At 67.3% G+C, this 57,091-nt stretch carries 52 protein-coding genes (1 of these 52 cut by a window edge); 24 read left to right on the top strand and 28 right to left on the bottom strand.

Annotation, left to right across the window (positions count from 1 at the left end; translation table 11 throughout):
• The 7 genes from mfd to FS388_RS01275 all read right to left on the bottom strand — a co-directional run.
• Positions 1–1,150, bottom strand: the beginning of a protein-coding gene (gene mfd, locus FS388_RS01305) for a transcription-repair coupling factor (protein ID WP_146338966.1). The gene continues 2,477 nt to the left of window position 1, outside the view; the window shows 1,150 of its 3,627 coding nt (coding positions 1–1,150); its start codon is at positions 1,148–1,150; the stop codon falls past the left edge of the window.
• Between the two features lie 69 nt (positions 1,151–1,219).
• A complete protein-coding gene (locus tag FS388_RS01300; RefSeq protein WP_146338964.1) occupies positions 1,220–2,278 on the bottom strand; it encodes an acyltransferase family protein in 1,059 nt (352 codons plus the stop codon).
• A 42-nt stretch (positions 2,279–2,320) separates the two neighbouring features.
• Positions 2,321–2,650 (bottom strand): hypothetical protein, encoded by a 330-nt coding sequence (locus FS388_RS01295; protein ID WP_146338963.1) that lies wholly within the window; start codon positions 2,648–2,650, stop codon positions 2,321–2,323.
• Positions 2,651–2,660: 10 nt separating this feature from the next.
• The gene (deoC, locus tag FS388_RS01290; RefSeq protein ID WP_146338961.1) at positions 2,661–3,362 is read right to left on the bottom strand and encodes a deoxyribose-phosphate aldolase; all 702 of its coding nucleotides are present in this window, start codon (positions 3,360–3,362) and stop codon (positions 2,661–2,663) included.
• A 3-nt stretch (positions 3,363–3,365) separates the two neighbouring features.
• Positions 3,366–5,213, bottom strand: a complete 1,848-nt coding sequence (locus FS388_RS01285; protein ID WP_146338959.1) for a phospho-sugar mutase — start codon at positions 5,211–5,213, stop codon at positions 3,366–3,368.
• 48 nt (positions 5,214–5,261) lie between these two features.
• Complete coding sequence (locus tag FS388_RS01280) at positions 5,262–6,059, bottom strand: purine-nucleoside phosphorylase (RefSeq protein WP_146341807.1); 798 nt, start codon at positions 6,057–6,059, stop codon at positions 5,262–5,264.
• Positions 6,060–6,162: 103 nt separating this feature from the next.
• The gene (locus tag FS388_RS01275; protein ID WP_146338957.1) at positions 6,163–7,635 is read right to left on the bottom strand and encodes an NAD(P)H-quinone dehydrogenase; all 1,473 of its coding nucleotides are present in this window, start codon (positions 7,633–7,635) and stop codon (positions 6,163–6,165) included.
• Between the two features lie 589 nt (positions 7,636–8,224).
• Between FS388_RS01275 and FS388_RS01270 the strand changes: the two genes are divergently transcribed.
• Positions 8,225–8,665, top strand: a complete 441-nt coding sequence (locus FS388_RS01270; RefSeq protein ID WP_146338955.1) for a hypothetical protein — start codon at positions 8,225–8,227, stop codon at positions 8,663–8,665.
• Positions 8,658–10,028 carry an aminoglycoside phosphotransferase family protein gene (locus tag FS388_RS01265; protein ID WP_146338953.1) on the top strand — a complete coding sequence of 457 codons (1,371 nt, stop codon included), beginning with the start codon at positions 8,658–8,660 and terminating at the stop codon, positions 10,026–10,028. Before FS388_RS01270 ends, FS388_RS01265 begins: the two co-directional genes overlap by 8 nt.
• Positions 10,029–10,068: 40 nt before the next feature.
• On the opposite strand, the gene FS388_RS01260 is transcribed toward FS388_RS01265, so the two are convergent.
• On the bottom strand, positions 10,069–11,892 hold the full coding sequence (locus tag FS388_RS01260) for a hypothetical protein (RefSeq protein ID WP_146338951.1): 1,824 nt from the start codon (positions 11,890–11,892) through the stop codon (positions 10,069–10,071).
• A 49-nt stretch (positions 11,893–11,941) separates the two neighbouring features.
• Here FS388_RS01260 and FS388_RS01255 point away from each other — a divergent pair, with 49 nt between their 5' ends.
• Genes FS388_RS01255 through FS388_RS01245 form a run of 3 tightly spaced genes read left to right on the top strand, consistent with a single transcriptional unit; the run spans position 11,942 to position 15,545 of the window.
• Positions 11,942–12,985, top strand: a complete 1,044-nt coding sequence (locus FS388_RS01255; protein ID WP_146338949.1) for a glycine betaine ABC transporter substrate-binding protein — start codon at positions 11,942–11,944, stop codon at positions 12,983–12,985.
• A 56-nt stretch (positions 12,986–13,041) separates the two neighbouring features.
• Positions 13,042–14,289, top strand: coding sequence for a pyridoxal phosphate-dependent aminotransferase (locus FS388_RS01250; RefSeq protein WP_146338947.1), 1,248 nt, complete (start codon positions 13,042–13,044; stop codon positions 14,287–14,289).
• 14 nt (positions 14,290–14,303) lie between these two features.
• Positions 14,304–15,545, top strand: coding sequence for a pyridoxal phosphate-dependent aminotransferase (locus FS388_RS01245; protein WP_146338945.1), 1,242 nt, complete (start codon positions 14,304–14,306; stop codon positions 15,543–15,545).
• A 39-nt stretch (positions 15,546–15,584) separates the two neighbouring features.
• Here FS388_RS01245 and FS388_RS01240 read toward each other — a convergent pair whose 3' ends face one another.
• Together FS388_RS01240 and xseA are read right to left on the bottom strand one after the other, a co-directional pair.
• Positions 15,585–15,851, bottom strand: coding sequence for an exodeoxyribonuclease VII small subunit (locus tag FS388_RS01240; protein WP_146338943.1), 267 nt, complete (start codon positions 15,849–15,851; stop codon positions 15,585–15,587).
• A complete protein-coding gene (xseA, locus tag FS388_RS01235) occupies positions 15,848–17,086 on the bottom strand; it encodes an exodeoxyribonuclease VII large subunit (RefSeq protein ID WP_210410212.1) in 1,239 nt (412 codons plus the stop codon). The genes FS388_RS01240 and xseA overlap by 4 nt, the downstream gene beginning before the upstream one ends.
• A gap of 171 nt (positions 17,087–17,257) precedes the next feature.
• Between xseA and FS388_RS01230 the strand changes: the two genes are divergently transcribed.
• The 5 genes from FS388_RS01230 to FS388_RS01210 all read left to right on the top strand — a co-directional run bounded on the left by FS388_RS01230 (position 17,258) and on the right by FS388_RS01210 (position 23,191).
• Positions 17,258–18,202 carry a hypothetical protein gene (locus FS388_RS01230; protein ID WP_146338938.1) on the top strand — a complete coding sequence of 315 codons (945 nt, stop codon included), beginning with the start codon at positions 17,258–17,260 and terminating at the stop codon, positions 18,200–18,202.
• An 11-nt stretch (positions 18,203–18,213) separates the two neighbouring features.
• Entirely contained in the window at positions 18,214–19,329 is a 1,116-nt protein-coding gene (locus FS388_RS01225; RefSeq protein WP_146338937.1) for a 4-hydroxy-3-methylbut-2-enyl diphosphate reductase, read from the top strand.
• Between the two features lie 48 nt (positions 19,330–19,377).
• Positions 19,378–20,145, top strand: coding sequence for a sulfite exporter TauE/SafE family protein (locus tag FS388_RS01220; protein WP_146338935.1), 768 nt, complete (start codon positions 19,378–19,380; stop codon positions 20,143–20,145).
• Between the two features lie 37 nt (positions 20,146–20,182).
• Positions 20,183–21,376 (top strand): MFS transporter, encoded by a 1,194-nt coding sequence (locus FS388_RS01215; protein ID WP_146338933.1) that lies wholly within the window; start codon positions 20,183–20,185, stop codon positions 21,374–21,376.
• A 138-nt stretch (positions 21,377–21,514) separates the two neighbouring features.
• Positions 21,515–23,191, top strand: coding sequence for a DASS family sodium-coupled anion symporter (locus FS388_RS01210; RefSeq protein ID WP_146341806.1), 1,677 nt, complete (start codon positions 21,515–21,517; stop codon positions 23,189–23,191).
• A gap of 17 nt (positions 23,192–23,208) precedes the next feature.
• Here the strand turns inward: FS388_RS01210 and FS388_RS01205 are convergent, their stop codons facing one another.
• A complete protein-coding gene (locus tag FS388_RS01205; RefSeq protein WP_168198553.1) occupies positions 23,209–24,372 on the bottom strand; it encodes a DNA recombination protein RmuC in 1,164 nt (387 codons plus the stop codon).
• 93 nt (positions 24,373–24,465) lie between these two features.
• On the opposite strand from FS388_RS01205, the gene FS388_RS01200 reads away from it, so the two are divergent.
• A complete protein-coding gene (locus FS388_RS01200; RefSeq protein WP_168198552.1) occupies positions 24,466–25,224 on the top strand; it encodes a histidine phosphatase family protein in 759 nt (252 codons plus the stop codon).
• Positions 25,225–25,306: 82 nt separating this feature from the next.
• Here the strand turns inward: FS388_RS01200 and FS388_RS01195 are convergent, their stop codons facing one another.
• The 3 genes from FS388_RS01195 to betT form a co-directional block, all read right to left on the bottom strand.
• The gene (locus tag FS388_RS01195) at positions 25,307–26,881 is read right to left on the bottom strand and encodes a GMC family oxidoreductase (RefSeq protein WP_146341805.1); all 1,575 of its coding nucleotides are present in this window, start codon (positions 26,879–26,881) and stop codon (positions 25,307–25,309) included.
• 17 nt (positions 26,882–26,898) lie between these two features.
• Positions 26,899–28,377 (bottom strand): aldehyde dehydrogenase family protein, encoded by a 1,479-nt coding sequence (locus tag FS388_RS01190; protein ID WP_146338927.1) that lies wholly within the window; start codon positions 28,375–28,377, stop codon positions 26,899–26,901.
• 126 nt (positions 28,378–28,503) lie between these two features.
• Positions 28,504–30,645, bottom strand: coding sequence for a choline BCCT transporter BetT (gene betT / locus FS388_RS01185; RefSeq protein WP_146338925.1), 2,142 nt, complete (start codon positions 30,643–30,645; stop codon positions 28,504–28,506).
• Between the two features lie 248 nt (positions 30,646–30,893).
• Between betT and ychF the strand changes: the two genes are divergently transcribed.
• Positions 30,894–31,973, top strand: a complete 1,080-nt coding sequence (gene ychF, locus FS388_RS01180; protein WP_146338923.1) for a redox-regulated ATPase YchF — start codon at positions 30,894–30,896, stop codon at positions 31,971–31,973.
• A gap of 76 nt (positions 31,974–32,049) precedes the next feature.
• On the opposite strand, the gene FS388_RS01175 is transcribed toward ychF, so the two are convergent.
• Positions 32,050–33,294 (bottom strand): trans-acting enoyl reductase family protein, encoded by a 1,245-nt coding sequence (locus tag FS388_RS01175; protein ID WP_146338921.1) that lies wholly within the window; start codon positions 33,292–33,294, stop codon positions 32,050–32,052.
• 190 nt (positions 33,295–33,484) lie between these two features.
• On the opposite strand from FS388_RS01175, the gene FS388_RS01170 reads away from it, so the two are divergent.
• Positions 33,485–34,138, top strand: a complete 654-nt coding sequence (locus tag FS388_RS01170) for an SDR family oxidoreductase (protein WP_146338919.1) — start codon at positions 33,485–33,487, stop codon at positions 34,136–34,138.
• A gap of 73 nt (positions 34,139–34,211) precedes the next feature.
• Here the strand turns inward: FS388_RS01170 and FS388_RS01165 are convergent, their stop codons facing one another.
• The 7 genes from FS388_RS01165 to FS388_RS01135 form a co-directional block, all read right to left on the bottom strand.
• Complete coding sequence (locus FS388_RS01165) at positions 34,212–36,293, bottom strand: iron ABC transporter permease (protein WP_210410211.1); 2,082 nt, start codon at positions 36,291–36,293, stop codon at positions 34,212–34,214.
• Between the two features lie 65 nt (positions 36,294–36,358).
• Positions 36,359–37,366: an iron-siderophore ABC transporter substrate-binding protein gene (locus FS388_RS13105; RefSeq protein ID WP_146338915.1), complete on the bottom strand. Its 1,008-nt coding sequence runs from the start codon at positions 37,364–37,366 to the stop codon at positions 36,359–36,361.
• 68 nt (positions 37,367–37,434) lie between these two features.
• Positions 37,435–38,241, bottom strand: coding sequence for an ABC transporter ATP-binding protein (locus FS388_RS01155; RefSeq protein WP_246836248.1), 807 nt, complete (start codon positions 38,239–38,241; stop codon positions 37,435–37,437).
• A gap of 176 nt (positions 38,242–38,417) precedes the next feature.
• Complete coding sequence (locus FS388_RS01150; RefSeq protein WP_146338912.1) at positions 38,418–39,185, bottom strand: SCO1664 family protein; 768 nt, start codon at positions 39,183–39,185, stop codon at positions 38,418–38,420.
• Complete coding sequence (locus tag FS388_RS01145; protein WP_146338910.1) at positions 39,185–39,739, bottom strand: DUF3090 domain-containing protein; 555 nt, start codon at positions 39,737–39,739, stop codon at positions 39,185–39,187. The genes FS388_RS01150 and FS388_RS01145 overlap by 1 nt, the downstream gene beginning before the upstream one ends.
• A 23-nt stretch (positions 39,740–39,762) precedes the next feature.
• A complete protein-coding gene (locus FS388_RS01140) occupies positions 39,763–40,455 on the bottom strand; it encodes a histidine phosphatase family protein (protein ID WP_146338908.1) in 693 nt (230 codons plus the stop codon).
• Between the two features lie 33 nt (positions 40,456–40,488).
• Positions 40,489–41,241 carry a YqjF family protein gene (locus FS388_RS01135; protein ID WP_246836247.1) on the bottom strand — a complete coding sequence of 251 codons (753 nt, stop codon included), beginning with the start codon at positions 41,239–41,241 and terminating at the stop codon, positions 40,489–40,491.
• A 136-nt stretch (positions 41,242–41,377) separates the two neighbouring features.
• Here FS388_RS01135 and FS388_RS01130 point away from each other — a divergent pair, with 136 nt between their 5' ends.
• Positions 41,378–42,145 (top strand): endonuclease/exonuclease/phosphatase family protein, encoded by a 768-nt coding sequence (locus FS388_RS01130; RefSeq protein ID WP_168198551.1) that lies wholly within the window; start codon positions 41,378–41,380, stop codon positions 42,143–42,145.
• Entirely contained in the window at positions 42,145–42,747 is a 603-nt protein-coding gene (locus FS388_RS01125; RefSeq protein ID WP_146338902.1) for a bifunctional 2-polyprenyl-6-hydroxyphenol methylase/3-demethylubiquinol 3-O-methyltransferase UbiG, read from the top strand. Before FS388_RS01130 ends, FS388_RS01125 begins: the two co-directional genes overlap by 1 nt.
• Here the strand turns inward: FS388_RS01125 and FS388_RS01120 are convergent.
• The 5 genes from FS388_RS01120 to FS388_RS01100 are packed head-to-tail and all read right to left on the bottom strand — an operon-like array spanning position 42,698 to position 46,781.
• Entirely contained in the window at positions 42,698–43,657 is a 960-nt protein-coding gene (locus FS388_RS01120) for a lysylphosphatidylglycerol synthase transmembrane domain-containing protein (RefSeq protein ID WP_146338900.1), read from the bottom strand. The two genes, FS388_RS01125 and FS388_RS01120, sit on opposite strands and share 50 nt — an antisense overlap.
• Before the next feature lie 4 nt (positions 43,658–43,661).
• Entirely contained in the window at positions 43,662–44,528 is an 867-nt protein-coding gene (locus FS388_RS01115; protein WP_146338898.1) for a class I SAM-dependent methyltransferase, read from the bottom strand.
• Entirely contained in the window at positions 44,483–45,553 is a 1,071-nt protein-coding gene (locus tag FS388_RS01110; protein ID WP_146338895.1) for a glycosyltransferase family 4 protein, read from the bottom strand. The genes FS388_RS01115 and FS388_RS01110 overlap by 46 nt, the downstream gene beginning before the upstream one ends.
• Entirely contained in the window at positions 45,553–46,317 is a 765-nt protein-coding gene (locus tag FS388_RS01105; protein WP_146338893.1) for a CDP-alcohol phosphatidyltransferase family protein, read from the bottom strand. Before FS388_RS01105 ends, FS388_RS01110 begins: the two co-directional genes overlap by 1 nt.
• Positions 46,314–46,781, bottom strand: a complete 468-nt coding sequence (locus tag FS388_RS01100) for a DUF3817 domain-containing protein (RefSeq protein ID WP_146338891.1) — start codon at positions 46,779–46,781, stop codon at positions 46,314–46,316. Before FS388_RS01100 ends, FS388_RS01105 begins: the two co-directional genes overlap by 4 nt.
• A 120-nt stretch (positions 46,782–46,901) precedes the next feature.
• Here FS388_RS01100 and FS388_RS01095 point away from each other — a divergent pair, with 120 nt between their 5' ends.
• The 7 genes from FS388_RS01095 (at position 46,902) to FS388_RS01065 (ending at position 53,858) form a co-directional block, all read left to right on the top strand.
• Complete coding sequence (locus FS388_RS01095; RefSeq protein WP_146338889.1) at positions 46,902–48,170, top strand: NAD(P)/FAD-dependent oxidoreductase; 1,269 nt, start codon at positions 46,902–46,904, stop codon at positions 48,168–48,170.
• Entirely contained in the window at positions 48,167–49,768 is a 1,602-nt protein-coding gene (locus FS388_RS01090) for a cryptochrome/photolyase family protein (RefSeq protein ID WP_146338887.1), read from the top strand. Before FS388_RS01095 ends, FS388_RS01090 begins: the two co-directional genes overlap by 4 nt.
• A gap of 147 nt (positions 49,769–49,915) precedes the next feature.
• On the top strand, positions 49,916–50,689 hold the full coding sequence (locus tag FS388_RS01085) for a fasciclin domain-containing protein (protein WP_246836246.1): 774 nt from the start codon (positions 49,916–49,918) through the stop codon (positions 50,687–50,689).
• Between the two features lie 191 nt (positions 50,690–50,880).
• On the top strand, positions 50,881–51,492 hold the full coding sequence (locus FS388_RS01080; RefSeq protein WP_146338885.1) for a sigma-70 family RNA polymerase sigma factor: 612 nt from the start codon (positions 50,881–50,883) through the stop codon (positions 51,490–51,492).
• Positions 51,482–51,958 carry a hypothetical protein gene (locus tag FS388_RS01075; RefSeq protein ID WP_146338883.1) on the top strand — a complete coding sequence of 159 codons (477 nt, stop codon included), beginning with the start codon at positions 51,482–51,484 and terminating at the stop codon, positions 51,956–51,958. Before FS388_RS01080 ends, FS388_RS01075 begins: the two co-directional genes overlap by 11 nt.
• Before the next feature lie 16 nt (positions 51,959–51,974).
• The gene (locus FS388_RS01070; protein WP_371708474.1) at positions 51,975–52,250 is read left to right on the top strand and encodes an anti-sigma factor domain-containing protein; all 276 of its coding nucleotides are present in this window, start codon (positions 51,975–51,977) and stop codon (positions 52,248–52,250) included.
• A 39-nt stretch (positions 52,251–52,289) separates the two neighbouring features.
• A complete protein-coding gene (locus tag FS388_RS01065) occupies positions 52,290–53,858 on the top strand; it encodes a molybdopterin-dependent oxidoreductase (RefSeq protein WP_146338879.1) in 1,569 nt (522 codons plus the stop codon).
• A 25-nt stretch (positions 53,859–53,883) separates the two neighbouring features.
• Here FS388_RS01065 and FS388_RS01060 read toward each other — a convergent pair whose 3' ends face one another.
• Positions 53,884–54,522: a hypothetical protein gene (locus FS388_RS01060; protein WP_146338877.1), complete on the bottom strand. Its 639-nt coding sequence runs from the start codon at positions 54,520–54,522 to the stop codon at positions 53,884–53,886.
• Positions 54,523–54,772: 250 nt separating this feature from the next.
• On the opposite strand from FS388_RS01060, the gene FS388_RS01055 reads away from it, so the two are divergent.
• Complete coding sequence (locus FS388_RS01055; RefSeq protein ID WP_210410265.1) at positions 54,773–56,167, top strand: DEAD/DEAH box helicase; 1,395 nt, start codon at positions 54,773–54,775, stop codon at positions 56,165–56,167.
• Positions 56,168–56,195: 28 nt separating this feature from the next.
• Entirely contained in the window at positions 56,196–57,086 is an 891-nt protein-coding gene (locus FS388_RS01050) for an NADPH-dependent oxidoreductase (protein WP_146338875.1), read from the top strand.
• Positions 57,087–57,091: the final 5 nt, after the last annotated feature.

The following is a 57,091-nucleotide window of genomic DNA, read 5'->3' as shown; positions in this document are numbered from 1 at the left end:
CGTCCAGGCCCAATGAGGTGATGCTCCACCAGCCCCGCCCATGGTCGAGGGCCTGCGCCCGGGTCTCGCTGAGGCTGGCGAAGGCGCCGGCCGCCAATGCGCTCTCCTCCTCGTCGGTCACAGCCAGCGGGGACGCAGCCCCATCGGCCGAAGCCTGCCAGGCGGCAGCCAGGAACTCCTCGTTGGTGGCAGCGAGGTCATGGGCTCGGGTGCGCACCTTCTCAGGCTCGATGACGAGTGTCAGTGAGCCCTCCGGCAGCTCGGCCACCAGCGGAACCATCCTGTGGGCCAGAACGGGAGTCAGAGACTCCATCCCCTCCACGGCGATGCCTTCGGAGATTCTCTGGAGCATGTCGACAGCGTGAGGCATCTGGGGCAGCAGCGACTTGGCGCGGACCGCGACCTCATCGGTGATCAGCAGCTCGCGGCAGGGAACGGCCTCCACCCGCTGCGGCGGATCCCCCTCCAGGGAGCGCTGGTCGGCGATGGAGAACGATCGCATCTGCTCCACCTCATCGCCGAAGAACTCCACGCGCACCGGGTGCGCCTCATTGGGCGGAAAGATGTCGAGTATTCCCCCGCGCACCGCGAACTCGCCCCGTCGGGTGACCATGTCCACCCGCGAATACGCAGCGGCGGCGAGGCGGGCCACCGCGTCCTCGAAGGAGCACATCATCCCGGTCTCAAGCGTTACGGGTGCCAAGTCTCCCAACCCCGCAACGATGGGCTGGATCATCGCTCGTACGGGCGCGATGACCACATCGAGCTTCCCGCCCTCCTCAGGGTGCGCCAATCTGCGAAGCACACCGAGTCGGCGTCCCACGGTGTCCGAGCGGGGCGAGAGACGCTCGTGGGGGAGGGTCTCCCAGGAAGGAAAGTGTGCGACCTCCGCCTCGGGGGCGAACGCGGCCAGAGAGGCGACCAGCTCCTCCGCCTCTCGGTCGGTGGCCGTCACGGCCAGTACGACACCGTCGCTGTGGGCCTGTCGCAGGCTCGCCGCAGCCTCAGCGATCAGAGCCGGGCGCAGGCCCGAGCTCGCTGCGATCTGCAGCTCCTCGGGCCGTTCGCCTGCGGGATGCCGAGCAGCAGATGCCACCCGTGAGTAGGACGAGTCCGAGGACAGAGCCGTGCGCAGACCGGTGAGAGCCATAGGGGTGAGAGAGCCTCGCTTGAGTGGATGTATTCAGCCGCAGGCCAGGATACCGCTTGGCGCGCAGTGTCAGCTCGGTCCGCCTGTCGGCGGAACCGCCGCAGGGGTCGCAGCGGCATCCTGTCGGCGCGCAGCGCCGCCTTTGGCTCCGAAGCCGGTGAGCCAGCGGCTCAGCCGCGTGCGGTTGACCAGAAGGCCCAACGGCCAGCAGACCGCCAGTGCCACCAAGACTCGGGCCGGGGGAAACTCCACGATGCCGCTCATCAGAAACAGGATGTAAGGGTGCAGAAAGACGACGAGCGTCCCTGTGGCGACGAGTCCCGAAATGACGGGGCGAGCTCCGGGAAGGAGGCTCAGGCCGCGGTCAGCCCATGTGGAGAAGATCAGCACCAGGCCCACGCAGATCATCACCGCCAGCAGGGGGGAGATGAGAAAGTCGCCGAACCCCGACCACTTCATGTTCATGGTCCTGAGCCCGGAGTTCACACCGACCATTCCGCCTGCGATCAGCACCAGGCCCAAGGCCCCGGCGCCGGGAGAGGCGGCCCAGGGCTGAATGAGCGGAACCGTCAGGAGGCGGCGGACCCAGTAGCCCGCGAGGATGTAGGCCGCGCACGCCGGGGCCAGGCCGATGCCCAGGGGCGTGTAGGACATCAGTGAATCCGGGGCCTCAGCCAGAGCCAGCCCGCCAGCAGCGGCCAGCAGATGAGTCCACCAGGGCAGTCGCAGCAGGCCGCGCACCAGGAGCACCGCGAAGAAGAGCACCGAGATGAACCAGAACGCCAAATAGGGCGAATGCGTCAGTCCGCCTCCGTAGGCGGCGCCTGCGATCAGCGAGCCCGCGCTCTCGGCGTCGAACGGCTTCGGGCTCAGCTCATGAACGAGCACCAGGGCCGAGAGGATCACGAACCAGGTGGCGTAGGGAACCCCGAGCGTGCGCCACCGCACCGCCGCCTCCTGGCGGAACGTCCGATAGGAGGAGAGGAAATACCCGGTGAGGAAGAAGAAGAGCGGCATCCGCCATATCTGGAGATACTCCTCACCCGGCATGAACGCCCACGCGTGCCCCAGCACGACGGCCACGACAGAGATGACCCGCAGCATGTCGATTCCAATGCTGCGGGTCATCGTCTGGCTATGAGTCTTTGGTGCGCCGGGCCGAAGTGCCGCTCAGTGCTGAGAAGAGGGCTTGCGCTCGCCGATGGGAGCAGAGGATTCGGCAGCCCGTGAGGCCATGGCGTCCAGCGGCTCGCCATGCTCACCGTGGAGATCCTGGTGCTCGAGGGAGTCCGACCGGCCGACGATCTCCTTCCCTACGAAGAATGCGCCGGCGTACAGTCCCAGGAACAGAAGGCCGGGGATCCACACGTAGTCGAGGTCCCAGAAGTTCAGCGCGACGGCGGAGCCGAGCAGCATGATGAACACGAAGAGGAACGCGGCGAAATTGCCGAGAAACCGTCCTTGGCCTGAATAGGCCTGAACCTGGCCGTTGCTGATCATGTGCTCTCCTTCAGTAGGCGTTCTCGGCAGAGTCGTGCGTCTGGGCACCTACGATATCAAGGGAAGCACTGGCGCCGAGCCTGGTGGCGCCCGCGTCGAGCGCCCGCACCGCATCAGAGTAGGTGCGTATTCCTCCGGAGGCCTTGATGCCGAGGCGTCCCCCCACCTCTTCGTGCATCAGGGCGAGGTCCTCGACGGTGGCGCCGCCGCCGGCGAATCCCGTGGAGGTCTTCACGAAGTCTGCGCCGGCTGCCTCAGCTGCTCGGCAGACCAGCCGCTTGGCCTCCTCGGAGAGCAGCGCCGTTTCGAGGATGACCTTGAGAATCGCTCCGCCGTCGTGGGCCGCGCGTGCGACCGCGTCGATCTGGGCCTGCACTTCGGTATGAAGCCCGGCGTTGGCGTCGGCGATGTCCACGACCATATCGATCTCGGAGGCCCCGTTGAAGACGGCCTCGTCCGTCTCCGCGACCTTCGCAGCTGTGGTGGTGGCCCCGAGCGGGAAGCCCACCACGGTGCAGGTTCTGACGCCGCTGCCCCTCAGCTCCTCCGTCACGAGGCGGACCCAGCGCGGGTTGATGCATACGGAGGCGAAGCCGTGCTCGGCTGCCTCCCGAGCGGTGCGCCGGATCGCCTCCTCCGCGGCGTCGGCCTTGAGCAGAGTGTGGTCGATCAGCGCGCCCACGGCGGCAGGAGAGAGTGCTGCATCTGTCATGGTTCAGGCTCCCAGCAGTTCGGTCATGGCATGTCGCAGCGCCTCGAGGCGTTCGGCGGCTGCGGTGCGGGCGGTCGACACGGCCTCGGGCGCATCGGAGGACGCCTCAGCGACAGTCTCCAGGTAGCACTTCACCTTGGGCTCCGTGCCGGAGGGTCTGACGATGACGCGATCGTCGGCCTGTGTGTAGTAGATCAGCACATCTGAGGCCTTGTGCTCGCTGAACTCCGCTCCCGGGAGCGGCTCCCTGGACAGGTCGAGAGTGTGCGTCACCGGTGATCCGGCGAGTTCGGAGGGCGCTTCGCGTCGCAGGCCTGCGGTGATGCTGCCGAGCTGGCTCAGATCCTCGACCCTGATGGTGACCTGGCCTGTCAGATACAGCCCCGCCTCGGCGGCGATCTCATCCAGCGCATCCACGGCCGTGGTGCCTCGTGCCTTCAGGTCCGCCACGAGTTCGGCGAAGATGAGGGCCGCTGACACTCCGTCCTTGTCTCGGACATGGACCGGATCCACGTCGAAGCCGATCGCCTCTTCGTAGCCGAAGATGAGATTCGGGACTCGGCCGAGCCATTTGAAGCCGGTCAGGGTCTCTTCGTGGGTGCAGCCGCGTCTGGCGGCCAGAGCTCCGAGCTGGCGGGAGGAGACGAGGGAGTTGCCGATGGCGGGGGTGCTGTCCGCAGCATGGCTCTGCCACCCTTTGCGCAGGGGACCCCGGTCCAGGATGTGCCGGCCGAGCAGAGCGCCCATCTCATCGCCTGAGAGCTGGCGCCAGGCCTCTGCGTATCCGTCGTAGACGGCCGCTGAGAGACGGTCTGCGTCGGGGTCGTTGGCCAGCACGAGGTCCGCATCGTGACGGGCGGCGGCCTCCAGCGCCAGATCGAGGGCGCCTGCCTCCTCCGGATTCGGGAAGGTCGCTGTGGGAAAGTCCGGGTCGGGGGCGAACTGCTCCTCGACGGCGAAGGTCTGCTCGAACCCTCCGGCCTTCAGCAGGTCCATCACCATCTGTCCGCCCACTCCATGCATCGCGGTGTACACGATCTTCAGGTCCCGATGCGGATAGCCCTCAGGGTCCAGCAGCTCCAGGGCTTCGCGCTGGTAGGACTCCCGGACGTCCTCGCCCAGGATGCTGATCCCACGCGGACGCGGAACCTCCTCGGCCGGAATGACCGCAGGGGCAGCAGAATCTTGGGCGAAGTCGCCCGCGACCACGTCGGCGATGGTGGCAGCGATGTCGACGTCCGCGGGAGAGACGATCTGCGCTCCGACGCCAAGTCCGTCGGGCTCCAGGAAGCGGGAGAGCTCACCGCCCAGATAGACCTTGTAGCCGTTGTCCCTGGGAGGGTTGTGGCTGGCTGTGACCATGACGCCGATCTCCGCGTCACGGACGAGGACCTGCCGGGCCAGCAGAGGCGTGGGCCCAGGGGTGTCGAACAGGTGCACCTCCCAGCCGGCGTCGCGGAAGATCGCAGCCGTGTCATAGGCGAATTCGTCCGACTGGTGCCGAGCGTCGTACCCGATCACGATGCGGTGGGCGGTCGGCCCCTCCAGATCATGCGGGTTGTCTGCGGCGGGTCGGGCCTCAGCGAGCTGGGCCTCGGCATACTTGAGCAGCCCGGCGGCGGTCTGGCGCACCACCAGCCTGTTCAGCCGAAGCGGCCCAGCGCCCAGCTCAGCGCGCAGACCGGCCGTTCCGAAGGCGAGCCGACCGTCGAACAGCCTCCCCAGTGACGCCTGCGCCTCCGCATCGCCTCCGCGGGCGGAGTCCAGAATGTCCTGGAGCTCGGCGCGTGTGCGCGGGTCCGGGTCGAGCTCGATCCAGCGGGTCACAGTTCTCAGCAGCTCATCAGACATTCAGCGGTGCTCCGTTCGACGTGATGGGTGAGGAGGATGGGGCAGAGGTCAGGAGGAGCGGACTGCTCGGTCGATGATGTCGGCCAGCAGACCTCCGATGCGAGGGGCCGCGGCCTTCCCTGCGTCGATGACTTCCTGATGGCTGAGCGGCTCGTCCGATATGCCTGCCGCCAGGTTGGTCACCAGGGAGATGCCGAAGACCTCCATGCCCGCTGCGCGAGCAGCAATGGCCTCCAGGGCCGTGGACATGCCGACGAGGTCAGCTCCTATCGTGCGCAGATAGCTGATCTCAGCCGGAGTCTCGTAGTGGGGACCGGGCAGCTGCGCATATACGCCGTCTGGCAGCGCGGGATCCGCCTCCCTGGCGATGTCCCTGAGCCTGGGGGAGTACAGATCCGTCATGTCGACGAAGTGCGCGCCTCGCAGCGGCGAGGCGGATGTGAGGTTGATGTGGTCCCTGATGAGCACCGGCGTGCCGGGAGCCCAGTCCGGATTCAGCCCTCCGCACCCGTTGGTGAGCACCATGGTTCGGGCTCCGGCTGCGGCGGCCGTTCGCACGCCGTGGGCTACGGCGTCGACGTCACGCCCTTCGTAGAAGTGCGTGCGTGCACCGATCACCAGGACATGCTGGCCGCCTGCTGTGCGGATGACCCGCAGAGTGCCGCTGTGGCCGGGAACGTCCGAGGAGGCGAACCCGGCCACCTGATCGGCCCGGAGCTCCACGACCAGCTCGCCGAGCTCTCCGGCCGCGCCGCCCCAGCCTGAGCCCAGAGTGCAGGCCAGATCCACCCTGTCGATGCCTGCGGCGTCAAGGACGGCCGCGGCGGCCTCCTCCGCCCGCATCATGACGGGCGCGGTGGGGTCATTGGTCGGAATCAGCCCCGGGGCGGGACTGACCTGTCCGTGGCCCACGGGCGCGATGTCTCTCTCCATAGGTGAATCCTCGTTCTCAGTGGTCAGCCGGGTCGGTGATTTTATAGTGCAGACGGCGGGCAGCCTCTGACAGGGATCCCGTGAGTGAAGGATAGACCGTGAAGGTCGAGGCGATGTCATCGACGTGGAGCTTGTGCGTCACTGCCAAGGCCAAGGAGTAGATCAGCTCCGACGCGCGCGGTGCGACGATCACGGCGCCGATCACGGTGCCGGATCCCTTGCGGGAGAAGATCTTGACGAACCCCTCCTTGATGTTCATCATTTTGGCGCGCGGGTTGGTCGCGAGGTCCAGCTTCACGACGTCGGCCTGGTACGTTCCGGAGTCCACCTGCTCCTGCGTCACCCCGACGGTGGCGATCTCCGGCGAGGTGAAGACATTCGACGCCACAAGGTGCATCTTCAGCGGCTTCACCGCCCCGCCCTGCATATGGGCCACTGCGATGCGGCCCTGCATCGCAGCCACGGACGCCAGCGGCAGCATGCCGGTGCAGTCGCCGGCGGCGTACACATTGGTTGCGGTGGTGCGAGAGACGGTGTCCACGCGGATGTGTCCGGACTGTGTCAGTTCGATGCCCGCATCCTCGAGGCCAATGCCCACGGTGTTGGGCACCCCGCCGACCGCCATCAGGCAGTGCGAGCCTTCGAGAGTCTCCCCTCCGGTCAGTGTGACCCTGACGCCGTGCTCGGTGCGCTCCACGGATTCCGCCCGGGTCCTCGATGCAACCTTCACGCCGACTCTGGCGAAGGAGTTCTCCAGCACAGCGGCCGCGTCGGAATCCTCCCCAGGAAGCACCTGATCGCGCGAGGAGACAAGGGTGACGGCGGCGCCCAGGCGTCGGTAGGCGGATGCGAACTCGGCGCCCGTGACGCCGGATCCCACCACGATCATGTGCTCGGGCGGCTCCTCGAGGCTGTAGGCCTGGGTCCAGTTCAGAATGCGTTCGCCGTCGGGCTTCGCCGAGGGGAGCTCGCGCGGCGTCGCACCGGTGGCGACGATGACCGCGTCAGCCTCCACCTCGGCGGTGCCGCCTGAGGAGCAGCTGACCTCCAGGGTGTGCACCCCGTTCTGCGCCGGTCCCTTGAGCCGCCCGCGGCCTGGGATGATGTTGACGCCGAACGCCTGGAGGGAGGCGTGGATGTCCTCGGACTGAGTCTCGGCCAGCTTCAGCAGGCGCCTGTTGACCTGCGAGAAGTCCGCCCAGGCCTCCGTCTCGTACTGGTCCCTGCCCCCTTCGCCGAAGCGCACGCCGAAGGACGTGGAGGCGTTGACCCGCCGCATTGCGTCAGCGGTGGCGATGAGCGTCTTGGACGGCACGACGTCGGTCAGGACCGCGGAGCCTCCCAGCCCCTTCTCCTCGATGATGGTGACTTGGGCCCCAGCGTCTGCAGCGACCATGGCCGCCTCGTAGCCGCCCGGACCTCCTCCGAGGATCGCAACACGGGCAGGGGCAAAGCGCTTACCTAGAGTCTCTGAAGTCACCCGCCCCATTCTGCCTACTTATGTGCCGTGTGTCATAAGCTCTCGGCGCTGTGTCCGGCGCTAGTCTGAATTGCATGGGACTGATCCAAGGATTCGCCGAGCTGTCGATCCATTCCTCGGCACTGATCGTCCTGACTGCGGTCCTCTTCGTCGCGGCGCTGCTGATGCGAGCAGCCCGGCTGTCCTCCAGGCCTGAACCTCGGCGGCAAGGTCTGGGTGAGCGTCGCGCTCGTGCTGCGCGTAGGGTAGTGCAGCAACGGAGACTACGGCTGCACGAGGCCGCCCATGCACAGAGGAACGATATGAGCACCACGGACAACACCAGAGCGCCGGCCGTGCCGGCGCCGAAGGCCCACAGCACCCGTCCCGCTGCGACCGAGCATGGCGTCGCCTCTGCGAACGGCTTCACGATCCACTGGGGCCGAACCCTGCTGGCCCTCGGCCTGCTGCTCGGCGTGCTGGGGGGCACTGATCACCGCTGCACTTGCCGGCTTCGGAGTCCTCGCATGGGCTGTGCCGGCCATATTCGCCACCGTCGCACTGATCTCCCTGGTCACCCTGCGGGCTGCGGCTGTGGTTCGCCGCCGAGCGAAGCGGCGTGCCCGGGGTGCAGCGCGCCTTCGACGCCGCCATGGGCCCGCACGGTGAGGACTCCTCGGATCATTCGCGCGCCGTCGTGTCGGCCGCCGAGCCCGATGCCTCTTCTGCCCAGGCCCAAGCACCGTTCGATGTGCGTGAGGGCGAGCCGCAGCCGCAGCAGCAGCCCGCCCAGCACGCGCCGCTGGCCGAGCGGCCGGCCGGCGCCGGCCCTTCGTGGCAGCCGCGCGAAGTGCCCAAGCCCAAGTACGTCGTGGCAGAAAAGGTTGAGCGGGCGGAGCCCGAGCCGCTTGCCAAGCCTCAGGATCCTGTTCCCAGCGCAGACACCAAGCTGAAGCCTGCGGCGGGCGGCGGCGCGGTCCCTGAGGCTGCTGAGCCGACGCGAGAGAAGCGTCCTTCGTCGATGGACCTGGACAAGGTGCTGGCACGTCGCCGTGCCTGACACCGCGCCTCTGGGCGGGCATCGGGAGCCTGCCCTTCCGGACACGCCCGGAGAGGAGGGCTCCGAGACGGAGCGCGTCCGGTCGAGCGGCGAGTCTGCTCAGCTCGAGTACCTCAGCTCAGCCGATGCGCACCCGCCCATCATTTCCGCGCTTCAGCAGTCCGGAATCTACGCCACGTCGGTGCACCTCGAGAGCCTCCAGCATCGGCCGGGCGCTGGGGTCACCGGCATCTACCGCATCGTGGTCTCCGATCCGGCCCGGCTCCTCCACACAGAGGAGGGCCGGGATGAGCCGCGGATATATGCCGCGGAGGGTGACCACATCTATGAGGTCTACGTGGGCGTCAGCACCGAGCGGATCCGTGCCGAGTCCAAGGATGTGGTCAGCGCGCACAGTCCCGCTGGGCCGCTGGCCATATGGCAGCACCCCTGCGACCCGGCGCTCTCGGGCCTGCGAGTGGCCACCGATCCGGTCGCAGTAGCCCGGAGGTGGGGCCAGGGTTCGCGGCTCACCAGCTTGGAGACAGTCAGCTACCGGCCCCTGCGCCGCGCTGTCATCGCCGCAGACTTCGCCGACGGCTCCCGCACCTACCTCAAAGTCCTGCGCCGGGGCCGCGCTGAGGACCTTGCGCGGCGCCATCACATGCTTCTGTCGGCCGGGGTGCCTGCGCCGAGACCGCTGCGAGAGCCTGTAGAGGACGTGGTGGCGCTTCGCCAGGGGGAGGGCATCTCCCTCGCAGAGCATTTCCTCGAGGATGGGGCCGCCAGGGTTCGCCCACAGGATTTCGTGCAGCTGCTTGAGGCTCTCCCCGCTGAGGTGATGGACCTCCCCGCTCGAGAGGCGTGGACTGATCGTCTTCCCTCCTACGCCTCTGCGGCGCAGGCCGCACTGCCCGAGGCGGCTCCGCGCATCGCAGCGCTGAGAGATCTGATCCTCACTGAGCTCACCGTCACTGATCGCGGACCCGTGGTGCCTGCTCACGGCGACTTCTACGAGGCAAACATGCTGATGCAGGGCGGGACCGTGTCGTGCCTTCTCGATGTGGATGCTCTGGGACCCGGTCACCGTGTGGATGATCTCGCGTGCTTCCTCGGCCATCTTGCGGTGCTGCCAGCCGTCGACCCGCGCTATGTCCACGTGCCGGCGGCCTTTGATCGGTTCGCTCGCGTCTTCGCGCAGAACGTCGACGAGGGGAGCCTGCGGGTGCGCTCGGCCTCAGTGGCGCTGTCGCTGGTGGCAGGGGCGCGGGACACCCGGCGCAGCGGCTGGAAGGAGCAGGCGGAGCACCGGCTGCGCTGCGCTGAGGCGATCGTAGGGCTGACCAGCCCGTCGGGGAGCCTGGCGCAGTGGCCCGGCGTCTGAGGCCGGGGCCCGCCTCAGTGCCGCTGGGCTCCGTCGCTCACTAGCCCTCCTCCGCACGCGAGAGCCGCTCGCGCAGCGCCTCGAGGCTCCGCTCCGCCTCGTGGGCATCGTCGAACCGGGCCATGTCGCGCAGGGCTTCCACTTGGCCCTCCAGTGCGATCTCCATGAGCTGGTCGCTGAGCGTGCGTTGCGTCATGGTCATGCGGAAGAGCGTCTCGGCTTCGGCCGATTGGCCGATCTGACGCAGCACTGCAGCTGCGAAGAGCTCCGCATCTGCGCCGGCCTCCTCGTCTCCTGCCGAGATGAAGAGGTCGGCGGCCTCAAGGGCTGCGGCAACCGCTTCGCTGCCTCGCCCCAGCGCGGTCAGGCTGCGGGCACGAGTGTCGACGATGTCCGCCTGCTGCCACTGCGTGCCGTGCTCGGCAGCGATGCGCAGAGCGCGGCTGAGATGGGTCAGCCCGTCTGCGTCCTCGTGCCGGCAGAGCAGGTGACCCAGTGAGTGCAGTGCTTGGAGCAGCATCAACGGGTCGGTGTCGGCTCCCTGGTCAGCCAGCTGCAGGCCGCGCTCGTAGTGCTCCTGGGCTGCCTCCACCCGGTCCAGGGATGCCGCGAGCGCGCCGGCCGCCAGATGAGCGCGGGCAGCCTCGTCCGTCTCCTCCGCGGCGAGAAACTGCCCCGCAGCCTCTGCCCAATGGCTCATAGCCTCCAGGGGGCGCTTCTGCTGGGTGACAGCATGGCCCAGACCCATCAGTGCGCGTCCTCGTGTGGAGTGGTCCTCCTCGCCGGTCGTCAGGCGCAGGCTCAGGGAGTCGAGGATCAGTTCCGCCTCCTCGTGCTCGTCCATCTCCAGAAGCTGCTGACCGAGCGCCAGGGAAAGGATGCGCGAGTCCTCGAATTCGCCCAGCTCGGCCTGCTGGACCGCTGCGCGCCAGGCCAGCACGGCCAGGCGCGGGCGTCCTATGCCTGATGTGATGCCGGCCAGCAGAGCCGCGGCGGATGCGGCCCCGCGGCGGACGCCGCATGCGGCGTAGAGCTCTGCGGACTGGATGGCGCGCTCCACTGCTTCCTGGACTTCGTCGGCCTGGTGGTGGATGGTGGCGCGCAGCATGGCCATGGCGCCCCGCACCGCTCGGTTGGCGGGAGAGGAGAGCACCTTCGCCGCCGTCTGCGCGGCAGCCTCAGGGTCTTCGCAGAGCAGCTGCGCATGGGCCAGGAACATGCGTGCTCCGGCCAGCGCCTGGGAGCGGTGGAGGTCCGAAGCATCCTCGGTGAGGGCCTCGAGGATCGCGACCACCTCCTCGACCAATGGAAGCGCCGCCTGAGGCCCTTCGTCCTGGAGGCGACGAACCGCCAGGGACGACAGGACATCGGCCCGAGCGGTCAGGACCCAGGGAGCCTCGTCCGCAGGCGCCTCCGCCGCTTCGCCCTCCAGCTGCTCAGCGACGCGGGCGAGGATCTCTCCTTCGACGCGGTCCGGCTCGCGCAGCAGCATCCCGCCGAGCTCGGATTCGATCTGCGCCTGCCGGGTGCGCCCCAGCCGGCGCATCAGATCGGTGCGTTCGCGCTGGTACGGTTCGCCGCTTTCGGAATCGCCCCGCATCTCGTGGACGCCGGCGAGCAGCCTCAGCAGGGGAAGCCGATACTCGGGATCATCGCCGCCGGGAGCGCGCAGGCCGCGCAGGCCCGCTTCCACGGCAGCGGCGTGACGCTCCCCGTAGGCTGCCTCGTACGCGAGGTCGAGCCATCCGCGTGCGGTCTCCGCCTCCGGCTGCTCCGAGCTCGGCGCCAGGAGCATAGCCTGCAGGCGAGTCTCCAGCCGCGCGGCCCCGGGAAGCTCCTGCGTCGGGTGCTCCTCGCTGCTCATTCCTCCCAGGGTAGCGTGCCTCCCTGGGCGCATCAGTACACTGGTGCGCATGCATTCTCGGCCATGGGTGGGGTCACGGCTGTGCGCCCTCGCAGCCTCAGCTGCTCTTCTTCTGACAGCCTGCGCCGAGCCGCCCGCCGCTGAGGAGCCCACAGGTGACGAGCTGGACCGTGCGTGGCGCATTGCCGTCGGCAGCGATCCGCTGGATCGCACGATCGCTCGGATCTACTCGTTGGCGATGAATTCTCGGGATCAGCCCACGGTGGTGATCGACGCCGAGCGTCCTGCCCATGAAGCTGCGGCGGCCCTCGCCGAGGGGTCTGAGTCTCGTGACGGCGAGGGCGTCGCCGAAAGCTCTGCGGAGGCTGACTACGATCTGGTCCTCTCAAGGACTCTGCCGCTGGCTGAGGCGCTGGATCCTGATGCCTACGCGCGGCTGAGCAGGTCCGAGGATGAGGAGTGGACGGGCGCAGCCCCCTCCGCGCAGGATCTCACCGAGCTGATCTCTGATGCTCTCCAGAGCGGCGGCGATGCGTCCGCGGCGCTGCTGCAGCCGGGGGCCGCGGTGCTTTCGACGTCTGCTCTGACGACGGCTGCCTCGGCTTCTGCCGCCGAGCTCGATGAGGAGGAGAGTCCGGGCCTCGCCGGTCTGGAGGAGCAGTGTGAGGATCTCAGATTCGGACACCGGGAGGGGCTCCCTGCTCTCTCGGAGGCTCTTGAGGATGCCTACGGCTGTGAGCCCGCCGCGCTCGAGGCAGGGGAGGAGGACGAGCTCATCGACCAGCTCATCAGGGCGGAGACTGATGTGGTCCTGCTGACCTCATCCCACCCCGGGGCGGAGGAGCACGCGTTGGTGGAGCTGTCGGACACGGACCGCGCCTTCCCGCAGGACCAGTACGCCCCTCTCATCGCGGCGGACTTGGAGGAGCAGGCGCCGGAGGTGCTGGAGGAGATCTCCGAGGCCTTGGACGATGAGGCGATCACCGTGCTGCGCCGTCTGCTGCACGGGGAGGACGCCCTGTCTCCGGAGGAGGCTGCGCGGTACTGGCTGGTCGACCAGGAGTTCATCGCCGAGCCTGCCGACTGGGGGTAGGCGCGGGGCCGGTGGAGTGCAGCTTCTGATTTGACCCTATGAGGCAGAATCTGCTCATGGAGCAATTTCAGGACTTCGTGCAGGCGAACAAGCTGCGCAGCGTGCGGTATGACGTCAGAGGCCCGATCGCCGAAGAGGCTGCCCGCCTGGAGCGGGCCGGGCATCGCATCACGAAGCTGAATATCGGCAACTTGGCGCCGTTCGGGTTCAGCGCCCCGGAGTCCATCATGCAGGACATGATCCGCCACCTGCCCGCCTCCCAGGGCTACTCCGAGTCAGCCGGAATCTACTCGGCGCGCACCGCGGTGGCCCAGTACTACCAGGACCGCGGGATGCGGGACGCTGTGCCCGAGGACATCTACCTGGGCAATGGGGTGGCGGAGCTGATCACGATCACTCTCCAGGCGCTGATCAACCCCCTGGACGAGATCCTCATCCCTGCTCCGGACTACCCGCTGTGGACCGGCCTGACCGCCCTGTACCAGGGAGTTCCGGTCCACTACATCTGCGATGAGAGCAATCACTGGTGGCCGGATCCGGAGGAGGTGGAGTCGAAGGTGACGGACCGGACCAAGGCTCTGGTCGTCATCAACCCGAACAACCCCACCGGTGCTGTCTACCCCAAGGAGATCCTCGAGGCTCTGGTGGACATCGCCCGGCGGCACAACCTGATCCTGATGGCCGACGAGATCTACGAGAAGATCACCTACGACGGCGCCGAGGCCATCAATATGTGCACCCTCGCCGACGATGTCTTCACCATCACCTACTCGGGCCTGTCGAAGACGTGGCGGGCCGCGGGCTTCCGCTCCGGCTGGTGCTACATCTCCGGTCCTCAGTATCGCGCGAAGAGCTATCTGGAGGGGCTGCAGCTGATGTCGAATCTGCGGATGTGCCCCAATGTGCCCGGGCAGCACGCCATACAGACGGCCCTGGGCGGCTACCAGTCGATCGATGACCTGATCGCCCCGGGCGGCAGGCTGCATGAGCAGCGGCAGGTGGCCTACGACAGGCTCCGCGAGATCGAGGGCGTCCAGGTGGAGCAGATGGACGGGGCCATGTACCTGTTTCCGCGCCTGGACCCGGAGATCTATCCGATCGAGTCCGATGAGGCATTCGTCATTGAGCTGCTGCGTCAGCAGAAGATTCTGGTCTCACACGGCAGAGCGTTCAACTGGATCGATGATCAGCATTTCCGCCTGGTCACTCTTCCTGCTGTGGCTGAGCTGGAGAGCGCCATCGAGGGAATCTCCGACTTCCTCGCCGGGTACCGGGACGCCTTCAGCGCCGCACGGGTGCTCTGAGGCAGGATAGGCGGGTGAGAGAATTCCAGGAGTTCACCCAATCGCCCAAGCTCGCCGAGGTGCGCTACGACGTCCGCGGGCCGATCGCGGCCGAGGCGTCGCGGCTGGAGCGGGCAGGCCATCGGATCACGCGTCTGAATATCGGGAATCCGGCCCCCTTCGGCTTTGAGGCCCCGGACGCGATCCTGCAGCACATGATCGCCGAGCTGCCCACCGCTCAGGGCTATTCGGACTCACGGGGGATCTACTCCGGCCGGCAGGCGGTGGCGCAGTACTACCAGGCGCGCGGCATTGAGAACGCGGACCCGGATGACATCTACTTGGGCAACGGCGTCTCGGAGCTGATCACGATGGTTCTGCAGGCGCTTCTGGGTCCGGGCGATGAGGTCCTGATCCCCGCTCCGGACTACCCGCTGTGGACAGGGGCCACCAAGCTGTGCGGCGGCACGCCGGTGCACTACATCTGCGATGAGGAGAATCGCTGGTGGCCGGACCCGGAGGAGATCGAGGCTAAGGTCACCGAGAACACCAAGGCCCTGGTGCTGATCAACCCGAACAATCCGACGGGCGCGGTGTATCCGCGGCACATTCTGGAGAAGCTGGTCGACATCGCTCGTCGGCACCACCTGATGCTTCTGGCGGACGAGATCTACGAGAACATCACCTTCGACGACGTGGAGATGGTCAACGCGGCATCTCTCTCCGACGACGTGGTGACCATCACCTTCTCCGGCCTGTCGAAGACGTGGCGGGTGGCTGGGTTCCGCTCGGGCTGGATCTACGTGTCAGGGCCGAAGCAGCGTGCCGCCAGCTATCTGGAGGGCCTGGAGCTGCTGATGAATATGCGCATGTGCGCCAACGTTCCGGCCCAGCACGCTCTGCAGGCCGCACTGGGCGGCTACCAGTCGATCGGGGAGCTCATCGCACCCGGCGGTCGGCTGTATGAGCAGCGGACGACGGCTCATCGGCTGCTCAACGAGATCCCAGGGGTGGACGCGCATCGTGCTGACGGTGCGCTGTACCTCTTCCCTCGCCTGGATGCAGAGATGTACCCCATCGAGAATGATGAGACCTTCGTCATCGAGCTGCTGCGTGCCAAGAAGATTTTGGTCTCGCACGGGCGCGCGTTCAACTGGACGGACTCCCAGCACTTCAGGCTGGTGGCGCTGCCCAGTGTCGAGGACCTGGAGGAGGCCATTGCGGGGATCGCTGACTTCCTCAGCGACTATCGCTCGGGAGCGATCCCGCGCGTCTGAGGCAGCGTGTGCACAGGCTCCCGGACGGGGCAGGCGGCCTCAGCCGTCCTGCTCCAGCTCCTGACGGACCTGCTCGAGGCGCTCCTGGGCGCCGGAGAGCCACCGCTCGCACCGGTCCGCCAGGGCTTCGCCGCGCTGCCACAGCGCCAATGACTCCTCGAGAGGGGCACCGCCGGTCTCCAATTTGGTGACCACAGCGACGAGCTCGTCGCGGGCCTGTTCGTAGGACATGGTTTCGATGTCCTCGGTCCTTGCGGTGCTGAAGGATTCCTCAGCCACTGGGGCGGCAGGGCTCTCGTTGCTCATGCGTCTCCGATCCTATGGGTCTGTACGTTCTTCACTTCTGCCTGGAACTCCCCGTCGGCGACCATGACCTGAACGTCCTGGCCGGGGGAGAGGAGAGCCGCGTCGCGGACGATGCCACCCGATGTCTGCACCACCGCATATCCGCGGTCCAGGGTCGACTGCGGGGAGAGCGAGGTGACGCGGGCGCGCGTGCTGTCCACCCAGTCCCGCGCCCGAGAGGCTCTCGCCTCCATGGAGAACAGGGCGCGCCGCCGCAGGCCGGTCAGGTCATCACGGCGCACATCGATCATGCTCTGCGGGTGCGCCATCGCAGGCCGTGAACGTATCGCACGGATCCACTCGCCCTCCCGCTGCAGCATCCGCTGCACCCCGCTGGACATTCGGGTGCGTGCCTGGGCCAGGTTCTCGCGCTCCACGCTCTCCTCAGGAACCAGCATCTTGGCTGATCCGGTGGGCGTGGAGGCCCTGACGTCGGCGGCCTCGTCGAGCAGCGGCCGGTCCGCCTCATGTCCGATCGCTGACACGACGGGGGTGTGCGCCGCAGCCACGGCCCGGATCAGCCGCTCGTCGGAGAACGGCAGGATCACCTCCTCGAGGGAGCCGCCGCCGCGCGCAATCACGATGACATCCACGCGAGGGTCCGCGTCGAGGTCGCCCAACGCGGCCGCGACCTCCATTGCGGCCATGGGCCCCTGGGTCGACACCTCCCGGATCTCAAACTGGGCAGCAGCCCACCGCAGGCCCACGTTGCGGAGAATGTCCTTCTTCGCGTCCGATTCGCGGCCCGTGATGAGGCCAATCCGGGCAGGGAGCACCGGCAGCGGCTTCTTCCGCCCCGCATCGAACAGGCCTTCGGAGGCCAATGACTTGCGCAGCTGCTCAATGCGGGCGAGCAGGTCGCCCAGCCCCACCGGCTGCATCCGGTGGGTCACCAGGCTCAGCCGTCCCGACTTCTCATACAGGCTCGGCTTCACCAGAGCCACCACCCGCGAGCCTGGGCTGACCACGCCGTCGAGCGTTCCGGCGACGTTCCGCCACGCGACAGCGTTGAAGGACACCTCCTGCTCCAGGTCCCGCAGTGTCATCCATGCGGTTCCGTTGCGCATGTTGAACTCGACCAGCTGGCCTTCGACCCACGTGGGCGAGACCTTGTCGATGTGCGCCCGCAGCTTGCCCGAGAAATGGCTGAGCGGCCAGGGGCTCTCCGCACTGGTGTCAGCGGAATGCGCAGGCATCGCAGTCAGGGGGCGCTTATCCTGCGCAGCGAGCTTCTCGAATGAGGACAATGGACTCTCTTCTTCTCTGCGGGCCTGATCCGACCCCGTTGTGCACCAAGTACCCTGTGGGCTGTATTCATTCCGGTCCGAACCAGGGTAGCCGTTCGGCATGACATTGAGGAGAGCGCCGTGCGCCAGCTTCTGAGCATCCTGAGCCTCATTCTTGCCGGCCTCCTCGCAGCGGCGGCGCTCGCCGGCTACCAGGCCGATCAGCTGCTGCGCGACGAGGAGCCCATCCGCGAGATCGCCGGCGAGCTGCCTGAGCAGTCGGAGTTCTCCGAAGCGGTGGCCTCGACCATGGTGAGCGAACTGTCCGAGCAGATTCCGGACCAGGCGCGCCAGCTTCTCGGCACCGGCATTGAGGAGCAGGCAGAGGCGATGGTCTCTGACATCGTGGCGTCGCTTCTGGAGAACGACAGGACCAGGGCCGCCTGGGACGAGACCCTCCAATCCACGCGGACCGACTGGACGGCGCAGATGGAGGAGCTCTTCGACGCCGGCTCCACAGGGAGCGCGGAGGAGCTCAATGTGGAGGTGGATCTCTCTCCCGTGGCATCGGCGATGACGGAGCCGCTGCGGGAGGGCCTGGACAGCTATCTGGGGTGGATCCCGGGCTTGGACTCCGCCGACTTCGACGTGTTGGCTCCCGAGATCGTCGTGGATGTGGACGCGGCGGCAGGACAGGAGGCGCAGACGGATCCCTACGCTGTCGCAACCGTCGTCGCCGGCAGCGAGCACTGGCTCTGGTTCGCCGTGGGATCGGGGCTGCTGCTGGTGCTGGGCCTGGTCATCGGAGTCGGAAAGTCTCGCTGGGCAGGACTGGCCGCCGGGGGGCTGGTCGCGGGTGTGCTCGGACTGTGGCTGGCCCTCTCCGTGGCAGCGCCCAGCTTCGACATCCCCCCGGATGCTGATCCGGCCATGGCCGCAGTGCTGCAGCACGTGGAGGAGAGCTTCACCGCGTGGGCCCAGCCGTCATGGTGGATCTTCATTGCAGGTGCGGCGCTCCTGCTGATCATCGGAGTGCTCGGGTCACTCGTGGCGCCCGGCGCGCGCCGGGTTGAAGCCCGCGCGTAGAATAGGACGCGATGACCATCGCACCTCAAGCGCCCGACCGCCGCAGCCATATCTCCGTCCCCATGCCGCAGGTGCCGCGCCAGCGCCGCAGCCCTGAGGAGATCGCCGCTGAGAGCACCTTCGAAGGCGATCGACGCCTTCTCCTCGCGGCCCCTCGCGGATACTGCGCCGGCGTCGACCGCGCTGTGGTGGCCGTGGAGAAGGCGCTGGAGCAGCACGGGGCTCCCGTCTACGTGCGCAAGGAGATCGTCCACAACCGTCATGTGGTGGACACCCTCACTGAGAAGGGCGTGATCTTCGTGGAGGAGGCCGATGAGGTTCCCGCCGGAGAGCTGCTCGTCTTCTCAGCCCATGGGGTCTCTCCCGCGGTCAAGCAGACCGCATCGGACAGAGGCCTCGAGACCATCGACGCCACCTGCCCCTTGGTGACGAAGGTGCATCGTGAAGCGGTGCGTTTCACCACTAGGGACAACTTCCACATCCTTCTCATCGGCCACGACGGCCACGAAGAGGTGGAGGGCACCTACGGCCACGCGCCCGAGCAGACCACGATCGTCAACAGCCCGGAGGAGGTCGACCAGATCGAGGTGCCGGACCCCGACAACCTCATCTGGCTCAGCCAGACCACCCTCTCCGTGGACGAAACCATGGAGACGGTGAACAGGCTCCGCGAGCGCTTCCCGAATCTGCAGGACCCGCCCAGCGACGACATCTGCTACGCCACCTCGAACCGACAGGCCGCGATCAAGAAGGTCGCCCCCGAATCCGACCTCGTCATCGTGGTCGGGTCCGCGAACTCCTCCAACTCCGTGCGGCTCAAGGAAGTGGCCCTGGAGTACGGCGCCAAGCGCGCTGAGCGGGTCGACTTCGCCAATCAGATTGACGAGTCCTGGTTCGCTGACGCGCAGACCGTGGGCGTCACATCAGGCGCCTCCGTGCCCGAGGTGCTGGTTCAGGACGTCCTGCGTGTGCTCGACGAGTACGGCTACGGGGAGCCGGAGGAGATCGTCACCGCTGAGGAGGACATCGTCTTCTCCCTGCCCAAGGAGATCCGCAAGGCCCTCTCCGACGCCGGTCACGAAGATGTCGGCCGGGGCGGGCGCAAGCGCACCGCCTGCAGCGACTGACCACGCAGTGCGTCTGCGCAGGGGGCAGCTCCTGCATAGGATGACCGCATGATTGAAACGGGTGCGGTGGGCATCATCGCAGCCGCGGTCCTCATCGGCACTGTCCTGCAGCGAATGTCAGGAACCGGAGTGGGCCTGGTCGTCGCGCCGGTGCTCTCGATCCTGCTGGGGCCCAGCTTCGGAGTCCTGGTCACCAACCTCACGACGACCGTCTCAGGCTTTCTGATCATGCTGTCGGTGTGGAGCCTGGTGCACTGGCGACGCTTCTTCCTCATGCTGGGACCCATCATCGTGGGGGCCGTGCCTGGAGCCTGGCTTGTGGGGCAGCTCTCGTCCGGGTGGCTCTCCATCATTCTCGGCAGCATTGTGGTGGCCGCCCTGGTCGTAACCTTCACACTCCGATCGCTGCCTGAGTGGACGGGACGCCTGCCTGTCATGCTCGCCGGAGGCATCGGCGGATTCTTCAACACCACCTCTGGCGTCGCCGCCCCGGTAATGGTGATCCACTCCCGCTTGGCGCGATGGGACCACCGTTCGTTCGCCGCGACGCTGCAGCCGATCTTCATGACCATGGGTGCTGTCTCCGCGCTGTCCAAGCTGCTCATGGGGTCGGTGGACGCGACCCCCATGGAGGGCCTGCCGGAGCTTCCCTACCTGTTCCTCGGGATCGTCTGCTTCGTCGTGGTCGGCATATACATCGGCACCCGTCTGGCGCGATTCGTGCCTGTCCGGTGGGCCCGCGCCGCGGCCATGGTGCTTGCCGCTCTCGGCGGCGCGGGCGCCATCGTGCGAGGCGTCTTCGACGTGCTCGCCTAGACGCTGACCGCGCGTCCCGGATGTACCCTGGGCGACTGTGACCGACGCCGTCTCACGGGGGCACGCTCCCGGTTCCCCCGCCTATCGTCGGCTTCTGGCTGCCCTGTTCTTCATCGGGGTGGCGACCTTCGCGCAGCTCTACTCTCCGCAGGGACTGTTGCCGCTGATCTCCGCGGAGCAGGGCGTCACAGCAGACCAGGCCGCGCTGATGGTCTCGGCTGCCACGCTCGGTCTCGCACTGGGAGTGATCCCCTGGTCCTATGTGGGCGACAGGGTGGGCCGCAGGCCCGCCATGGGGTGGGCGATCAGTCTGGCGTGCCTCTTCGCCGTCGTGGTGGTGCTGGTGCCGGGATTCTGGCCCGTTCTGATCGTGCGCTTCCTCGAAGGGCTCATGCTGGGCGGGGTGCCCGCCCTGGCCATCGCCTATCTCAACGAGGAGGTGAGCCGCACCGCAGCCGCCGCCGCTGCCGGCACATACATCTCGGGCACCACGCTGGGAGGCCTCGCTGGGCGCATCGTCGCCGCCCCTATCGGGGAGCAGTGGGGGTGGAAGCCGGGAATGCTCGCTGTGGCCGCCTTGGCTGCGGCCTGTGTGGCCATGTTCCTATGGCTGGCGCCGGCGGCCCGAGAATTCACGCCACGGCGCACAGCCTGGCGCCAGTCGCTCGGAGCCCTCACCGGCAATCTGCGATCGGGAGTGCTCTGGGTGCTCTATCTCCAGGGGTTCCTCACCATGGGCGGCTTCGTCGCCATGTACAACTACGTGACATTCCACCTGGCCTCGGAGCCCTTCAGCCTGCCGCTGTGGCTCATTTCGTTCATCTTTCTGGCGTACCTGGCCGGAACCATTTCATCCCCGCAGGCGGGACGTCTGGCGTCGGCGTGGGGCCGAAGGCCTGTGCTGCTGGGCGGCAACGTGATCATGATGGTCGGGGTCGGTCTGACCCTTGTGCCTGCGCTTCCCGTCATTCTGCTGGGCATGGTCCTGCTGACCGGCGGCTTCTTCGCCTCGCATGCAGTGGCCTCAGGCTGGGTGGGCTCCGCGGCAGTCGCGGGACGCTCGCAGTCCGCCTCGCTGTACAACCTGGGCTATTACGCGGGCTCATCGGTGCTGGGGTTCGCCGGCGGGAGCTTCCTTCAGATCGCGGGGTGGCCGGGCACTGTGGGCATGGTGCTCGCCCTGGTGCTGGCAGCCACGACGTTGGCCCTCTGGGTGCTGCCGCGCGAATGACCGCAGAGGGATGAGTCGAATCGTGTAAAATCCACAGACGCCGGCCATATGACCTCCGTCACGTGACAATGACGTCGCGTGCCGGATCGGCGGATGCTGCACTACTTCGATCTCGAGCACAGGAGCACCTCCTCCATCATGACGCCCTCCCGTTCTCGCGTCACCGGCGCGCACCTGAAGAACTTCGATCCGCGTGAGCAGTCCATCGCCGAGGCGCATGAGCTCTCGGCCGGGCACCGTTCCGGAGGGCTGGAGCGGCCTACCATTCTGCGGCGCATCATCGGCCTCGTCGCCGGTGTGCTGGCCGCGCTGCTGATCTACTTCATCATGCCGGCGGACCTGGAGGTCTGGCCTCGGCTGACTGCGGCCACGGCCGTGCTGATGGGCATCTGGTGGATGACGGAGGCCATCCCGATTCCCGCCACGGCGCTGCTGCCGCTCATCATCTTCCCGGTGCTGGTGCCGGAGGACGACTTCGGCTCGGCGGATGAGGCAGCGGGCGGCATCGGAGTCGATGACATCGGGGCCTCCTACGGCAACAACATCATCTTCATCTTCATGGGCGGCTTCATGCTGGCACTGGCGATGCAGCGATGGAACCTTCATCGACGCATCGCTCTGCTGACGCTGAACCTGATGGGCTCCAAGCCGATCTACCTGATCGCCGGGTTCATGATCGCCACCGGCTTCCTCTCCATGTGGGTCTCCAACACGGCGACGGCTGTGATGATGCTGCCCATCGGCATCTCCATCCTGATGCTGGTGCAGCGCACGATGGATCCGGAGGCGGCCGATGCCGCTGAGGCGGATGAGGAGGAGGCGAAGGCTCAGGTCATCAAGTCCAACTTCGGCACGGCCCTGATGCTGGGCATCGCCTACGCCGCCTCGATCGGGTCCTTGGGCACCATCATCGGAACGCCGCCCAACACGCTCCTGGCCGGGCACATGAGCGAGAACCATGACATGACGATCGGCTTCGGCCAGTGGATGATGGTCGGGGTTCCGATCTCCATCGTGATGCTGATCATCACGTGGTTCCTCATTACTCGGGTCATCTTCAAGCCGGAGATCGACGAGATCCCGGGCGGTCACGAGCTCATCAAGAACGAGCTGCAGAAGCTGGGCCCGATGAAGGCTGCTGAGATCCGGGTCTCGCTGATCTTCGTGCTGGCCGCCTGCTCCTGGGTCTTCATCCCTATCGGCACTGATCTGCTGGCCGGCTGGGGCGTGCTGGAGGCTGAGGCTGAGCCGTTCATCTCCGACGCCGGAATCGCCATGTCCATTGCGATTCTGCTCTTCCTGCTTCCGGCCAAGGCAGAGCCGGGGGTTCGGCTGCTGGACTGGGAGTACGCGGCGAAGCTGCCATGGGGTGTGCTGCTGCTCTTCGGCGGCGGGCTGGCGCTCTCGGGCCAGTTCGGCCAGTCCGGCCTCTCCGAGTGGCTGGGAGGTCAGATGGAGGGGCTCGCTGGGGTCCCTGTGTGGGTCCTGGTGCTGATCGCCGCCGCGGGTGTGCTGGTTCTCACCGAGATGACCTCCAACACGGCAACAGCGGCGACGTTCCTGCCGGTGGCCTCGGGCGTGGCCATGGGGACGGGAGTCGATCCGCTGGTCCTCGCGGCGCCGGTCGCCTTGGCTGCCACATGTGCCTTCATGCTTCCGGTGGCGACCCCGCCGAACGCTATCGCCTACGGCTCCGGCTACGTGACTATCGGGCAGATGATCAAGGGAGGGGTGGTGCTGAACGTCATCGGCGTCATCATCATCACCATCGTCTCGATGACCCTGCTGCTGATGGTCTTCGACCTCTCCGTCTGATCCGATGAGCTGAGGCACTAGCCGGCGGGGGCCTCCAGGCGTGGTCCGGGCTGCCTGACGTCGGCAGTCAGCGGCGACGGGCTCAGCGCGCCGGGAGCTGCTCCCTCGGTTCCCTCAAGCCGGCCTATGGCCTCCACCTGGGGCATGACGCGACGCTCGATGTTGCCGATGAGGGAGTTGTAGGCCTCCACCGCCTGCCGAAGCCGACTTCCCGTGGTGCTGAGATGCTCACCCATGGTCTCCAGGCGTCGGTACAGCTCGCGCGAATGATCGATGACTTCAGTGATGTTCGCGGCCAGACGCTCCTGCCGCCAGGCGGCCTCGACCGCCTTCAGCGCAGCGAGCAGGGAGGCGGGTGAGACCAGTGTGACGCCTCGTGAGACTGCATGCTCCAGGAGCGACGGATCATGCTCCAAGGCTGAGGACAGGAGTGACTCCGCCGGCACGAAGCAGAAGACCACCTCAGGCGAGAGCTCCACGGCTTCCCAGTACTTCTTGGAGGCGAGTTCGTCGACTCGGGCACGCAGCGCCTTCGCCTGAGCCTTCGCCTCCGCACCGCCCAGAGGAGCCTTAGCGTCGATGACAAGAGTGCGCTCACCAGGCAGACGGACCATCAGGTCCGGCCGGAGGACCTCACCGCTGCTGCTGATGCCCTGATGCTGTTCGGCAAAGTCGACGTGCGGGAGCATTCCGGCTGCCTCCACGACGCGACGAAGCTGCACCTCACCCCAGTGTCCGCGTGCGGTCGTCGAACGCAGGGACCCCAGAAGCGCCTGTGTGGACTCCAGAAGGCGGGCATCGCTCTGCGCCGCCGAAGCGAGCTGCTCCGAGAGCTGCGCGTGCTGAGCTGCCCGCTCGCGCTCCAGCTCACTGACCTTGCGCTGCACTTCGGTCACACCCTGCCGCACCGGATGGAGCATCTCCAGCATCGACTCCCGTTCGCGGGCCGCGTCGGCTTCGGCGGCCCGATGCCGCTCAGTCTCCTCGAGCCGGCCCTGGGTCCCTGCGGCGCGACGCTCCGCTTCGGCCTGGGCGGCCTGCGCAAGTGCTCTCTCCTCGGACAGCGCGGCGGTGCGCGCGTCGTGCCTGCTTCTGAGCAGCACGAACACCCCCGCAGCAGCAGCCGCGGCGCCGCAGAGCAGGCCGGTGAAGAGTCCGGTCAGCAGTGCAATCCAGTCCATGTCGCCCACGGTGCCACGACGGTATGACATCTGTGCTGACCGGCTCGCGTAGGGTTAATGCGGCATTTGTTGAACGCAGCAGCGAGGAGCTCCATGATCAGGATCCTGCTGGTCCGCCACGGGCAGACCGACTGGAACAACGACGGACGGATGCAGGGCAGCACTGACATCCCCCTGAACGAGCAGGGGCGCGCCCAGGCGCGCATGATCGGAGGCTTCGTTCGCCAGCAGAATCCTGCTCAGGCATACGTCTCCACGCTGCAGCGCACCCAGCAGACCTACGACGAGTTCGGCATAGACCTTCTCGCCGCCGCTCGTGCCGATCTGGTTGAACGGAACCTTGGGGTGTGGGAGGGCCAGCGCGGCAAGGACGTCCGCGCGGAGGCGCCTGAGCAGTTCGCCGCGTGGCGGCGGGGCGAGTTCACCCCGGAGAACGGCGAGAGTCATCAGGAGCTGACGGACCGGATCACCGGCGCCTTCTTCGACATCGTTCGCAGGACGGCGGACGCCGAGGTCACCGAGTCGGTTGATCTGAGCTTTCCCGTCAGGACAGCGGTGATCGTGTCCCACGGCGCTTCCCTGAGGGTGCTCATGCAGGGACTGGGCCTGGTCCAGAGCGCGCAGACGTCTCCGCTGACCAACGGTGCCGTCTCTGTGCTCGACATCCCCCTGCACGCCGGCCCCGTCTCATCGACCCTTCCTCATGGCGGGTTCGGAGACGATGCCGAGACCGCGGAGGTCATCCGGGGGCTGTCCGACTCTCAGATTGTGGAGCAGTCACTGCTGCGCGTGTTCAACCTCTCACCGGAACTGCTGAACCCGGCTGCAGTGGAGGATCCCGCCATCTGGTGAATCCGCCCGGCCGATGAGAGCCGAAGGGGCGCGACCAGTGATGGTCGCGCCCCTTCGTGCGTCCTTCAGCGATGCTGTCAGATCAGGCGAGGCCCTTGATGAGGTCGGCGCACCGTTCGCCGATCATCATGGTCGTGATGTTGGGGTTCACCGTGGTCAGCTCAGGCATCACCGAGGCGTCCGCCACGCGCAGCCCCTGGACGCCCTTGACCTTCAGGTCTGAGGTGAGGGGAGACATGTCGTCCTCGGCGGGACCCATTCGGACGGTGCCTGCGGGGTGATAGACCGTGTTGTGGGTGCGGTGGATGTAGTCGGCGAGGTCCTCGTCGCTCTGGGTGTCCTTGCCCGGGTAGAGCTCCTCACCGGCCCATTCGGCCAGTGCAGGCTGGGCGGCGATCTCGCGCGCGAGGCGGATGCCGGCGATGGCGACGCGCATGTCGTGGCCCTCTGCGTCGCTGAAGTAGCGCGGATCCACCATCGGCTTGTCGCGGTGATCCTTGGAGCGCAGCTTCACGGTGCCCCGCGACTTGGAGTGAGTGACGTTCGGCGTCAGGACGAACGCGTTCTCGGAGGTGGGGTACCCCTGGCGAAGGGTGTGCATGTCGAAGGGCACCGCGCCGTAGTGCATCATCAGGTCAGGGCGGCCGGGCTTGTCTGCCGCGTCGGACCCCTCCAGGGTGTCTGCGAAGATGCCGATCTCCCAGAACTGGTAGCCCTCTTCGATCATGGGCTTCTTGGCATCCCAGCCGATGACGACTTCGGGGTGATCCTGGAAGTTGGCGCCGACGCCGGGGGAGTGCACCCGGGCTTCGATCCCGTGCTCGGCCAGGTGCTCCCGGTCTCCGATGCCCGAGAGCATGAGGAGCTTCGGGGAGTCGATGGCTCCGGCGGAGAGCACGACTTCGCGGGAGGCGAGGATCTGCTGCGTCTTCCCGAACGAGCCGGCAACTGCCTTCACGCCCGTGGCTCGGTCGCCTTCGAAAGTGATCTCTTTGACCCAGGTATCGGTCAGGAGGTGGAAGTTCTCCCGGTCGAGGATGGGGTGCAGGTAGGACACCGAGGATGATGAGCGGGTGCCGTCCTGCCTCCGGTTGATCTGAAAGAAGCTGGCGCCATTGACGACCGTTTCACCGCTGTTGAACTCAACGCGCGGAATGCCGACCTGCTCGCAGGCATCCAGCACGGCCACGCCGCACGGGTCGTGGGGAGGAATGTTCATCAGATGGACGGGGCCTTCCTTCCCGTGATGCTCCCCGTCGTTCTCGTTGGTCTCGAGGCGCTTCAGAAGCGGCCAGGTGCTCTGTGCGTTCCAGCCCTCTGCGCCCATCTGCTCCCAGTCGTCCATGTCCTCGCGCGGGGGCCAGAAGGCGATGCAGGAGTTGTGGCTGGAGCATCCGCCCAGCACTTTGGCGCGCGCGTGGCGCATGAAGCTGTTCCCGGTGGACTGCTCCTCGATCGGGTAGTCCCAGTCATAGCCGGACTCGAGGAGCTCCATCCAGCGGTTGAGCTGCAGCACCACGTCTTTGTCCTGGTCGGTGGGTCCCGCCTCCAGGAGAGCGACCTGCACAGCGGGGTCCTCAGAGAGTCGGGCAGCTACTGCCGCACCGGCGGAGCCGCCGCCCACGACCACGTAGTCGAATGTCTTTTCTTCAGCCATCATGTTCTCCTTCAGATTCACTGACCCGGCATCCGGAACCAGCCGCTGACGGCCGGTGCGGTGTTTTCGTAGATGTGCTTGGCCTCGCGGTACTCGTCGAACCCAGCGATGCCGAGCTCGCGGCCCACGCCGGACTGCTTGAAGCCGCCCCACTCGGCCTGCGGCAGGTAGGGGTGGTAGTCGTTGATCCAGATGGTGCCGTGCCGCAGGCGTGAGGACACGCGGTGGGCGGTGCCTGAGTCGGAGGTCCAGACGGCTCCGGCCAGCCCGTAGACCGTGTCGTTGGCCGTGGCGATGGCCTCCTCCTCTGTGGTGAAGGTCTCGACGGTGATGACGGGTCCGAAGGACTCCTCGGTGACCACGTGCATGCCGCGTTCGACGTTGTCCAGCACGGTGGGGGCGTAGAAGCAGCCGTCCTTGTGCTCCTCGCCGCCGAAGTGGCCTCCGGTGCGGAGCCGGGCGCCTTCTTCCATGCCCTTCTCCACGTAGGCGTGCACCTTGTCCCGGTGCTCACCGCTGATCAGCGGGCCGGTCTCGGCGTTCTCGTCGAAGGGCCCGCCCATCTGGATGCTCTCAGCGCGTCGGACGAGCTCGTCCACGAACTTCTCCTTGATGGACTCCTCGACGATCAGCCGCACTCCGGCCGAGCAGACCTGTCCGGAGTCGACGAACCCGGCGTTGAGGGCGTTGTCGACCGCGGCCTCGAAGTCCGCGTCGGCGAAGACCACGTTGGGGTTCTTGCCTCCGAGCTCCAGGGCGATCTTCTTCACCGTCTCGGCGGCGGAGGACATGATCTTCCGGCCGGTGACGAGGCCGCCGGTGAAGGAGATGAGATCGACGTCGGGGTGGGTCGACAGCGGCGCACCGGCGGTCGCTCCCGGACCGGTGAGCAGGTTCGCCACTCCGGCCGGCAGACCCAGCTTGTCGAAGACGTCCATGATCAGGATGCCCGTGTGCGGGGTCAGCTCCGCAGGCTTGAGGATGAGGCTGTTTCCGGCAGCGAGGGCGGGTGCCAGCTTCCACGCGGACTGCAGGAGCGGGAAGTTCCAGGGCGTGATCATCCCGCAGACGCCCACGGGCTCGTACACCACTTTTGAGATGACGGAGGCGTCACCGGCGTCGACGATGCGTCCGGCGTCATGGTCGGCGAGCTTCGCGAAGTGCTTGAAGCAGCCGATGATGTCGTCCATGTCGATCTGAGCCTCGACGAAGCGCTTGCCCGTGTCGAGGGCCTCAGCGCGAGCGAACTCGTCCTTGCGCTCGGTGAGCTGCTGCGCGACCTGGAGCAGGAACTCTCCACGCTCCGCCGCCGGGGTGTCCGCCCAGACGCGGGAGTCGAATGCCTTCTTGGCCGCTGCGATGGCGGACTCGGCGTCCTGAGCGCCGGCCTCCGAGACGGTGCCGACGTCGGAGCCGTCGGCGGGGCAGGTGATGGTGCGGGTCTCGCCTGAGGCGGCGGAGACCCATTGTCCATCGATGAACAGGGTGGCGGTCATTGGAATGCTCCTCGGGTCGGATCTGGTGGGCGTGGGGGTTCGCGGTGATCTCCCGCACCTCCGGCGTCATCTTCCACTCTAACCAGGGGAGAACGACGCCGGATGGGCGCAGGAGAGTCGGCCGGCCTACTCTGACCGGTTGACTCGGGAGGAGTCCCAATCCGTCGGGATGGTGCCCGTGTCCAACGTCACAGAGGGCCCGGGTGCCTCGTCGCTCATCGTCAGGACGGTCAGGTGGCGCTCGTAGGCGTCGAGCACGTCCGTGATGAGCTGCTCCTTGGTGTACCCGAAGATGTCATGTCCGGAGGATCCGGTCGCTGAGAAGACCTCGACCCGGTGGTAGGTCTCCCCGGCGCTGCGGAAGTTGAGCGCGAAGCTCGGCACCGCGTACTCCACCGGGTAGGCCTGGTACTTGAAGATCGCTTCGTTGCCGAAGTCGACTCTGAGGTCGATCTGCTGCATGCCGGACTCTGTCGCCGTGCCTCGTTCGCAGATCACCTCGGAGCCGGCGGCGGCCATCGCCTCTGCCACCTCCTCGATGGCTGGCATCGCCGTACTGGTCATGTACTCCTCCACCTCGCTGGCTTTCGGGTAGTGCATATGGCGACGCAGGCGGCGCTTCCAGCGGCCCTGGCTCGGGTCGGTGCTGGCAGCGATCCGCTCCGACAGGGCGGAGGGAAGCTGGGCGTCCTTGGACTCTTGGGCGTAGGTCTCCATACGCAGAGTCCTCCACACGCTGAGCATCAGGACGTAGAGCACCAGGGAGAGGGGCAGTCCCAGAATGACCGCGGCCATCTGGAGGGTGTAGATGCCGTCGAGGGTCAGCATCACCAGGGTCAGGGCGCCGATGACGGCGGACCACACCACACGGAGCCAGCGAGGGCCGTCCCCAGTGCCTGCGCTGATCTTCGAGGTGAAGTTGGCCAGCACGAGGGATCCGGAGTCGGCGGAGGTGACGTAGAACAGCAGGCCGACCACGACAGAGACTCCGATGGCGAATGTGGCGCCTGGGTACTGGGAGATCAGCTCGAAGTAGCCGGAGCCCTCAGCGTCGAGAGCGGCCTCGGCGAAGGCCGCGTCACCGCCGGCGATCCTGGAGACGGTGGCGTTTCCGAAGATGGAGATCCACAGCGCGTTGAAGGCGAACGGGACCAGCAGCACACCGATGATGAACTGGCGCAGCGTGCGTCCGCGGGAGATGCGTGCGAGGAACAGGCCGACGAAGAGTGCCCAAGCCATCCACCAGGTCCAGAAGAAGATCGTCCACCATTCGAGCCATTCCCAGGACAGCCATTCCTCGGAGGTGTCAAAAGCGAAGGTCTGCGTGAGCATGCCCGGGAACATGGCGAAGAAGTCGCCGATGTTCTGCACGAGCATGTTGAGAAGGTCCATGGTCTCGCCGGCGATGAGCACGTAGAGCATCAGGGCGATGGCAGCCAGCACGTTCAACTCGGCCAAGCGCCGAATGCCCTTTTCAACGCCGGAGTACGTGGAGAAGGTCACGACAATGGCTGCCAGCACGATCAGCGAGGCCTGCACGGCGAACGTCGTCTCGATGCCGAACATCATGCCCAGCCCGAAGGACAGGAAGACGACGCCGATGCCGAGGCTGGTGGCGATGCCGAAGATGGTGCCCAGCACTGCGGCGATTTCGACCGTGTCCCCGGCGACGCCCTGCGCGCGCTTGCCGATGATGGGGTACAGAGCGCTGCGGATCGCGAGCGGGAGGTGGTATCGGTAGGCGAAGAGTCCGAAGGCCATGCCTGTCAGGGCATACATGGCCCAGCCGGGGATGCCGTAGTGGAACATGGTCCACAGGGCTGCCTCCTCAGCGGCCTGCACCGTCTCCGGCTCAGCTCCTCCGGGACCCGCGAGGTAGTTCGTAGCCGGGCCGACCACGGAGAAGAACATCAGGTCGACGCCGATGCCCGCGGCGAAGAGCATCGAGGCCCAGGTGAAGAGGCTGAACTTGGGTTTGGAGTGGTCGGGGCCCAAGCGAGTCTTGCCGACTCGGGTGAAGGCCACTATCAGCACGAAGACGACGATGATCGCTGCGGTCAGGATGAAGTACCAGCCGAGGTACTGGGAGAGCCAGACGAAGGCGTTCTCCATAGCCGCATAGATGGGGTCGGGCCAGATGGCGGCAGCAGCGGTGAAGACGACGATCAGGGCCGCCGAGATGATGAACACCGGCCAGTTCACGGGGGTCGAGGCGATGCGTGAGGGCTTCGCCTCGGGCGAATCAGTATCTGCAGGCGCGGACGCCATGACGTGTTTCCTTTCGGTGGTATACCTCATCGGTGTGCGCAGGGGCCGTGGAGGGCGGGGCCTGCGCAGTTCCAGTGAGCTGTGTAGTCGAAGCGCACATCAGAGTAGATCAAGTGTGGATCTGTTCTCAGTCCGTTACAAGACTTTTTGTAGTTCGCGGCCAGGAATGGCTCCCTGCAGGCGTCACTGTGGTATTCAGGGCGGGCCCGGACCGACAGCGTGCCCGGGACGCGGTAGGTTAGATCTCTGTGGCACTGACTATCGGAATCGTGGGACTGCCCAATGTGGGCAAGTCGACTCTCTTCAACGCACTGACCAAGCAGACGATCCTCGCGGCGAACTATCCGTTCGCCACGATCGAGCCGAACGTCGGCATCGTGGATCTTCCTGATGAGCGGCTGACTCGGCTTGCTGAGATCTTCGGCAGCCAGAAGATCATTCCGGCCGCAGTCTCGTTCGTCGACATCGCCGGCATCGTCAAAGGCGCCTCCGAAGGGGAGGGGCTGGGGAACCAGTTCCTCGCCAATATTCGTGAGGCTCATGCCATCGCCCAGGTGGTCCGCGTCTTCGAGGATGAGAACGTCACCCACGTGGACGGCAAGGTGGATCCGACGTCGGACATGGAGACCATCAACACCGAGCTCATTCTGGCCGACATGCAGACGCTCGAGAACGCGATCCCGAAACTGGAGAAGCAGGTCTCGGGGAAGAAGGCCGACAAGTCCACCCTCGATGCCTACGTGGCAGCCAAAGAGGTGCTCGACGACGGCCGGACGATCTTCTCCGCATCGGCCTCGTTGGACATGGATGAGCTCAAGCAGATCAGCCTGCTGACGGCCAAGCCCCAGATCTATGTGTTCAACGCCGATGAGTCGGTTCTCGGCTCGGAGGAGAAGCAGGCGGAGCTGCGCGAGTCCGTCGCGCCTGCTCAGGCAGTATTCCTCGACGCGAAGTTCGAGTCCGATCTGGTGGACATGTCCGCTGAAGAGGCAGCGGAGATGCTGGAGCTCAACGGCCAGGAGGAGTCCGGCCTGGACCAGCTGGCCCGCGTGGGCTTCGAGACCCTGGGTCTTCAGACCTACCTCACGGCCGGTCCGAAGGAATCACGGGCGTGGACGATCAGCCAGGGTGACACCGCCCCTGAAGCCGCAGGTGTGATTCACACTGACTTCCAGAAGGGCTTCATCAAGGCGGAGATCGTCAGCTTCGAAGATCTGGTCGCAGCCGGGTCCATGAACGATGCGAAGTCCGCCGGCAAGGTCCGGCTCGAAGGCAAGGAATACGTGATGCGCGACGGCGACGTCGTCGACTTCAAGTTCAACGTCTAGCGGCTACCAGCATCGTCAAGAGGTGCAGGAAACCTCAAGAGACCCCGTCGAGGCATAGTTCGCACAGAGAGTTCACTCACGGCACAGAGCTGGCGAGGGACGTGACTTCGTAGGTATGGCCTGCCTCGCGCAGCCGCTCAACGAGAATGTTGCCGAGGGCGGTCGCCGGGGTCAGCGAACCTGTGGCAGACGGCAGACGGTCGCCGTCGAGGGCAAGTGAGAGGGCTGTCTCTCCGGCCATCACGGCGGTGGCGGCGTATCCCGGATCGCCGGGCCCAGCTGCGATGGCACGATAGCGCTGGCCGCTCACCGTGGAAGCAGTCACCTGGGAATGGAACCAGCCTGAGCGCCGCGCGGCCTCACTCGGGCCCGCACCGGGCGACGGAAGGACACGGTCCAGCATTTTCCTCGTGATGGGCAGAGCCAGGGCGGCTCCGAACAGCCGCAGGCCAAGCGCCGTGGCCCCGGCGGTCACGGCGCCCACAGGCCCTCGCCCCATACCCATCACTTCGCCGTACCGCAGGGACCTGCCGTAGGCCCAACCCTGCAGGGCATTGCTGCGACGCACGATCCGCGTATTCGCCGACGCCATGATGAAGGGCGCGGCCCACGGGCCCTCATCCGAACGGCCGACCCACCCCAGATCTGGAGGCTGCCGGGTCGCGGGCTCCGCCGTCCGGTCTGGACTGAGGGAGTAGGGGTCGCCCGCAAGGGACCGCAGCGCAGGGTCCGTCCGGATACCGTCGAGCTGCCCACGCATGGACTCGATGGTGCCGCCGCTGAAACCGCCCTTCGCCCTGGCAACGAGCTGCACTTCGGTCAGTCTGCCCTCGCCGTCAGCCTGCGCGGCCTGGTGCAGGAGGAGCACCGCGAGGTCCGACGGGACGGAGTCGTAGCCGCACGCATGGACGATCCGTGCACCTGTAGTGTTCGCAAGGGCACCCCAACGGTCGATAGCTTCACGGACGAAGGACACCTCTCCCGTCAGGTCCCCGTAGTGGGTGCCGGCGCGGGCACACGCCTCGACAACCGGCAGCCCGTATTTCGCGTAGGGACCCACCGTGGTGAAGAGAACTCTGGTGCCCGTGGCCATGGCCGCGAGCGAGTCAGGGTCCCCCGTATCGGCCTCAATGATGGCCCAGTCATGGGCGGCGACGGGCAGTCTGGACCGTACGTCTTCGAGCTTTGCCCTCGACCTCCCCGCGAGTCCCACTCGCAGGTCCGGTGGAGCGTGGTGCGCAAGGTATCCAGCGATGAGCTCCCCGACAAAGCCGGTCGCACCAAAGAGGACGAGGTCGTGGTTGCGCGTTGGAGCAGCCATGCCGGCAGTCTTCCACAGCAGAGACCGGACCGGCACCGGGGAGCGCGTTCCTCTCCTATCGCTGAAGCGCCCCGCCACCCCAGAACCAGATCACAGAGCATCATGAGTTCTCGAGGCCTGGTGCACTGACCAGTCCTCAGCGAAACGACTGGGGCTGGGCCGACTGCCGCAGCTCGTCTACGCTTCACCCATGACGAATCTTGAGGGTGCGGTCGTTCTGGTGGTCGGTGCCTCAGGCGGGCTCGGCTTGCGGATCGCCGATCGGCTGGAGAGCAGCGGTGCCGTCGTTGCCCGGTCCTCGAAGTCCGCAGGGCACGACCTGCGTGAACCCACTGTGATCCGGGGGGTGCTGGAATCCACGCATGCGGAGCATGGACGCCTCGACGGCCTTGTCATCGCGTCCGGGGTCGTCGCATTCGGCCCCGCTTCAGGACTTGAGCCCGCCACGGTTGATGAACTCTTCGCGGTGAACACGACCAGTGCGATCGAACTCATCACTCAGAGCCACCCCTACCTCGCGGCCTCGGCAGATGACGGCCGGAAACCCTTCGTGGTCACGCTGAGCGGGGTCGTCGCTGAGACGCCCACCGCCGGAGTGGCAGCGTATTCCGCGTCCAAGGCGGGGCTCGCGGCTTTCGCTGCTGCAGCGGCTCGCGAGTACCGTCGCGATGGCATCCGAATCATGGACGCCCGCCCCGGGCACACCGGCACCTCGCTGTCCGAGCACCCGATCGCCGGGTCTGCGCCGTCATTCCCAGAGCCGCTGGACCCGGACCGCGTGGCAGAGCGGATCGTCACTGCGATCGTGGACGGCGAGAAGGACCTGCCCAGCACCGCGTTCTGAAAGTGGTGAGAAGCCGAGATGGACTCCGGATTGGGTCCATTGCTGATGCTCGGGGCATCGCTCGAGCGGTCGGCTATGCGGTCTGGGCAGTGGAGCGCTTCAGCAGCCAGAGGAGGTAGGGCGGTCCGAGCACGGCCACTACCAGTCCGGCGGGCAGCTGATCCGGTGCAATGACAGTCCGCCCGAACGTGTCCGACAGGGACACAAGAGCGGCACCCAGCAGGGCTGACATGGGCAGGAACCAACGGTGCTCGCGGCCCATCAGCATGCGCGCCATATGGGGCGCGGCGAGTCCCACAAAGCTGATCACGCCGATGCCGATCACCGCGACCGCCGAGAGCAGCACGGCGATGATCAGCGCAGCAGCGCGTACCCAGCCCAAGCGCACTCCGAGTATCCGTGGGGTGAGTTCATCGATGCTGATGATGTCCAGTTCCCGCTGCAGCAGGATCAGGACCGGAACGGACAGCACCAGCTGCAGAAGGATCGGGGTGAGATCGCCCCACGTGGTCCCGAACGTGGAGCCGCCCAGGAAGGAGATCGCCATTGCTTGGTTGTACGGGTTGGTGGTGGATATCAGCAGTTGGGTGATGGCCTGCGCTGCCGTCATCACGCCGATGCCGACCAGCACCACCTTTTCCGGGGAACCGCCGCGCGGACTGGCCAGAAGGAACACGATCAGCCCGGCCAGCGCCGCCCCGGCGGCAGCACCGGCGGACATAGTCCACGCGGAGGAGGTGAAAAGGATCATGGCGATGACGGCGCCGGCTCCGCCGGAGGCGGCGACGCCGAGGATTCCTGGGTCGGCCAGCGGATTCCGGGTCACGCTCTGCACCAGGGCACCGGCGATGGCGAGCACGGCACCTCCTAGGACGGCGGCGGCGACGCGTGGACTCCGGAAGTTCAGGGTGATCTCGATGGCGCGGGCGGCCTCACCGCTGAGCCACAGCTGGATGTCCCCGACGCGCAGCCACCAGTCACCCAGCAGCAGCCCTGCGCCCATGAGGATCAGCAGAAGCAGCGCTGCGGCTGCGCTGAGGATGACCCGACGACTGAGCGTGATGCGGTGCGGCAGCGGCAGTGCGGAAACCTCCTGATGGCTGGCTGCGCTGCGCAGCCGCACAGCCAGCACCACGAGGAAGACCGCCCCCACCAGGGAGGTCACGACGCCGGTGGGAATGGCGACCGCGAGATTGGGTCCGGCGACGGCGAATGCCAAGGCGCGCACCGCAACGTCGGACCCGATGACGATCAGCGCACCCACCAGGGCAGAGGCTGTGAGCGCCCAGGCGGATCGGCCGAAACGTATGACCTTGGCAGAGGCCAGCCGCACGATGGCGGGTGCGCACAGGCCGACGAAGCCCAGTGGTCCGACCATCGTCACCGCGGCGGCGGAGAGGGCCACGGCGCAGATCAGCAGCGCGCCTCTCAGGAATGCGACGTTGACGCCCATGGACTGTGCGGCATCTGTTCCCAGAGAGAGCACATCGGTGCTTCGGGTCAGCATGACCAGGCCGAGGGCTGCCCCCACCACCACGGGAAGCAGGGGCAGCAGTCCGGAGAGCCCGGAGAGGTTGAGCGTCCCAGCGCCCCAGAGGAACAGCCCCTGCGTGGACTGAGCGAAGATCATCAGCAGGGCTGCGGTGACCGAGGCCAGGCCCATGGCAACGACAGTTCCCGCCAGAACGAGCCGAATCGGCGCATGCTCGGAGAGCCCAGCAAGGGCGAGCACCACTCCTGCTGCGATCCCGCCTCCGAGGAACGCGAGCCCGGCCGAGCTCAGCGCCGGCAGGGAGACGCCGAACGCTGCTGCTGCGGTGAGTGCCAGGTGGGCCCCGGCATTGACCGCCAGAGTGTCCGGTGAGGCCAGCGGATTGCGCGTCATGGCCTGCAGAGCACAGCCGGCTGCGCCGAGGGCGGCGCCGACGACGAGTCCGCCGACCAGCCGTGGCAGCCGCGAGTCCAGCGCCAGTGCACGCAGATCAGCAGCAGCGTCGGTGTCGCCGGGAGTCAGGACGGCCGTCAGCAGCTCCCACGGTGATGCTGCCGAGGTCCCCTGAGTCAGGTGCACCGCTGAGAGCAGCACCAGGGCGGCCGTGCCGAGCACCAGAGCCGCAGTCGCCACCACGCGTGCAGCGGCGGCGGCGTGCGTCACCTGTGGTCCTTCGGTGGGCGCTTCTGCTGCCAGGTGCTCCGGCTCAGCCCTGGTCCTCAGTGAGTTCACTGGTCTCCGGCAGTCTCGACCGCTGTCTCGCTGAGGTATTCGATCCACTGCGTGGCCGAAGCGGGGCCGCCGTAGATCCAGATGCCGTCCACGGGGTGCATGGCATCGTTCTCCACGAATCCCAGGGAGTTCCATACGGAGTTGCTCTCGAGGGGCTCGAAGGGATCATCGGGGTCAGACTCCGAGGTCCACCAGTACAGGATGGTGTCCTCGTCCAGAGCGGTCAGCCTCCCTACGTCTGCCTGGCTGATGTCATACGCCTCGTCGCCTTCGTCCTGCCACGCGGATTCGAGTCCGATCTCCGTTCCGAGGGTCTGAGCCAACGCGCCGGGACCATGCATGCGGAATGTGGCGGTGTTGCCTTCCACCGTGGGGTAGGCCAGGACGAAGGGTGTTCCTTCAGCGCTCGCGTCGGCTATGGCTTCGGCCGCGGTGTCCCGGGCATCCTCGAATTCCGTCCAGGCCTCATCGGCTCGGTCCTGCGCACCGAGAAGCTCAGCGGTCATGAAGAAGTTGTCCTGCATGTTGCCGAGGGGGTCAGACGCATCGGCACCGGGCTGCAGCACGACGGGCGCGATCTCTTCGAGATCCTCCAGAAGGCCGTCCGGGACGGAGCTGTCAGCGCCGAGAATCAGGTCAGGGTCGGCCTGGCCGATGGCCTCCAGACTGGGTTCGGTGCGCAGCCCCACATCGGTGGCGTCGTCGTCCACCGAAACTGCTGTGGCCCACGCTTCGTAGCCCTCGAGGTCTGCGACTCCGACGTGAGTGCCGCCGAGCGCCTCCACGTTCTCAGTCTGCGCCCATTCGAGGGTGACCACGCGCTGGGCGGGGGCGTCCAGCGTGATCTCCTCGCCCCGGTAGTCCGTCACGGTGACCGGCGCGGACTCTGCGGGCTCGGAGCCGGCTTCCGCCTCGTCGACTTCGGTGGTGCCGCAGGCAGTCAGACCGAAGACGGCGACGGCTGAGGCCGCGGCCGCGCCTCGCAGGCGCTGTGGAAGGTTCATGGTGGGCAGGGGTCCTTTCGGTCACGGGTATGGCTTGGGGGGGGTGAAGGTGCGGTCGGTGGTGAGGCTCAGGCGGACAGCAGAACCGGCTCTGCTGCGTCGTGCTGCTGATGCGGGGTGCCGCGCCCGGCGCGACGGGCGCGGACAGCGAGCCCGCCCTGAGGCATGGACAGCACGTCGATGCGCACGCCGAAGATCTCAGTGAGCCTGTCGCCCGTCATGACTTCTGCTGGAGCGCCAGAGGCAACAATTCGTCCCTCGGAGACGAGGATGACGCGGTGCGCGATGTCGGCGGCCTGCTCCAAGTCATGCAGGACCACCCCTATGGTCAGACCGTGCTGATCGGCCAAGTCGCGAATCAGGTCCAGCAGGCTCATCTGGTGCTTGAGGTCCAGGAACGTGGTGGGCTCGTCCAGCAGGAGGACGTCCGTCTCCTGGGCCAGGCAGGCGGCCAGCCACACGCGCTGCAGCTGCCCCCCGGAGAGCTGGGTGACCGGGCGGTCACGCAGCGCCTCAAGTCCGGTCAGCCGAATGGCGCGCTCCACGGCCCGCTGGCTTTGGGCGTCTGCACGGCTGAACCGCTTCCGGTGCGGGTGCCTGCCGAGCTCAACAATGTCGGAGACGGTCAGTCCGCCGGGGGTGGGGCGCTGCTGGGCGAGGATCGTGAGACGTTTGGCAAAGGCCCGCGGGGAGAGTGCAGAGGTGTCGTCCCCGTTGAGTGTGACGGTCCCAGTGGTGTCGGCCAGCCTGCAGATGCCGCGCAGCAGCGTGGACTTGCCGCTGCCATTGGGTCCGATGAGCGCCGTGACGGTGCCGGGGATCAGTTCGACGTTCGCGTCCACGACCACAGACGCGGCCCCATAGGACACAGACACCGACTCTGTCCGAAGCGCACGAGGAGCGTGATGTTTTTGCACATCCGAATGTTAACAAAAGGAAAGAAGGCTTGCCTCACCTAATTCGCTGACATGGGTGGATCTCCGGGAGTCAGCGCTCCATGCGTCGCCTCGCGTCAGGCCAAAGGACTGGGCGCCGGGGCTCCTGCGCTCCTTCAGAACAGCGGCCAGGGAACCGCGGGCATCCCTGCGGGGGGAGCCGGGAACCGTGCTTCTGAGCGAAGCGCCGCGCAGCGCTCAGCGAGCGACGTGATCTCTTCGTCAGTCAGCAGCTCGGCGAGGTCGCGGCCCAGCTCGCCTTGGAGTCCTTCGCTCACGCAGTCAATACCCTCGAGCTCCTCGGCGGTCAGGGCCTCTCCCAGCCACCCCCAGAGGACCGTGCGCAGCTTGTGCTTGCGGTGGAAGGTGAGCCCATGGTCCACGCCGTACCTGTGGCCGTCCGCCATGGCGAGTATGTGGTCGCCTTTTCGGTCGGCGTTGTTGACGATCAGGTCGAACACCGCCATGCGCCTCAGCGCTGACGAATCCTCGTGCACCAGGGTGACCATGCGTCCTTTGTCATCCTGGCCCTGCAGAACATGCTTCCAGCCCGTCTCCGGCGCATGCTCCGCCTCGACCAGGTCGACGGCGCTCTGGTCCGGGTCCTGCTCCTGCCAGAGCTGCACCATTCCCTCACCCAAAGGGCCGTCGCGCAGCCAGGTGTGCGGAACCACGCCCCAGCCGAGAGCCTCTGAAACGCGGAAAGCGGCCACCTCCCGGTGCGCCAGGCAGCCGTCGGGGAAGTCCCACAGGGGAGTCTCACCATCTATCGGCTTATAGACAACGAGCGCGTCACCGATGCTGCCCAAAAATGTTGCGTTGGAAGCCGTCCTGATACGACCTGTGAGCGTCAGCTCGCTGGCCATGAGGTCCGTGGCTGACATCAGCCCTCAGGAACGATGCAGGTATGCCCGTCGGCGTCGATCGGGTAGCCGCAGAGCGGGCACGCCGGGCGTCCGGCGCCCACAATCTCATGGGTGCGCTTGGCGAACGCGCGGGCAGTGCCCACCGGCATTCGCACCACCAGCATTTCGCTGTCGGGCGAGCCGTCCTCATCGGGGGCTTCACCGCCCTCATCGCCGTCGGCGTCCGTGATGGGGTAGGCCTCGATGACGACCTGGGCGGTGGTGGGGTCCCATCCCAGGCTCATAGTGCCGGTGCGGAAGCGCTCCTCGACGGCCTCAAGCTGGTCATTGTCGACAAGCTCCGGGGGAGTGCTGGTGGGCACGCTGAAGCGATTGCCCTCCACGCTGATGAGCTGGTCCAAGATCTCATCGATCTTCTCCGCGAGCAAAGCCGACTGCTGCTTCTCGAGGGCGACGCTCACCATCTGGGTCCCTGCGCGCACCTGCAGATAGAACGTGCGCGCCCCCGGAAGGCCGATGGTGCCGACGACGGCCCGGTCAGGCCAATCAAAATCGTGAACACGAGCAGGCATAGCACCATTCTAGGCCTTGCGGGTCAATGTGGCTTGTTTCCTGCGCCCCCGCCTACCGGCGCATCGCCCGACTGGATGCCCTTCGACAGCCACGACAGATCGCCCCCGTCGGTGTTCGTCGCGTGGACGCTCGGCCGGCCAGTGCCGTAGCGCACAATCGATACGGATGCAGGGCCCACACTGATGCGCTGGAACAGGTCCAGGTGCATGCCCAGGGCGTCGGCCAGAATGGATTTGATGATGTCGCCGTGGCTGACCGCCGCCCACACGGCCTCGGGTCCGTGCTCGGCTTCGACGGCTGCATCGTGACGGCGGATCGCGACCACCGACCGAGCCTGCATTGCGGCCATCGACTCACCGCCGGGAAAAACGACTGCGGACGGCTGGGACTGCACCAGCGACCACAGGTCCTCGCCCGCGAGATCGGTCAGACTGCGACCCTGCCAGTCGCCGTAGTCGCACTCGATGAGGTCAGACTCGACCGGTGCGGACGGTGCGCCCGCCTGGCGATCGAGGATGTGCTGGGCGGTCTGCTGACAGCGCTCAAGGGGGCTGGAGACCACCGCCGCCAGCGGAACGGCCGCGAGCCGCTCGGCGGTGAGAACTGCTTGATCGCGTCCCACCTCGTCCAAGCTGACGCCGGCGGCCCTGCCTGCCAGCAGCCCCGTGGCATTTGCTGTGGTGCGGCCATGCCGCACGAGAATCGCTGTCGCCATCTTGCAAGCTTATCCACGCGGGCGAACAGCGCGTCACACGGTCGGCTGCTGGAGAGTCTGCGGCGCAGCGAAGACAGTCCTCACCGCAGGCGCATAGAGAACCGACTCGGGAGCCCTGTCTGCGACGCCCTCAAAACCTGCTGCCTCCAGGAGGCCATCGTCAAGCCGCAGCAGCTCCGCACGCTGCAGAGGCCACGGCTCATGGTGATTCCGGCAATAGATGGTGCGCCCTCTGCGGCGCTCATGGAACCCCCACCGGGCTGTCAGGAACGTCGACAGCGGATCTCCTGACAGCTCGCCGTCGCCGGCCCGCTCAGGCGTGGGTCGGATTGTGAACTCTGAGACAGCGCTCCTGCGGCCGTGCCGAACTGTCCGGTAGGCCACCTCGTCGTCTGTGCGCTCGCGCTTCATCGACGCCCACTGGTACCGCAGTCCGAAGGCCGCCCGGGCCACCATCACCGGCACCAGGTGGGATGCCTCCAGGCTCCGGAACACGACGCCGCGCCGGCCCTGCGCATCGACCGAGTACAGGCGAACATTGACCTCCGGGAACGACCCGAGCCATGGGATGCGGGGGCCTCCGAAGAACGAGCTGTCAGACATCTGAAAGCCCACGAGGCCGACCCACGAATCACCGTCGAACACGTCGGCGGAGCAGCCAGGCGGCATAAAGGGCTCCACCGCCTCAGGATCGACCCGCCAATGGAGGAAGACCACATCGCTCCACCGCTGCCCCAGAATGGCACGGCTTCCCAGCGGCGGCGGCTGTCGAGGCAGATGGTTCACTGCGCACAGCATAGATCAGCACGGCCGGTACAGTACGCCGCGGGAGGCCCACATGGATCAAGCAGACGAAACGCGCAGCCGAAGCCGGACGAGGGACGCACTCTTCGGCCCAGCATCAGCCCCAACGCTGCACGTGATGACGTGGAACATTCGGCGGCGCTCGCATGGGCCTGCACTGCGTGCCGCGGATCGGTGGGACACGAGGGCTCCGCACCTGCGGGACCTTCTGCGCGCAGAGATGCCCACTGTGCTGGGAGTGCAGGAAGCGCTCCCGGACCAAGCCGAGTGGGTGCACGCAGCCCTGGGAGACAGCTACGGCCGAGTGGGCTATGGACGGGCGCGCGACGCCGGCGACGAGGCCGCCCCCATCTTCTACGACGCGCAGAGGCTGGAGCTGCTCGACTGGGGCCAGCACGCGCTATCCCGTAAGCCAGGCGAACCCGGCTCCAGGTCATGGGGCAGCATATTTCCGCGCGTCTTCGTTGCCGCATCCTTCCGCGACCGCGACACCGGCATGAGGTTCCAGATGATCAACACCCACCTGGACCACCTCTCGGCCTGGGCGCGGCTGATGAGCGCACGTGCCCTGAGCGCCGCCGTGCAGGCTTGCCCCACCCCCTCGTTCATCACCGGCGATTTCAATACCGGTCCGGCGGCCGCCCCAATGCGGCATCTCCGCGAAGCCGCGCAGATGCGCGATGCGTGGGACGCTGCCGAGAGCCGGCACAGCGAGGAATGGGGCACATTCTCGCGATATCGGCCGCCTCGGGCCCCCGGCAGACGCATTGACTGGATCCTCGCCTCACCCTCCGTGCGCGTCACCGCAGCGGGGATCAGCACCGCACGGAACGCCCAGCGGGGATCGGACCACCTGCCTGTTCAGGCGCAGATAGAGTTGCGCTGATGAGCGAATCCCCGCAGCCCACACGCTGGGTGACCGAGACCAAAGAGGGTCACTCCCGGTGGTACATCGACCGGTTCCGCACCCTCGCGCAGGAGGGTGAGGACCTCGTGGGCGAGGCCAGGCTCCTCGATGCCATGGTTCCCCGGGGAGCACGAATCCTCGACGCAGGCTGCGGGCCCGGACGCCTCGCCGCAGAGCTCCACCGCAGAGGCCACACCGTCCACGGTGCGGACGCTGACCCGGAGCTGATCGCCGCGGCCGAGGAGGACAACCCTGGTCCGGCGTACTCAGTCGCTGACCTCGCGGAGCTCAGCCTGAGCGCCCTTGGAGCATCAGCACCGTTCGACGCGGCGCTGATGGCCGGAAACGTGATGGTGTTTCTCGCCCCCGACACCGAGACTCAGGTGCTGAGCAGGCTCCGCGACTGCCTCGTCCCCGATGGGCCGCTCGTGGTCGGGTTTCACACCGACCGGCACCTGAGCCTCACGGACTTCGACCAGTACGCGGCCGCCGCCGGGTGGCGCCTGGAGCACCGCTTCGCCACATGGGACCTCAAGGCGTGGCATCAGGATGCTGATTTCGCCGTCTCTGTCCTCCGATGAACGAACGGACATGCCGCAGCCGCGGCAGCGCCCTCACGACGAGCACTCCGGCCCCCGGCACAGTGGAGACCACGGCGAGCACCCCGTAGCCCACGGAGACCCGGATTCCGTCCGCTGCCGGAAGCCCGCTGATGGAGAAGCTCCATGCCGAAGCCGCCTCGCGCAGGCCCCACCCGCCGACGCCCACCGGAACAGACATTCCGGCCAGCGCCACAGCCGCAGAGCTGGGCAGCACCGAAGCCGGAACGGTCGGCTCCAGTATTGCCGTCGAGAGCATGAAGAGGGACGCGAAGCACAGCCATCCCAGCACGGACAGGGCCACCACCTGGATGACCTCGACGGCCGACAGCGCCCTCATCCACCGGGCGGCGATGCCCCCGGCGATCAGAGCTGCCACCAGGCATCCCGCGGCGGCAAGGGGCGCGAGCGTCAGCAGCACCGTCCCGGCAGCGGCAAAGACCACCGCGGTGCCCACCAGCCGTTCGGCGGCCATCGAGGCGAAGCCCCGGGCGAAGGCCCGACGTCGGGAATCCGCCGCAGCGTCGGTGCTGTCGTCGGCAGCGCGCAGCACGTCGCCGGCGATGCCGCCCGGCAGCACGCTGTTGAGGAACGCTGCCTGCCAGCACCTGGCCACCGCCGCGCCGGCCGAGACACGGATGCCCTGGTGCCCAGCGACGATGCGCCACCGGAGTGCCTGCACCACCACCCCGCTTCCGCCGAGCGCCAGCGCAGCGACGAAGCTCCACCAGGGCAGCTCCCGGACGGCTGAGAAGAGGTTCTCCGGCCCCCAGAGCGCGGCCAGCGCCCACAGAATGAGCACCGTGACGGTGAGGTGGGCAGCCCCTGCCAGGACCGTCCGCCGCGTGGGCCGGGCTCCGGAGTCTGCGGCGTGCCGAGCCGATGCGCTCACGGGGTCATGCCGTCGGCGCGGACCCCGGCACACAGGCGATGTCCAGATGGCCTACGCGCACCGTGAGGTCCCCTGCGCGAAGCTGCCCGGAGCGGCGCCGCAGCCACTCCGCAGCGTCCTCGCGCATCGAGGGGTCCTGCTCCACCGCCGCCTGCGCGCGGTCGCTGAGGTACCGCTCGACGAACTTGGTGTTCGCGGAGTCGAGGTCCCAGTCGGTGGCGATCATCTCCACCTGCGCCCCGGCTGCGCGAAGCATTCGGGCGAACGCCTCGGCGCCGTCCGGGCCCAGCAGATCCTCGCGGCGCTGATGCGCGTCGAACGCTGACGTGATCGCGGCATCGAAGGGGTCCTGCGGGGCGAGCGAGACCTCCCCGGTGACGGTCAGGCTCAGCAGTGCGGCAGCGCCCTTCGACGCGATGGTCTCAGCGATCAGTGCGGCCTCCTGCTCGGAGAGCAGGTCCAGCAGTGCCGCACAGGTCACCAGCACCGGTGCTCGTGACCCGATCAGCTCCGGAAGCCGATCCACCGTGCCGACCACACGAGTGGTGGGCACCGCGTGCTCATCCGGCAGCTCCGTGCTGACGTTCAGGAGCGAGGCGTCATGGTCCACCAAGACCCACTCGTGGGGCGCTGCGAGTCGAGGGGCCAGCCACGCCTGATTGGACCCGGTGCCTGAGCCGAGGTCGATCACCAGGGCCGGCTCGTCACCGTTCTGCTGGGAAGTCAGCCATTCGCTGATCCGATCGACGATCGGGGCGGTGCGCTCCCTGGCTCGGTGGTCGGCTTCACGCCTGAGGGTCAGCCAATCCGCAGCGACGGGGCGTGCTACCAGCCCAGCGCTGTCCTCAGGCTCTTCGCTGTCTCGCTCCATGGGCGGAGTCTATCCCGGCTCCTGAGGGCATTCGCGCGCCACCTGGCTCGAAGGTCCTCCTGCTGAAGCCACCGCTCCAGCAGCGTCGTCCAGGCCCTCACATCCTCAGGGTCCGCCGCGCTTCCGGGGAGGGTTTGGTCCGTGACGGCAGACGGTACGCCGAGCCCTGATGCGAGGGCTTCGACCGCACCTGTCCCCGCGCCGACCACCGCGGGGACGCCGTGGGCGATCGCCTCGGTCACCACCATGCCGTAGGTCTCCGCCAGGGAAGGGAGCGTGAGCAGGTCAGCGGACTCCCATGCGCTCTCCAGGGCGCGGCCCTGCAGGGGTCCTGTGATGCTGACCCGGCCGGGCAGCCTGCGAGCGGCTGTGCTGAGCGCCTCCGCGTATGACGGATCCGGACCTGCAGGCCCGGTGATCTGCAGCTGCCATTCAAGATCTGCCAGCGGCTCGAGTGCCCGCAGAAGCAGAAGGGGGTTCTTCCGCGGGGAGAGGGAGCCCAGAAACAGGATCTTTGGGGGGTCGGAGCCCGTGGCGGGGGCACGCGCGTCGGCGCCGGGCGGCACTGCCTCGCACTGCAGAGGACCGTAGCGGGCGATGATGTCCTGGGCCGCCCACTGGCTGGTGCATAGAATCCGGTCTGCGCGGTGAAGAGCCGACCGTTCCAGGGCCGCCGCATCGCGCTGCTGCTGGAGGCTCAGCCCTGTTTCAGCCGGCAGGGGCAGGTGCATCAGGACCGATACTTCCACCCCGTCGGCCTGAGCCTCCGCGAGAGCGTCCGGGGCGGCCGATGCAATGATCCCGTCGACCAGTGCTGAGCGGCACTGCGTCAGACGCCGAGCAAGTTCGCGCTCTGCCTGATGGTCTGGGGCAGGCCACGTGCCCCCGACAGCGACCTCTTCGACCTCTGCGCCTACCTCGCGCCACGCGTCGAGGACGCGCGCGTTGTAGATGGAGCCTCCGCTGGGGCCCGGCAGGTCTGCCGGCACCAGGAAGGCCCGCTCATACTCTCTCGACGGTGCCATCAGGTCGCCCCCTCCGGGCGCCGCGCCGCTGGAGGCTCGCGCCCGTCTCGCTCCAGCAGGATGATGTCTCGGCCGAAGGAGATGAGGAGCAGCGTCAGCGCCCCGCCGGCAAGTGCAGCGGCGAGCCCCTGCGGCACCACAGGCCCCAAGCCGATGACGACGGCCGTGGCCTGCACAGCCGCAGCCGTTCGCCGAAAGCCGCTGTAGGGCAGCGTCCGTCGCCAGAGCGGGCGCAGCCAGGTGCCGGCTGCGAAGGCATAGCGCGTCAGTCCGATGGCCAGGACCCACCACCCGACGGTGAGGGACAGCAGTCCCGACAGGACCAGCAGCGCCGCCGCATCGGACTCGGCATCCAGGTGGGCTCCTTCTTCGCTGCCGCGTCCGAGGCGGCGGGCAGCCCACCCGTCGACGGCGTCGAGCAGGGCTGCGGCAGCGGCGAGGATCAGGACCGTCCACGTTCGGGGCGGCAGCGTCCCCGCTGCCGCAAGGACCAGGGCCGCGGTGAGCACACCGACGATCGCGACACGCAGCAGAGTGACCCCGTCGGCCGTCGTGAAGGTCCGAGGGCGCCGTCGCATGACGGACCAGGCGGCCACCGCGGGGACCAGCAGCGAGGCTGTCACACTCAGCGCGCCCTCCGTGCGCCCGGAGGCGTGCGCCGCGGCAAGGATCGCCGCACCTGCCCCGGCGAGCAGCACCACGGCGGCAGCGGCCGGACCTCCGCGGCCGTCTTTGGGCTGCGCCGCGGTGCGGCTCGGGCTCACGACTCAGGCAGGTGGTCGAGAGGAGATCCGATGGCCAGAAGGCTGACGAAGACCACGGCCACTGCGACGAGCAGGATGACGCAGCTCAGCACAGGGCGGCGCACCACGGTGCGGAACAGGCGATCGTGCCACCGGCGATCACGCGCGTCGTCCGTGGCCGAACGACGCCACCCTCCCCGCAGGCGACCTGTTCGGGTCAGCCAGAGGTCAGCGGGAATCGTCGCGTAGGGAATGATCGCGCTGATGATGGCGACAGCCGCCGGCCCTCGTCCCATCCGCTGATTCTTGGCGACGAGCACAGCCGTCACTGCGTAGGCGAGAAACACGAACCCGTGGACTGCTCCGCCGATGGTCACCGCCACGTCAAGACCGGCAGCAGCCCGCAGCACCATGCCGCCCAGCAGCAGCGTCCATGACACCGCCTCGGCGATGCCCATGACCCGGAAGAGCGAGTGCGGACTCATCAGACGAACTCCTTCAAGCAGTGCTGGTGACGGCGATCTGAGGATCAGCTGGCAGCGTCCCAGTCTACCGATCCCCGGCTCCGCCGTAGACTGACCGTCACGCCGACGCAAGGGAGTGACATGGACGCTGACGTCATCGTGATCGGAGCAGGCCTCGCAGGCCTGCAGTGTGCTCGCCGCCTCGAGAGTCGAGGACACCGTGTGACGGTGCTCGAAGCCGGTGACGCCGTCGGCGGCCGGGTGCGCACCGACGAGATCGACGGGTTCCGCTGCGACCGCGGCTTCCAGGTGCTGAACCCTGCCTATCCCACGCTGCGCAGGTGGACTGACCTTTCTGCGTTGGGTCTGCAGAGCTTCGGGGTCGGCGCGCGCGTGACCACCCAGAGCGACGCCTCCGTCCTCGCGCACCCCCTGCGCCACCCGGAGCTTCTGCTCTCCACCGTGCGCAGCGAGCATCTGCAGGTCTCTGACGTGTTGGCGCTCGTGCGCTGGATCGGTCCCGCGCTGCTGAGCGAAGCAGCCGCCTCGCGTCCGAGCCGTGACAGAGCCCTGCGGGCCTCCTTCGACGCGGCAGGATTCACCGGCCCCCTGAGACGGAACCTGATGGACACCTTCCTGGCCGGCGTCATGGTGGACAGCTCCGGGGAGAAGTCCGCCGACTACGCCCGCATGCTCGTGCGGTGGTTCGCGCTCGGAGCGCCGGGCCTGCCGGAGAAGGGGATGCAGGCGCTGCCCGAACAGATGGCGTCCAACCTGGCTGAGCCTGTGCGGCTGCGCTCTCCTGCCCGTGAGCTCCACGAGACGGCCGACGGCGTCACGGTCACCACGGATGGGGCAGCGCTGCGGGCGCGACTGGCTGTGGTCGCGGTGGGCCCCGAGCATGTCGCAGACCTGACCGCCCTGCCTGCGCCGGTGACTCACGGGCTCACGACCTGGTGGTTCCGCGCCCCTGAGCCGCCGGGAGGCGGGACGTTCCTCACTGTGGATGCGTCCGGGCCGGGCGGCGGGCCTGCAGGCCCCGTATGGAACACGGCCGTGGTCTCGGAGGCAGCGCCTTCCTACGCGCCCCGCGGTGAGCACCTGGTGCAGGCCACAACCCTGCTGGATCAGCCGACCGGCCTCGCCGACGAGGCCGCCGTGCGCAGGGATCTCGAGAGGATCTACAGGACCTCAGCTCGACGCTGGGAGCTGCTGACCCACCATGTGGTGCCGCATACCCTGCCGGGACAGCCGCCGCCGCTGAGGCGCCATCGTGAGCAGCGGATCAACGATCGCACCCTGATCGCCGGAGACCACCTCGACCAAGGATCCATCGAGGGCGCAATGGCCTCCGGGGATCGCGCCGCGCGTACGGCTTCCAGCCTTCTCGCGGGAGTGCGGAGAGGGTGACCAGCTCCTCCGCGGTCCATCTCGTCCTTCCCCATCAGCTCTTCGAGGAGCAGCTGCAGGCCCCTTCCGGCATGCGCTTCGTGCTGATTGAGCATGACCTGCTCTTCCGGCAGTACGCGTTCCACTCCCACAAGCTCGTCCTGCACCGCGCCTCCATGGACCGCTTCGCGCGCCGGCTCCGGGGGGCAGGGCGCACGGTTGATGTGCTGCGCAGCGATGCGCACCTCAGCTCCCGCCAACAGCTCGCGGCGCTCCTGGAGCGGCTCAAGCCGTCGCGGGTCACGCGGTTCGACGTCGTCGACGACTGGTTGGACCAGGACCTCGACGCCTCTCTTGCTGACGCCGGCATTGCCGCCGCGGAGCAGGAGGTTCTCGAGACCCCTGGGTTCCTCACCGACCGCAGGCAGATCAGAGACTGGCTCAATGATCATCCGCTGCGAATGCAGGACTTCTACACCTGGCAGCGCCGCCGCCTCAGCATCCTCGTGACCGATGACGGCGAGCCCGTCGGCGGAGCCTGGTCATTCGACGAGGAGAATCGCAAGAAGCTGCCGCGCGGCTACACGCCCGCGCCGGTGCAGCGATTCTCTGACCTGTCCCGAGAGCGCCAGCCGGCTCTGGACTTCGAACAGGAGCCGGAGGGTGTCGCAGCAGATCCGCATCAGGACGTCGAGAGAGCCGTGGAGTGGGCGCTGGAAGAGTTCCCCGACGCCCCCGGGGACCCGCGGCTGTTCGCCTGGCCCACCTCGGCAGATGAGGCCGCGGAGCATCTGCGGGAATTCGCGACGCAGCGGCTCAACGACTTCGGGCCCTACGAGGACGCGATCTCCGCTGAGTTTCCCTTCATCAACCACGGTCTGCTCACTGCGTCGATGAACATCGGACTCCTCGACCCCCGGGATGTGCTGCAGGCCGTGCTGGACGCGGCCGACAGCTCAACCCCACTGGCTTCGGTGGAAGGCTTCGTGAGACAGGTCATCGGGTGGCGCGAATACATGCGGGCCGCCTACATCACTCATGGACGCTCCCTTCGCACCTCGAACCGCCTGAATCACACGCGGCAGCTCGGCCAGGGATGGTGGACGGCCCGCACCGAGCTCGAGCCCCTCGACCTCGTCATCGGCCGGGTCCTGACCACCGGCTACGCCCACCACATCGAACGGCTGATGATCCTCGGCAGCGGCATGTCCCTTCTGCGTGTGCACCCCGATGCGGTCTACGAGTGGTTCATGGAGATGTTCATCGATGCCTACGACTGGGTCATGGTGCCCAACGTGTACGCCATGAGCCAGTTCGCCGCAGGCGAGGGGATCACCACAAAGCCCTATGTCTCGGGCAGCAACTACCTGAAGAAGATGTCTGACCTGCCTGCTGGGGAGTGGGCGCAGGATTGGGATGCGCTCTACTGGGCCTTCGTCCGCGACCACCGCGACACCCTGTCGTCGAACCCGCGGGCCCAGATGATGGTTGCGATGCTGGACCGGATGGACTCCGAGAAGCGGGCCTCCCACCATGATCGCGCCGATCGTCTGCTCGCCGGGCAGTCCAGGACCGGCCTGCTCGCCCGGCCCGAAGCCTCGCACCAGCCCGAGGAATGAGCTCCGGCCCGGGTTCTCCGGGGACTGCGAAAAAAAATCTGAATCCGTCCCATCCGATCTCTGCGCGGCACCGAACAGCAGGTACGCAGGCCGCAGACAAGGATGTGAAGGCGGCCTGTCCCCACAGTTCTATAGGAGATTTCAGCCATGAACACCCACATGCGCACGGCAAGCAAGTTCCTGGGAATCGGCACAATCGCCCTGCTGGGTCTGACGGCCTGCAACGACGGGGGCGGCGAGGATGCGCCCGAGGAGGACCAGGACACCACCCAGACCGATGAGGACATGACCCAGGACGAGCCCATGGATGATGAGGCCGGCACCGAGGGGGACATGGACGACGAGGACATGGATGAGGACGCCGACCAGGACATGGAGGAAGGCGCCGAGGACAGTGCGGACGAGGAGATGGACCCAGCCGCCAACCTCGTCGGCCCAGGCTGTGAGGCCTACGCCGAAGAGGTCCCCGAGGGTGACGGATCAGTCGACGGCATGGCCCAGGACCCAGTCGCCACCGCAGCCTCGAACAACCCCATGCTCACCACTCTCACCAGTGCCGTGTCCGGGGAGCTGAACCCAGACGTGGACCTCGTGGACACCCTCAACGGTGACGAGTTCACCGTTCTCGCCCCAACGGATGACGCCTTCGGCGAAGTGCCCGAGGAAGACCTGAACGCGCTCGCCGAGGACGCTGAGGCGCTCAACGATGTGCTCACCTACCACGTGATCCCGGGCCAGATGGACCCGGATGAGATCGAGGGCGAGCACGAGACCGTCAACGGTGAGATGGTCACCATCACCGGTGAGGGCGACGACCTGATGTTCGACGAAGCCGGACTCGTCTGCGGCGGAGTCCAGACCGACAATGCCGTGGTCTACATGATCGACGGCGTTCTGATGCCTGCGGCCTCCGAGGAGTAACTCCCTCCCTCTCCCTCTTCTCGGAAGAGCCGCACCGCGCCGATGCCCCTCGGCGCACCAGCGATGGCGGCGCCTCAGACTGTTCCTGCGGACAGGTCAGGCGCCGCCATCGCCTCATTGCAGAGAATTCGGAGCCGACGGCTCGCCCCAATCAGCTCGTGATCAGACCCCTCCCATGGCAAGCTTGAGAAATGTCCCCACCCCACCCGCAGGACGAGAGCCTCGGAGCCTCGTCGGCCTCAGAGGCAGAGCAGGATGCCTGCGGCGCACTGCTCGTGCGGATTCAGCGCCAGGACGAGCAGGCCTTCGAAACGCTGTACCGCGAGCACGGCAGCGTGCTTCTGGCCACTATTCTGCGGCTGGTGCGCAACCGGGCCCTGGCAGAAGAGGTCCTTCAGGATGTGTTCTTCGAAGTGTGGACCAGGGCGCACTCCTTCCGCGCTGAGGCCGGCACAGGCCGGGCGTGGCTGACGACGATGTGCCGCCGGCGAGCGATCGACAGGGTGCGCTCCGTCCAGGCCCAGCAGAACCGCGACTTCGCCGAAGGCCTCAAGCAGGCCCCTGAGGTGGAGCCGGACATACAGACCGAGGCCCTGAACCACGTGGAGGCCATCCGTCTCAACACCGCTCTGAAGGGACTGCCCGCCGAGCAGGCGCGAGCGATAGCCATGGCCTACTATCAGGACCTGTCCCACAGCGAGATTGCGGCGGCGCTCAGCACGCCGCTGGGAACCGTGAAGTCACGAATACGAGACGGAATGAAGCGGCTGCGAGCCCAGCTGGAGGTGAACGATGCACGCTGATCACGAATACCTCGCGGCCGGCTTCGTGCTCGGCGGCCTCACGCCCGAGGAGGACGCAGCGGCACAGTCCCTCTACGAGGCAGACACGGACTTCCAGCTCGAGGTCGCCGCATTCTCCGAGACCATGGCGGCGCTCGCCGAGTCCGACGAGCCCGTGCAGCCCAGCGCCGATCTTGACACGGCCATTCTGGGCATACCGAGCCGGACTGCGGTGGACCGCCCCGCACGCACCGACAGCGCATCGGAGGCCGAGGTCAGCCCCCGGCCGGCGCGCTCGGGCCGGCCCCGCATCACTGGCCTCTTCGCTCTGGCTGCGGCCACGCTTGCGCTGGTCGCCGCAGCCCTGGGCGTGCTGCTGGTGAATCAGATCAACCAGATGCAGCAGGTGGAGGAGTCGCTCACCGCGGAGGAGCAGCGGCGGGAGCAGATGGAGCTGCTCCTCGGAGCCCCCCGATCTCTCGGCTGAGCACGCCGAATCTGCCGTGGGCGGGAGCGTGACGGTCACCTACTCGCTGGATGCGCAGATGATCCACATCGTGCCCCACAACCTCCCCGCGCCCTCCGAGGACCAAGCCATGCAGATGTGGCTCATCGGGGAGGAGGGCCCTCAGAGCCTGGGACTGATGAGCGGCGGCGACGGCTCGGAGATGCTCGCGGCCGTAGAGCTTGACGAGGGCGCGGCATTCGGCGTCACCATCGAACCGTCGGGAGGCTCCCCTCAGCCCTCCGACGACCCCATCATTGTGGCTGATCTCTGATCCGCCATCCGAGCAGGCCCACGGCTCCGAACACCGGTCATGACCCGAACTGACCCCTCACCCGGAGCATCACCGAGCCTGCTGCGCTGCGCGGCGGCCGGAATCGCGGCGGCCGCCGTCTTTCTGGGAATCGCGGATGTCGTCGCCCGGTTCTTCGCGCCTTCCTCCTCGCCGCTGGTCGCCCTCGGGAACACCATCATCGGGGCATCCCCGCCCGGGCTGCAGGAATTCGCCATCTCGGTGTTCGGGAGCAGCAACAAGCTGGTGCTGTTCCTCAGCATGGGCCTCGGCGGGGCCGCCGCAGCGGCGCTGATCGGCATGCTCGCCCGGCGCAGCCTTGGCCTGGGAGCCGCCGCTTTCGCCGTCGTCGCCGCCTCACTGGCAGCCGTGGTTCTGACGCGCCCGGACGCAGGACCGGCAGATGCTGTGCCCACACTCACAGGTGCGGCCTTGGGAGTCTCCCTGCTGGCTGCCCTGATCCTGACGGCGTGGAGCGCAGCGACACGGTCGCAGGCCGATGCGGTAGCGGAAGCTGCGGCCTCGCGGCGAGCGTTCCTCGGACTGGCGGCGGCCGGCACCGCCGCTGCGGGGGTCTCGTTCGCCCTGGGACGCTCCGTGCGGACATTCGGCCGCGAAGCTGTGGGAGCCGTCGGACGCCTGGTCCTGCCGTCACCGGCGGTTCGTGCGGCCATCGTTCCGGAGTCCGCATCATCCGGCGCAGCGGGGGCCGCGCCCTTCATCACCCCCAACTCGGACTTCTACCGCATCGACACCGCACTGGCCGTCCCGGAGCTGCACCCGGACGAGTGGACGCTGCGCATCCACGGACTGGTGGAGAACGAGGTCATGATCGATATGCATGAGCTGCTCGAGCTGCCGCTGGAGGAGCACCACATCACCCTGACCTGCGTGTCCAACCCCGTCGGAGGGGATCTGGTGGGCAACGCATCATGGCTGGGATACCCGGTCCGGCAGCTGCTGGCCGAGGCGGGACCCCTGCCGGAGGCCGACATGGTGCTCTCGCAGTCGATCGACGGATTCACCGCATCCACGCCTCTTGAGGCACTGACCGACGAGCGCAGCTCACTCCTTGCCGTCGGGATGAACGGTGAGCCCCTGCCGGCTGAGCACGGGTACCCGGCGCGCCTGGTCGTGCCCGGCCTCTACGGGTACGTCTCAGCGACCAAATGGGTGGTTGACCTGGAGGTCACTCGCTTCGACCGCGAGACCGCCTATTGGACCGACCGTGGGTGGGACGAACGGGCTCCGGTCCTCGTCGCCTCACGCATCGAAGTGCCCAGCCCTCTGGAGACTCTGCCCGCAGGCGACGTGGTGATCGCAGGCAGTGCGTGGGCTCAGCACGTCGGCATCGAGCGCGTGGAGGTGCAGATCGACGGCGGTGAGTGGGAGCCGGCAGAGCTGAGCTCTGAGGTGTCGATCGACACCTGGCGTCAGTGGCGGCACATGTTCTCCGACGCTCAGCCCGGACGGCATTGGGTGTCAGTGCGTGCCATCAGCGCCGACGGTGAAGTCCAGACCGGGGACCGCCGGGACCCCATACCGAACGCGGCCACGGGTCGCCACCGCATCGACTTCGAGGTGCAGTAGCGCAGGGCTGCTGCCGATGGGCTGATCAGGCGTCCTTCGGCGCCGTCTCCATCAGGGCGGCCTTCCAAGAGCCGAAGAAGCTGCGGAGAGCGGCGCCGGAGGGCAGATCGTCTTGCCCCGCGGCCATCCGGTCCTTACGCCACTGCAGGTAGTTCTGGTAGCTGGACGAGATCCCCTCTGATGCAGCGTGCTGCTGGAATGTCCGCATGGCGGATCTGAACTGATCCGGGGCGAACTTCGCTGCGCCGAATGCCTCATCGGTGCTCCGTTCGGCGACGCCGAGCCCAGCATCGCGCAGCGCCTGGCTCCATGACCCGCCCGCGCGTCTGAGGAGCGTCGTGCTGCCCGCCGGCCAGACTGCCCTGCCCTTGGCCTGAGCCAGCCCATGCTCACTGAGGAATTCACGCCGAATACGGTCGTAGTGCTGTGCAGAGATGCTCAGAGCAGGATCGTCGCCAGTGTCGGCCGCGTGCACCCCGCCGCTGACACTGGCGAGCACCTCGTCCGTGGTCTCCGCGCAGCCCTGGCGCCTCAGCTGGTCGGACACCTCCGAGGCCATCTCGTCCTCCAGTGCGGAGACGGGCCCGGTGAGGCGGTGCTTGCGCGCCACAGCGAACAGGAGGCTTGCGCGGAGGGCGATGTCGGTCATGGGTGCACTGGGCATGCCATGATCCTACGGAGGTTTGGGGTCAACGGTGTATGGTGGAGTGTTTGGTGCTCAGAGCACCTGCGTCGTAGGAACGCTTTCGTCCAGCCGGGAGGCCTCTTCAGGTCCGTCCCCGCGCTTGAGCATTGACCGTCTCGCGGCGAACCAGACGCGCCGACCGGCGCGCCTGTGACCAGCCAGAGGCCCGTCGCACCTTCGCGGATTGATCTGGCACACGCGGAAAGGCACCACCATCTCCACCCCCACCATCACCGAGTCAGAGCAGTCTGTCTCCGCCGAAGCCGAGCAGCAGACATTCGCCGACCTCGGAGTCCCCGCACCCCTGACGCGCAGGCTGGCCGCCGAAGGCAAGTTCATCGCCTTCCCCATTCAGGCTGCCACGCTCCCTGACACCCTCCAGGGCAGGGACGTCCTCGGACGCGGCAAGACCGGCTCGGGCAAGACCATCGCCTTCGCCCTGCCCCTCGTCGCCCGACTGGGTGAGAGCGGCGCCGAGCGGAAGCCGCGCAGGCCCAGGGCACTGGTCCTGGCGCCCACCCGCGAGCTTGCAACCCAGATCGACGCCGTCATCGCGCCCCTGGCCGAGACCTACGGCATGACGACCGCCACCATCTTCGGCGGCGTGAGCCAGAAGCCGCAGGAGAAGGCCCTGAACAGAGGCGTCGACATCGTCGTGGCCTGCCCAGGTCGCCTGGAGGACCTGCTGAAGCAGGGCGTGCTGAACCTCGACAGCGCCGCCGTGACCGTCCTGGACGAAGCAGACCACATGGCCGACCTCGGCTTCCTTCCCGGCGTCACCCGCATCCTGGGGCAGACCCCGGCGGACGCGCAGCGGCTCTTCTTCTCCGCCACACTGGACAACGGCGTCGACAAGCTCGTCAAGCGCTTCCTGACCGACCCCCTGCACCACTCCGTGGACGAGGCGACGAGCCACGTCTCCGCCATGACGCACCATGTCTTCGAGGTTCACCCGGACCGCAAGAAGGACCTTGTGCATGAGCTGGCGTCCGGGCAGGGCCGTCGACTCCTCTTCACCCGCACCAAGCACCAGGCGAAGAACCTCGCGAAGAAGCTCGCAGCCCAGGGCGTCCCCGCCGTCGACCTTCACGGCAACCTCTCCCAGGCCAAGCGCGACAAGAACCTGGCGGCCTTCAGCGACGGCTCGGTGCGGGTGCTCGTTGCCACCGACGTGGCCGCACGCGGAGTCCACGTCGACGAGATCGAGCTCGTCGTCCACGTCGACCCGCCCGCAGAGCACAAGGCCTACCTCCACCGCTCAGGACGCACCGCACGAGCCGGAAGCGCCGGCGACGTCGTCACAGTGATGCTGCCCGAGCAGCGACGCGACACCGAATCGCTCCTGCGCAAGGCCGGCATCAAGGTCAAGCCGGCGGCAGTCTCCACGGACTCCCCGGAGGTCACCGCCCTGGTCGGTGAGCGAGCTGCCTACGTGGAGCCCGCACCGGTGCAGCCCAACGACAGCCGCGGCGGCGGCCAAGGATCGCGACGCGGCGGCGGCGGAGGACGCAGCGGCGGCCGAGGTGCCCCGCGCAGCGGCTCCGGAGGCGGCAGCAGCAGAGGCGGACAGTCGAGGAACTCACGCGGCGGCCGCGGACGCCGCAGCTCCTCGCCCGGAGCCTGAGCACGCCCGTCTTGTTAGGTTGAGGGCCATGACTGAGCAGCCAGCCCCATCAGCCCATTGCACGTCCCAGCCCGGCGGGGGTACCGCCGGGCTGGCCTCCGCTGGCCCGGCCGACCGGCTCCGCTCCCGGTACGGCCACCCCGTGGGCTGGCAGCCGCCGGAGTGGAACGACACCCTCGACCTGATGCTGCGGCACCGCTCAACCCGTCGCTACCTCGACAAGCACGTGCCGGAGGAGACCCTGCGCACCGTGATTGCCGCGGCTCAGTCTGCGCCCACCTCGTCAAACCAGCAGATCATCTCCGCTCTGGCCATCAGGGACCAGGCAAAGAAGGACGCGGTCGCCGAGATCGGGGGCCCCTTCCAGAAGCACATCAAGCATGCGCCGGTCCTGGTGATCTGGCTCATCGACTTCAGCAGGGCCAAGCATCTCGCCGACGAGGCCCAGCGCGACCCCGTCGGACTGGACTATCTCGACATTGCGCTGGTGGGAGCCTGCGACGCTGGGATCCACGCGCAGAACGCACTCGTTGCCGCCCAGTCGCTCGGCCTGGGCGGGGTCTACCTGGGCTCTGTCCGCAATGACTCGGAGAAGCTGGCCGAGGTGCTCGACCTTCCCTCCGACGTCATCCCGTTCGTCGGCATGGAGCTGGGCTACCCGGACCCGGACGAGGAAGCAGGCATCAAGCCCCGTCTTCCCCAGGAGAGCTTTCTGCATATCGACGCGTACGACGCCGACGCAGTGCCTGAGCAGATCCGCGTCTATGAGGAGACCCTCGCTGAGTACTACCGCGACTACGACATGGATCCGTCGTGGGGCCGTCGTCTGGTGAGCCGGCTGGGGGAGAAGGCGACATTCGCCACCCAGAGGCACAGACTTGCAGACTTTCTGCGGAGTCGAGGGCTCGGGCTGAAGTGAGCGTC

Source organism: Nesterenkonia sp. NBAIMH1 (assembly GCF_007922635.1).
Lineage (GTDB): Bacteria > Actinomycetota > Actinomycetes > Actinomycetales > Micrococcaceae > Nesterenkonia > Nesterenkonia pannonica.
Note: the sequence above shows the minus strand (reverse complement) of the source record. Positions and strands in the feature narration are given on the sequence as shown.

What these genes read in the sequence shown, in the direction of transcription:
- FS388_RS01300 (WP_146338964.1), bottom strand. Translation starts at nt 2,278, where the DNA reads ATGACCCGCAGCATTGGAATCGACATGCTGCGGGTCATCTCTGTCGTG.
- FS388_RS01295 (WP_146338963.1), bottom strand. Translation starts at nt 2,650, where the DNA reads ATGATCAGCAACGGCCAGGTTCAGGCCTATTCAGGCCAAGGACGGTTT.
- deoC (WP_146338961.1), bottom strand. Translation starts at nt 3,362, where the DNA reads ATGACAGATGCAGCACTCTCTCCTGCCGCCGTGGGCGCGCTGATCGAC.
- FS388_RS01285 (WP_146338959.1), bottom strand. Translation starts at nt 5,213, where the DNA reads ATGTCTGATGAGCTGCTGAGAACTGTGACCCGCTGGATCGAGCTCGAC.
- FS388_RS01280 (WP_146341807.1), bottom strand. Translation starts at nt 6,059, where the DNA reads ATGATGCGGGCGGAGGAGGCCGCCGCGGCCGTCCTTGACGCCGCAGGC.
- FS388_RS01275 (WP_146338957.1), bottom strand. Translation starts at nt 7,635, where the DNA reads ATGGGGCGGGTGACTTCAGAGACTCTAGGTAAGCGCTTTGCCCCTGCC.
- FS388_RS01260 (WP_146338951.1), bottom strand. Translation starts at nt 11,892, where the DNA reads ATGAGCAGCGAGGAGCACCCGACGCAGGAGCTTCCCGGGGCCGCGCGG.
- FS388_RS01255 (WP_146338949.1), top strand. Translation starts at nt 11,942, where the DNA reads ATGCATTCTCGGCCATGGGTGGGGTCACGGCTGTGCGCCCTCGCAGCC.
- FS388_RS01250 (WP_146338947.1), top strand. Translation starts at nt 13,042, where the DNA reads ATGGAGCAATTTCAGGACTTCGTGCAGGCGAACAAGCTGCGCAGCGTG.
- FS388_RS01240 (WP_146338943.1), bottom strand. Translation starts at nt 15,851, where the DNA reads ATGAGCAACGAGAGCCCTGCCGCCCCAGTGGCTGAGGAATCCTTCAGC.
- xseA (WP_210410212.1), bottom strand. Translation starts at nt 17,086, where the DNA reads ATGCCTGCGCATTCCGCTGACACCAGTGCGGAGAGCCCCTGGCCGCTC.
- FS388_RS01225 (WP_146338937.1), top strand. Translation starts at nt 18,214, where the DNA reads ATGACCATCGCACCTCAAGCGCCCGACCGCCGCAGCCATATCTCCGTC.
- FS388_RS01220 (WP_146338935.1), top strand. Translation starts at nt 19,378, where the DNA reads ATGATTGAAACGGGTGCGGTGGGCATCATCGCAGCCGCGGTCCTCATC.
- FS388_RS01210 (WP_146341806.1), top strand. Translation starts at nt 21,515, where the DNA reads ATGACGCCCTCCCGTTCTCGCGTCACCGGCGCGCACCTGAAGAACTTC.
- FS388_RS01205 (WP_168198553.1), bottom strand. Translation starts at nt 24,372, where the DNA reads ATGGACTGGATTGCACTGCTGACCGGACTCTTCACCGGCCTGCTCTGC.
- FS388_RS01200 (WP_168198552.1), top strand. Translation starts at nt 24,466, where the DNA reads ATGATCAGGATCCTGCTGGTCCGCCACGGGCAGACCGACTGGAACAAC.
- FS388_RS01195 (WP_146341805.1), bottom strand. Translation starts at nt 26,881, where the DNA reads ATGGCTGAAGAAAAGACATTCGACTACGTGGTCGTGGGCGGCGGCTCC.
- FS388_RS01190 (WP_146338927.1), bottom strand. Translation starts at nt 28,377, where the DNA reads ATGACCGCCACCCTGTTCATCGATGGACAATGGGTCTCCGCCGCCTCA.
- betT (WP_146338925.1), bottom strand. Translation starts at nt 30,645, where the DNA reads ATGGCGTCCGCGCCTGCAGATACTGATTCGCCCGAGGCGAAGCCCTCA.
- FS388_RS01175 (WP_146338921.1), bottom strand. Translation starts at nt 33,294, where the DNA reads ATGGCTGCTCCAACGCGCAACCACGACCTCGTCCTCTTTGGTGCGACC.
- FS388_RS01170 (WP_146338919.1), top strand. Translation starts at nt 33,485, where the DNA reads ATGACGAATCTTGAGGGTGCGGTCGTTCTGGTGGTCGGTGCCTCAGGC.
- FS388_RS13105 (WP_146338915.1), bottom strand. Translation starts at nt 37,366, where the DNA reads ATGAACCTTCCACAGCGCCTGCGAGGCGCGGCCGCGGCCTCAGCCGTC.
- FS388_RS01150 (WP_146338912.1), bottom strand. Translation starts at nt 39,185, where the DNA reads ATGTCAGCCACGGACCTCATGGCCAGCGAGCTGACGCTCACAGGTCGT.
- FS388_RS01145 (WP_146338910.1), bottom strand. Translation starts at nt 39,739, where the DNA reads ATGCCTGCTCGTGTTCACGATTTTGATTGGCCTGACCGGGCCGTCGTC.
- FS388_RS01140 (WP_146338908.1), bottom strand. Translation starts at nt 40,455, where the DNA reads ATGGCGACAGCGATTCTCGTGCGGCATGGCCGCACCACAGCAAATGCC.
- FS388_RS01130 (WP_168198551.1), top strand. Translation starts at nt 41,378, where the DNA reads ATGACGTGGAACATTCGGCGGCGCTCGCATGGGCCTGCACTGCGTGCC.
- FS388_RS01125 (WP_146338902.1), top strand. Translation starts at nt 42,145, where the DNA reads ATGAGCGAATCCCCGCAGCCCACACGCTGGGTGACCGAGACCAAAGAG.
- FS388_RS01115 (WP_146338898.1), bottom strand. Translation starts at nt 44,528, where the DNA reads ATGGAGCGAGACAGCGAAGAGCCTGAGGACAGCGCTGGGCTGGTAGCA.
- FS388_RS01110 (WP_146338895.1), bottom strand. Translation starts at nt 45,553, where the DNA reads ATGGCACCGTCGAGAGAGTATGAGCGGGCCTTCCTGGTGCCGGCAGAC.
- FS388_RS01100 (WP_146338891.1), bottom strand. Translation starts at nt 46,781, where the DNA reads ATGAGTCCGCACTCGCTCTTCCGGGTCATGGGCATCGCCGAGGCGGTG.
- FS388_RS01095 (WP_146338889.1), top strand. Translation starts at nt 46,902, where the DNA reads ATGGACGCTGACGTCATCGTGATCGGAGCAGGCCTCGCAGGCCTGCAG.
- FS388_RS01085 (WP_246836246.1), top strand. Translation starts at nt 49,916, where the DNA reads ATGAACACCCACATGCGCACGGCAAGCAAGTTCCTGGGAATCGGCACA.
- FS388_RS01080 (WP_146338885.1), top strand. Translation starts at nt 50,881, where the DNA reads ATGTCCCCACCCCACCCGCAGGACGAGAGCCTCGGAGCCTCGTCGGCC.
- FS388_RS01075 (WP_146338883.1), top strand. Translation starts at nt 51,482, where the DNA reads ATGCACGCTGATCACGAATACCTCGCGGCCGGCTTCGTGCTCGGCGGC.
- FS388_RS01065 (WP_146338879.1), top strand. Translation starts at nt 52,290, where the DNA reads ATGACCCGAACTGACCCCTCACCCGGAGCATCACCGAGCCTGCTGCGC.
- FS388_RS01060 (WP_146338877.1), bottom strand. Translation starts at nt 54,522, where the DNA reads ATGCCCAGTGCACCCATGACCGACATCGCCCTCCGCGCAAGCCTCCTG.
- FS388_RS01050 (WP_146338875.1), top strand. Translation starts at nt 56,196, where the DNA reads ATGACTGAGCAGCCAGCCCCATCAGCCCATTGCACGTCCCAGCCCGGC.